Source organism: Sphingobium sp. BHU LFT2, assembly GCF_018604485.1.
In the GTDB taxonomy this organism is placed as follows: Bacteria; Pseudomonadota; Alphaproteobacteria; order Sphingomonadales; family Sphingomonadaceae; genus Sphingobium; species Sphingobium yanoikuyae_A.
The window spans coordinates 228,587-273,876 of the sequence record NZ_JAFCGW010000006.1; the positions used below are offsets into that span (position 1 = coordinate 228,587).

Consider the following 45,290-nt stretch of genomic DNA (forward strand, 5'->3'; position numbering starts at 1 on the left):
GTCCTATCAGCCGACCGTCGACATCACGGCCGCGGTCGTGACCGAACTCAACACGCTGGTGCCCAGCGTCGGCATCACCCCGCCCGCCGGCTGGCAGCCGGGCGGTCGTCAGGGCCAGGCTGCGGCCCCGGCCGCTGCCGCTCCGGCCCCCGCCAACCCGGCGCAGGCGCCCAAGTCGCGCTGATAAGATGACCGGAGAGGTTGATAACAAGGAAGCCCGTGGCCCGATAGATATCCGTCGGGTCATGGCTGCCCTGCCGCATCGCTACCCGATGCTGCTGGTTGACCGCGTGGCGTCGCTGGTGCCGAGCCAGTCGATCCACGCGATCAAGGCGGTGTCGATGAACGAGCCCTTCTTCCAGGGGCATTTCCCCGGCCGGCCGATCATGCCGGGCGTGCTGATCGTCGAGGCCATGGCCCAGGCGGCCGGCGTGCTGGTGGTCGATTCGCTGGGGCTCGCGGATTCGGGCAAGCTCGTCTATTTCATGAGCATCGACGGCGCGAAGTTCCGGACCCCGGTGGAGCCGGGCTGCCTGCTCGACCTGCATGTCGAAGTGACGCAGATGCGCGGCGCGGTCTGCAAGTTCGCCGGCCGTGCGCTGATCGACGGCAAGCTGGCGGCAGAAGCCAATTTCGTCGCGATGATCGCCGATCCACCCAAGGACTGAGCGAAGGCACATCCTTTTCCTTGCTTTGGCGCGCCGAAAACGCTAACCGCGCGCCTTCGCATTTTATCGCATCCATAGCCGGTCGGAACCGGCACACACACGGAGCAAGACGCCATGAAGGCCGATACCCACCCCGATTACCACTTCATCACCGTCCAGATGACCGACGGCACCACCTTCCAGACCCGCTCGACCTGGGGCAAGGAAGGCGACACGATGGCGCTCGACATCGACCCCAAGTCGCACCCGGCCTGGACCGGTGGCAACCGCCAACTGGACACCGGTGGCCAGGTTGCGCGCTTCAACAAGCGCTTTGGCGGCCTGACGCTGAAGAAGTAATCGGCCTTTCACAGGCACGATATCGAAAGGGCGCCCCACCGGGCGCCCTTTTTTGTGCCCGGACGCGATGCGGACGGCACAAAAAAAAGGGCCTCCAGCTAAAAGCTGGAGGCCGAGGTTCAGGGGAGGATCAGCGGCGACAGAGGGGGATCTGCAAGGGGATGCCGCTGACAAGGAATGATCTAGCCCGCAAATGCTGCGGGCGAATGTCCCGATTATTACCGAGGCCGATCGGTGCTGAAATGTCGGGACACGGCTATATTTCTCCCCTCCCTTCCAGGGAGGGGGGGGGCGCCGCGTCAGCGGCGCTCCACGGTCGATAGGGAGGAAGCTCGCTGCGCTCGCTACCCACCCCTACTCCTCCCTGGAAGGGAGGGGCGGTAATTGCCTGCTGTGTAATAGGCCCTCGTTAGGCGCCGGCGCGGTCCGCGTCGAGGAATGCCGCCACATCGTCCAGCACCACATCCTTCGACAGGAAGGTCTGGCCGATGCCGCGCGCCAGCAGGAAGGGCAGGGTGCCCGCCGCCATCTTCTTGTCGTGCAGCATATGCGCCACCAGCGCCGCGCCGTCGGCCGTCACATGGGCGCTGGCCAGGTCATGGGGCAGACCGATCGCCTTCAGATGCGCGGTGACCCGTTCCGCATCCTGCGCGCTGCACAGGCCAAGGCGCGCCGAATAGCGGAAGGCGAGCGCCATGCCGGCGGCCACGCCCTCGCCATGGAGCAGCGTGTCGGAAAAGCCGGTATCGGCCTCCAGCGCATGGCCGAAGGTGTGGCCCAGGTTCAGCAGGGCGCGCCGGCCGGTCGTCTCGCGCTCGTCATCGGCGACGATCGCCGCCTTAGCGCGCACGCTGCGCTCGATCGCATAGGTGCGGGCTGCCGCGTCGCCGTCCAGCAGCCGGTCGGCATTGGCCTCGCACCAGGTAAAGAAGTCGGGATCGTCGATCAGGCCATATTTGACCACCTCGGCATAGCCGGCGCGGGTTTCGCGCAGCGGCAGGCTGTCGAGCACCGACGGGTCGATCAGCACCAGGCTGGGCTGGTAGAAGCTGCCGATCAGATTCTTGCCGGCGCGTGCGTTGATCGCGGTCTTGCCGCCGACCGAGCTGTCGACCTGCGCCAGCAGGGTGGTGGGCAACTGCACGAAATGGCAGCCGCGCTTCAGGATGGACGACGCAAAGCCGACCAGGTCGCCGATCACGCCGCCGCCCAGCGCGATCACATGGTCGCCACGCTCGATCTCCAGCGCCAGCAGCGCGTCGAGTAGTTCCTCCAGATGGCGCCAGCTCTTGGTCTGTTCGCCCGCCGGCAGGATGATCGGTTCGATGACGATATTGGCGTGGCGCAGGCTGGCGTCGAGCCGGGGCAGTTGCGCCGCCGCGACATGGGTGTCGGTGACGACCACCAGCCGCCCGCCACGGGCATAGCGCGCCAGATGGTCGGCCGCGCGGTCGAGTGCGCCCTGTTCGATGACGATGTCATAGCTGCGCGCGCCCAGCGCGACGGGGACTAGTGCCATGCGGATAGCTGCTCCAGGATGCGGTCGACGGCGACTTCGTGCGGCGCGGCGATGCTCTTCACATGGATCGGCGCCAGCGCGTAGATAGGGTTGCGGACCGCCGCCAACTCGGTCAGCACGATGCGCGGGTCGCGATCCTTCAGCAGCGGGCGCCCCTCTCGGCGGGAAACACGATCGACCAGCACCTCGATATCGGCATCCAGCCAGATGGTGGTGGCATGGTCCAGGATCAGCGCGCGGGTCTCGTCCTGCATGAAGGCGCCGCCGCCGGTCGCGATCACCTTGGGCACGCCGTCCATCAGCCGGGCGATCACCCGGCGCTCGCCATCGCGGAAATGGGCCTCGCCATAGCGGGCGAATATCTCGCTCACGCTCATGCCGGCGGCCCGCTCAATCTCTTCATCGGCATCGACGAAGCTCAGGCCCAGGCGCGCGGCAAGGCGCCGGCCGACGGTGGATTTGCCCACGCCCATCATGCCGATCAGCACGATCGGGCCGCGCTTGGCTTTGCTCTCCGGGAATTTGCTGTTTCGCTGCATGGCGAGGGGGGCTATACAGCCAGCCGTCGCTGAGGCAAACGCAACTTTCCCCTGTCGTCCGGCAAACATCGCCGGGCCAGCCGCAGAAGAGACCATGAAGAATAATCGTTCCCTGAGCAGTTTCGAAGGCGGTTCGCGCCGTCGCACCCGTCTGCCGATCCTTCCGATCGCGGCGGTGTTGGTTCTTGTCCTGCTGATCGGCGTGCTCTGGTCGCGCGGTGGCGAGCAGCCGCAACAGCCCGTCGAGAAGGTCATCCCGGCCGAGAAACTGGGTCAGTAAGCCGCATGAGCCGCCTGCGGGGGAATGCAAAATGGGCGCTGGGCAGCTTTGCGCTCGCCCTGGCGCTGCCGGTCGTCGCGCAGCAGGCGCCCGAATCGCTGCTACCGCCCGGCTTTGGTGATCCGGCCCCGGCGCCGACCCCCACGCCCGCGCAGCCGGCCCGTCCGGCATCGCCCGCACCGGTCGTCCCGACCGTGCCGGTCACGCCGTCGCCGTCGGGCGAAATCGTCCAGCCGCTCGACCTGTCGGTCGCCAATGCGGTGGACAATGCCGCCGAGGCGATGAGCGCGGACGAACTGGCCGCTGAAAAGGCCAAATATGACCTGCCGCAGAGCGCGCGCCGCTCGCTCGACCGCATTGGCCCGCTGACCCCGGCCACGCGCGGCATGGAACCCGACGCCTTCGGCGCGGAATATGGCCCCTATCTCGCCACGCTGATGAAGCAGACCCATGCGCCGATCCTGTCGCGCTGGGCCTCCATCCTGCTGCGGCGCGCGCTGCTCAGCGCCACAAACACGCCGCGCGGCATCAATGGCGCCGACTGGGCGGCCGAGCGCGCCTGGCTGCTGCTGCGCATGGGGGAGGCGGACAGCGCCCGGCTGCTGGTGCAGAGCGTCGACCCCGACAAATATACGCCGCGTCTCTACGCGATCGCGATGCAGACCTATCTGGCGACCGCCGATCCGGCTGGCCTGTGCCCGCTGTCGGCGGGCGCGCTGCGCACCAGCAAGGAACCGGGCTGGGACATGACGCGGGCGATCTGCCCGGCGCTGTCGGGCGATCAGGGTTCGGCCAGCGCTGCACTCAATCAGGCCCAGCGCAAGGGCGTGGTGCGCGGCATCGATTATCGCTTGGCCGAAAAGATGGTCGGCGCGGGCTTCAATGCGCGTCGTTCGGTCAAGATCGAATGGGACGGCGTCGATGGCCTCACCGCCTGGCGCTATGGCCTGGCGACGGCGCTCAACGTGCCGATCCCCGACGACATGTTCGGTAGCGTCGGCCCGCACGTCCGCGCCTGGGAAGCCCGCGCGCCGGCACTGACCGCCGTGCGCCGCCTGCCGGGCAGCGAAGTCGCGGCGCGACTGGGCGTCTTCTCCAGCGAGGCGCTGGTCAATTTCTATGCCGAGCTGGGCAGCGAAGGCGATCTCGCGTCCGATCTGGCCGATCGCGTCGATGCGCTGCGCAATGCCTATTCCGGCCCGACTGCGGGTGCCCGCATCCAGGCGATGCAGACGCTGTGGCGCGACAATGGCGCGCCCGACTATGTCGGCCTGATCGCCACCGCCCGCGCCGCCGCCGCACTGCCGGTGTCGCAGGCCGATGCGCGCGATGCCGCCAATCTGGTCGCGGCGATGCTGACCGCCGGCTATGATCGCAATGCGGCCCGCTGGGCGCAGGCGATCGGCCAGATCGATGGCGATGGCGCGCAGGATTTCTGGGCCTTGCTCGCGGTCGGCGCCCCCAGCACGGTCGTCGACAGCGGCAGCAGCCGCATCTCCAGCTATGTCGGCGATGCCGGCCCTGAAAAGGGACGGATGCTGATCGCCGCACTGGCGGGCCTGTCGCGTCTGTCGGCCAATGATGCGGCCGCGCTGGCGCAGGATAATGGCTTCACCCTGGCCGCCAACAGCCGCTGGGCGCGTGCGATCGACGCCGCGTCGCAGCGGGGCGAGAAGGCGACCGTGGCACTGCTCGCTGCCGTCGGCATGCAGGGGCGCGACTGGCATCGCCTGCCGCCCGGCCATCTCTATCATGTGGTGGCGGCGCTGCATCGCGTCGGGCTGGACCCGGAGGCGCGGATGATCGCGGCCGAGGCCCTGACCCGCCTGTCCTGACCCGGTCCGGGGCGATGGATGATGATGCCGTCCTGATCGACCGCTTCCTCGAAATGATGGCGGCGGAACGGGGCGCGTCGCGCAACACGCTGCTTGCCTATCGCACGGACCTTCAGGGCGCGGGCGAGATTGTCGGCGGGCTTGCCGCGGCCAGCCAGGACACGCTCGGCCGCCTTGCTGGCGAATGGGCGCCGCTCGCGGCCTCCACCGTGGCGCGCAAGGCGTCCGCGCTGCGCGCCTTCTACGCCTTTCTGGAGGAAGAGGGGCTGCGCGCCGACAATCCCGGCGCGGCATTGCCCCGGCCGGTCACACGCCGGCCGCTGCCCAAGATATTGTCGTCGCAGGAGGTCGATTCGCTTTTTGCCCTGATCGCCCAGCGGGTGGAGACGGCGCATCCCGCGCCGCTCGACCTGCGGCTCTCGGCGCTGATCGAACTTCTCTATGGCTCGGGCCTGCGCGCGACCGAACTGGTTTCGCTGCCGCGCAAGGCTCTGGCCGTCGATCGCCCCTTCCTCATAATCAAGGGCAAGGGCGCGCGCGAACGGCTGGTGCCGATCTCCGACCGTGCCCGCGCCGCCGTCGCCACCTGGCTCGCCCATGTGCCGGCCGACAGCCTCTGGCTTTTTCCCTCGGGCAAGAGCCATGTCAGCCGCATTCGCCTCTATCAGCTTGTGAAGCAACTGGCCGCAGCGGCCGGCATCGCACCCGAACGGGTCAGCCCCCATGTGCTGCGCCATGCCTTTGCCACCCATTTGCTGGAGGGCGGGGCGGACCTGCGCGCGCTGCAATCGATGCTGGGCCATGCCGATATCGGCACGACGCAAATCTACACCCATGTCGACAGCCGCCGGCTGGTCGAACTGGTCAACAGTCGGCACCCGCTGGCCGGCATGCAAGCCAGGATCGCGCATCCCCGCGTTGACGGCGACGCGTCCGCGCCTTAACGCCATCCGCCATGGTAAGCTTTCTCGAATTTGAAAAGCCGGTCGCAGAGCTGGAAGCCCGCATCATCGAACTGCGCCAGACGGCCTCCGTCGGCGACATCGACATCAGTGGCGAGATCAACACGCTGGAACAGCGTGCCGACAAGATGCTGTCGGACATCTATGCCAAGCTGACGCCCTGGCAGAAGACGCAGGTGGCCCGCCACCCCGAACGCCCGCACTTCAAGGATTATGTCGCGGGCATGTTCGACAATTTCATGCCGCTGGCCGGCGACCGCGCCTTTGCCGACGATCAGGCGATCATCGGCGGCTTCGCGACGCTGGGCGAGCGCAAGGTCATGGTCATCGGCCATGAAAAGGGCGACGACACTGCCAGCCGCGTCCGCCACAATTTCGGCATGGCCAAGCCCGAAGGCTATCGCAAGGCGATCCGCCTGATGGAACTGGCTGATCGCTTCGGCCTGCCGGTCGTCACGCTGGTCGATACCTCGGGTGCCTTTCCCGGCGTCCAGGCCGAAGAACGCGGTCAGGCCGAAGCCATTGCCCGTTCGACCGAAGCCTGTCTGGCGCTCGGAGTCCCCATGGTCGCGGCCGTGGTGGGCGAGGGCGGCTCGGGCGGCGCAGTGGCGCTGGCCGCGGCCAATCGCGTGCTGATGTTCGAACATGCCGTCTATTCGGTGATCTCGCCCGAAGGTTGCGCCTCGATCCTGTGGCGCACCGCCGACAAGGCCAGCGACGCGGCGACCGCGATGCAGGTCACGGCGCAGCATTTGAAGGGCCTGGGCGTGATCGACCGTATCGTCGTAGAGCCAGTGGGCGGCGCCCATCGCGAGCCGGTGCAGGCGATCGCCAATCTGGGTGCAGCCATTGGCGAGGAACTGGACGCGCTGTCCGGCCTCGAACCGCAGGCGCTGCGTACCGATCGCGCCGACAAGTTCCTGGCCATCGGTATCTGACGTCAATTTCCCGGAACAGCATCCTGTCCTCGCTCGTTACGGCACGGTAACAGGGGGCAGGGTGTCAAGGATGGGAATGGAATGAATCGGACATGGTTGTCGGCCGGCCTTGGCGTCGGCCTGATCGTCGCGGGCGTTGCGCCGGCGGTGCTGGGGCAGCAGCGGGCGATTCGCACCGTCTCCTCGATCAGCGCGCAGGACAAGGCGTCGGGCGCCAAGCAGCATCCCGAGCTGCTCAAGGAATTTGGCGGCGCCTATGTCGGGCCGCAGGCGCGCTATGTGGAAACGGTCGGACGCCGCATCGCGGTCCAGTCCGGCCTCTCCAATGCGCAGGGCGATTTCACCGTCACCCTGCTCAACTCCCCGGTCAACAACGCCTTCGCCATCCCCGGCGGCTATGTCTATGTCACGCGCCAGCTGATGGCGCTGATGAATGACGAGGCGCAACTGGCCGGCGTGCTGGGTCATGAAGTCGGCCATGTCGCCGCTCAGCATGGCCAGCGGCGCCAGCAGGCGGCGCAACGCAACGCGATCGGCGGCGCGCTGCTGCAGGTGCTGACCGGCGCCTTGCTGGGCGATTCGGCGCTGGGCGGCGTGCTGCAGCAGGGGATTGGCACCGGCAGCCAGCTTCTGACCCTCAAATTTTCGCGCAGCCAGGAATATGAGGCGGACGACCTCGGCATCCGCTACCTCGCCTCGGCCGGCTATGATCCCCGTGCGCTGTCGGACATGCTCGCCTCGCTGGCGGCGCAGACCAGCCTAGACCAGCGGGTATCGGGCGACGCGCGCTCCATGCCCGAATGGGCCAGCACCCATCCCGATCCGGGCGAGCGCGTCGATCGGGCGGCGCAGATGGCGTCACGCACCGGCGCGACCAGTACGTTGCGCAACCGCGACGCGTTCCTGACGGCGCTCAATGGCGTCCTCTATGGCGATGATCCCAAGCAGGGGGTGATCGACGGCAGCCGTTTCCGCCACCCCGACCTGCGCCTGTCCTTCACTGCGCCATCGGGCTTCGGCATGGAAAATGGCGCGGATGCGGTCAGCATCACCGGTTCGGGCGGTCAGGCGCAGTTTGGCGGCATGGCCTATAATGGCAATCTGTCGACCTATATCGATTCGGTGCTCAAGCGACTCGCGGGCAATGCCGGCGCGCCGCCTGCGGGTGAGGTGCAGCGCACGACGATCAACGGCCTGCCGGCCGCCTGGCGCACGGTGCGCGCCAACACCAAGTCGGGGCAGATCGACGCCACCGTCTTCGCCTATGATTTCGGCGGCGGGAAGGCCTATCATTTCCTGCTGCTGACCCCGGCAGGCAAGGGGGTCGGCCCGTTCGACTCGATGGTCCGTTCGGTCCAGCGCCTGTCGGCGCAGGAGGCAGCGGCGATCAAGCCGCGCCGCGTCAATCTGGTGACCGTCAAGGCGGGCGACACTGTCCAGTCGCTTGGGCGCCGCATGGCCTATAGCGATTATCCGCTGGAACGCTTCCTGGTGCTGAATGCGCTCAACGAACGTTCCGTGCTCAAGCCGGGCGATCGGGTGAAGATCGTCACCTGGTAAGCTTCTGCGCGCTCCAGGCAAAGAAAAAGGGCGGCGGAATTGCTTCCGCCGCCCTTTTCTAACATCGGTTTCGAGCTTACTTCAGGTTGCCCGAAACGTTGTTGAAGGTGCTGCCCAGCTTCGAGCCCAGGCTGGTCATGGCGCCGATGGCGGCCACGGCGATCAGAGCGGCGATCAGACCGTATTCGATGGCGGTCGCGCCCTTTTCGTTCTTCAGCATCTTGCGAATGAACTGCATGTGATGTCTCCTTGACAAACGTTACGTTAAACTACCCGGCCGCCCCGCTATGAATTAGGTCAGCGAAGACTTGTCTAGTTTGGCTCGGTTGAGAAAAGTTTAATGCGGAAAGTGGCGTGTCAGAATTTGTTGGTTAATGCTTGGTAACTTCTTCGGCGACGTTGTTCCACATGCCGGTCGTTCGTGTCGCGACGTTGTTCAGCGCCGCGATCATGGCCAGCACGATCATCGCGATGATCAGGCCATATTCGACCGCGGTTGCCCCCCGCTCACATCGCGAAAGCGCGGATTTCGTTACGAATTCGATGATCGCGCGCATATGACCCCGCTTGGCTACAGACACTCCACAATCTGGGTGTAAAACAGCCACGGTTAACAAAGCCCTTGCAAGGGAGCGTTATGCAGAGTTTTACCCCGTTTCTGGTCGTGGCCGTCGCCCTGATCGATGCCGATGGGCGCGTTTTGGTGCAGCAACGGCCGCCTGGAAAGCCGATGGCGGACCTGTGGGAATTTCCCGGTGGCAAGGTGGAGCCGGGCGAAACGCCCGAGGCGGCGCTTGTGCGCGAACTGGAGGAGGAACTGGGGATCCGCACCCATGAAAGCTGCCTCGCGCCCGCGACTTTCGCCAGCGCGCCGCTGGAGAACAAGCATCTGCTGTTGTTGCTCTATGTCTGCCGCAAATGGGAAGGGGGGCCTGAAGCGCGCCATGCCACCGCGCTGCAATGGGTGCGGCCCGCGCAAATGTATGCGCTCGACATGCCACCGGCCGACCTGCCGCTGATCGGCATTCTCGACGCGCTCATCTGATGGGAAATCCGGCTCTGCACCGATGGTGCAGGGGCAGGCCATAAAGGGCAGGGGAAGGGCGATGCGCGCCTTCCCCCGCAGCCTGTAAACGGGGCCAACCGCCGGACAGCCGGCCCCGCGCGTCAGTCTCAGTCTTCCTTGGCCTTGCTCTGCAGCTGGACATAATTCTGGATGCCCATGCGCTCGATCATCTCGAACTGGGTCTCCAGCGTGTCGACATGCTCTTCCTCGCTTTCGAGGATATACTGGAAAAGGTCGCGGCTGACGAAGTCCTTGATCGACTCGCAATAGGCGATGGCATCGCGCAGCACCGGCAGCGCCTCATATTCCAGCTCCAGATCCGCCTTGAGGATTTCCTCGACGGTCTCGCCGATCTTCAGGCGGCCGAGCAGCTGGAAATTGGGCAGGCCGTCGAGGAACAGGATGCGCTCCGCCACCTTGTCGGCGTGCTTCATCTCGTCGATCGATTCCTCATATTCGAACTTGGCGAGCTTTTCGATGCCCCAATGGTTGAGGATGCGATAGTGGAGGAAATATTGGTTGATCGCGGTCAGCTCGTTCTTGAGGACCTCGTTCAGATAATCGATAACCTTCTGGTCGCCCTTCATGGCGCTATGCTCCGGCTGTTATTGGGAATGCCGGACATATAAAGGTTTCGCATCCGGTTGTTAAGCCGGAAAGGCGCAGAAAACCGCCATTTTTCAGGCAGCTATTGCGTGGTGTTCGCGATTGTCAGGGGCCTTTTACTGCGCCTGCTTCGCAATCTATTCAGGCCGTCGCGCGCTCCGCCGCGATGATCGTGCGGGCATAGCCGACACATTGGCCGCACTTGGGACGGCGGCCGAAACGGGCATAGGCGCTACAGGGGGTATCGGCACCATCGCGCGCCGCTTCCCGCAGATCCTTTTCGCGAATGGCATTGCAAACACAGACGACCATTGGATTCTCCTGACCCGTGAAATAGGTCAGATGCTAATGGATCGCAATAGAAGATCATGCGCTCCTGCGAATCTTTTGCAGTTTCCCCTGTTGCAGGCTGCGCCACACCCATTCGGCCGGCCCCATCGCGAATCGGTCGAGCCAGGGCTTGGACCACAGCAGCATCACCGCCCAGGCGGCGATAAGGAGGAGCGGAAAGGCCGCTGGGCGAACCTGTCCGAACAGCCCCAGCCCCCAGCCATAGAAGATCGCCGTCATGATGAGGCTGGTGCCCAGATAATTGCTGAGCGCCATGCGCCCGGTCGCGGCGATCCGACCGACCAGCCAATGATCGCGATGCCGCGCCAGCAGCCACAGGATCAGCGCCGCCCAGCCGACCGCCAGCGGGATGCGGAAGGGGAAGGACCATAGCAGCGCGGTCGAAAAGGCGGTCAGCGGGGCGAAGCCGCTCGCGATCACCCAGATGGTCAGGCCGGTCATCGGCACCAGTCCGATCAGGAAGCAATGGCGCGCGGTCTGCCGATATTGCTCGGCGGGCCAGCGGCCGATCAGGAAGCCGCCCTTCAGCATCGCCATGCCCAGCAGCATGAAGCCCAGCGTGTCGAGCCCGGTGAAGAGGAAGGTCCACAGCCAGTCGCCGACAAAGCCGGTCAGATGGTGGCGCACGATCCCGGCGAAGCTGCCGGTATAGATGGCGATATCCTGCTGGATGATCGGGCTGCTGGGGTCGGACAGGCCAGCGAGGAAGCTGTCGAGTCCCTCGCGCGTCGCGGCGGCCGCGCCGGGGGCAGCGGCGGCATGGGCCCAGCCATAGAGGCTGGCGATGAAGGCGCCACAGATCAGGAAATGAATGAGGAAGGCAAGGAACGCCCATTTGACCAGCGCCAGCGGCTCCTTCTGGGCAAAGAGCAGGGCGATGGTGCCGACCACCGCATAGGTCACCAATATGTCGCCCCACCACAGCAATATGTGATGCAGCAGGCCGATCGCCAGCAGCCAGCCGCCGCGCACCAGTTGCGTCCGTGTGCCGTCGCGCCCGGCCATTTCCTCCCGGTCGATCAGCAGCAGCATCGACGCGCCGAACAGCAGCGAGAACAGCCCCCGCATCTTGCCGTCGACCAGGATCAAGCTGCTGGCCCAGAAGGCGATGTCGCCGGTCGACATCGGCCCGGCCGCGACCGGATTGAAATAGGCGTTCTGCGGCAGCGCGAAGGCGGTGATGTTCATCCACAATATGCCCATCACCGCGCAGCCGCGCAGCACGTCCATGGCGGGGATACGGGGCGATGCGGCGGTCATGCGGGCAATCCTTGAAGATGCTGGCCAAGCGGCCATGGCTCTGCCATGCGCCTAGCCATGAATGATGGCCGCAAGCAACGGATAAGCGAGTCCTTCGGCGCGGCGGCAGACCGGTATGACGATCATGCCGGGCCGCAGCGGACGGCCGCAGCCCTGGTCGCCGACATCGCCCAGCGGCAAAGTCCGGAAGGCGTCGCCCGCATCCTGGAAATCGGTTGCGGCACCGGCCTGCTCACGCGCGACATCCAGGCCCGCTGGCCCGGCGCGGAACTGGTCGCCACGGACATCTCGCCAAAGATGCTCGACCGCGCGGCATCGGCCGGGCTGGTCGCCGGCACCTTCCTTACGATGGATGGAGAGGCGCCCTCGTTCGAGGGCGAATGGTTCGACCTCATCCTCTCCAGCCTCGCCTTCCAATGGTTTGACGACCTGCCCGCCGCGATCGCCCGGCTGGTGGCGTTGCTGCGCCCCGGCGGCAGCCTCATTTTCTCGACCATGGGGCAGGGCAGTTTCGCCCAGTGGCGCGCCGCCCATGCGGCCTGCGATCTGACGCCAGGCGTCCCCGCCTATCCCTCGCTCGACGCGCTGCGCGCGATGCTGGCGGCCTATGGCGACGCCTTCGCCTTTGACGAGACCGTCCTGCTGGACGGACAGGGCGCCCGCGCGCTGATCGGCCATCTCAAGGGCATCGGCGCGGTGGTGCCGGACGAGGGCCGTCGGCCGCTCTCCCCTGCTGCGCTGCGCCGGGTCATGGCCGCCTATGATGAGGCTGGCGGCCGTGACGTCTATCAGTTGCTGATTGGCCGGGTGACGCGCGCGGACCAGGCATAGGGGCCGATCACCGTGCCGACGAAGCCGCCAGCCTCATGGGTGCTGAGGAAGCGGATATCGACATCGCGTGCCAGCACTGTCTCCCGCCCGTCGACGCCATAGGCGAAGCGCGCCGTGCCGCCTCCAAGGGCGATGGTCAGGCGGACGGGCTTGGCCGGGTCGACCGGCGCGGCAGCGACCAGCCTGTCACGATCGCTGTCCTCGCGCAGCATCAGGGCGATCTGCGGTTTTCCGCCCTTCTGCGTCACGCCGAAGAACAGGAAGGATCGGTCGGATTGCACCGCCGCCAGCCCCGCCAGATCCCCCTCCGTCTCCGGCCGATAGGTCAGGTCCGTGCTGATGGTCGCGACATGATGCTGCTGGCGCCGCCCGACAAAGGCCGGGGCGCCGCTAAGGTCACCCAGCGCGGTCGCGCCGTCCAGCACCAGCGCGCCCGCCTCCAGTCGGTAAAGTGGTGCCTTGGGCGTCCGCAGTCCGATCCAGTCCATGCTAAGGCGCGGCCCATCGAACCGGTCGCGATAGGCAAAATCGCCGCTGGTCGGCGGCGCATGTGCATCGCGCACCGGCAGGGCCGGGCGCTTCGCCACATAGGGAATGGCCTTGCCGGCGTCCAATATATGCGGCCAGCCATCGCACCATGCGACCGGCAGCAGGAAGGTCTCGCGCCCGATATTGTAGAGGTCGGGGCCATAGGGGCGAGTGGCGAGGAAGGTCGCCCACCAGTCACCCGCCTGCGTCTGCACCAGCTTGGCATGGCCGGCCGATGTCACCGGATGGGGGCGGGCCGGGTCCAGGCTGCGCTGGCTCAGGATCGGATTGCCGGCATAGGGAGTGAAGGGGCCGCGCAGGTCGCGGGCGCGGAACACCACTTCGCTATGCTGGTCGCCGGTGCCACCCTCGGCCGCGATCAGATAATAATATCCCTCGCGCTTCAGCAGATGCGGTCCCTCGATCCAGGACGGCTTCTGGCGGATGTCGACGCCGCCATTGACGATCTGCGTCGCTGTGCCGCTCATCTTGAGCGCGCGCCAGTCAAATTCCTGCACCCAGATCGCCCGATGCCCCTCATAGCGGGGCGGTTCGGTCGGCGCGCGATTACTGACGATGAAGGCGCGCTCGCCTTCCCAGTAGATCGACGGATCGATCCCCTCGAACGGCAGCCAGTGGGGCTTGGACCAGGGGCCGGCCGCATCCTTTGCCGTCATCACGAAATTACCGCCGCAATCGACGCAGGTGCCGACCAGGTAGAAGAGCCCGTCATGGAAGGAGATATCGGGCGCGAACATGCCGCGCGAACTGCGCAGGCCGCTGAAATCAAACTGGTCGGGCCGGTCGATCGCATTGCTGATCTGGCGCCAATGGACCATGTCGGTCGACCGGAAGACCGGCAGCCCCGGATAATGGGCGAAGGAGGAGTTGACGAGATAATAGGTCTCGCCGACCCGCGTGATCGATGGATCGGGATAATAGCCCAACAGGATCGGATTGCGATAGTCGTCCGGGCCGGGCGTCATCTGTTCCTGGGCGCGTCCCTCATAGCGGAAATCGCTGAAGCGGGCGGGGCCTGCCAGGGCCGGGCCGGCAATGGCGGCCAGCAACAGCAAGGCGGCACGACGGGTCTTGCGCATATCCTCTCCTCCCATTTTTCCCGAGCATAGGAGAGAGAAATTGATAGCGCTATCAAAAATCCGGTCCGGCGCACGCAAACGGGCCAGGATATGTCAACTTCGCTGTCACTATCTTCTCTGGCGCCCGGCAGCGATGAAGGCAATCGGCAGGCCGACCAGGATGCAGTGGGAGAAGAGCTGGTTGCCGATATTCCAAATGATCCGGCCGATCGGCAGCGCGGCATAGGCGGCGGGCAACCACATGGCGGGCCAGCGCCACGGCCGCACGATCCAGTACATGATTGCCCAGAGCAGCAGGCCATAGAGCAGGCCGGCGACGACCGGATGGCCGCGCAGGGCAGGGCGTCGCTCCGCGATCAGCATATAGGCGGCCGCCATGCAGGCCATGATCGCGAAATGGACGGCTAGGCCGGCAATCGCCCATAGCCAGGCGGGATCGCCCCGCGCGCGATCGCCCAGCGGGCCGCTCGCGACAAATTGCAGCACCGCATGCGGCGCCGTGCCTGCCATGCCGGCAAAGACGAAGGCGGAAAATATGTCGAGTGTGCCGGCAATCAAGGTTGCCCGGATGATCCTCTCGCGCATGGTGCGCTCCCCATTTTCTCGGGGCGATCATGACAGATTGCGATGAACTTGTCCCGCCGGATGCGCTGCACCCGGCGGGACGGAAAGATTTAGAGCTCGCTGTCCATCAGTGCGGGGAAGAAGCCCTCATGTGCGGTGCGCAGCGCGTCGATCGACACGCCCGCCACGCTGTCGCCGCCGACGGTGCCGATCTTGACCGCGCCCGCAATCTCGACGCCGGCCGGCGCCGTGACGACATAGCGGCTCTGGTCTTCGCCGAAGGCCGAAGCGGTGGTCAGCGCCACGTCCAGCGTCGCGCCGATCTTGCCGGCCAGCGCCATTTCCGCGATCGTGACGATCAGGCCACCGTCGGAAATGTCATGCACGGCATTGACCGTGCCGGCCACCACCAGCGCGCGGACGGCGTCGCCATTGGCGCGCTCGACCGCCAGGTCGACCTTGGGCGCGTCACCCGCTTCGCGGCCGGCAATCTCGCGCAGCCAGATGCTCTGGCCTAGATGCGTGCCTTCACCGCCGACCAGCCAGATCGCGTCGCCTTCATTCTTGAACGCCACGGTCGCCATCTTGTCGATGTCGGCCAGCAGGCCGATGCCGCCGATCGCCGGGGTCGGCAGGATCGCCGAGCCACCGCCGGTCGCCTTGGATTCATTGTAGAGGCTGACATTGCCCGACACGATCGGGAAGTCGAACGCACGGCAGGCGTCGCCCATGCCTTCCAGGCAGCCGGTCAGCTGCGCCATGATCTCGGGGCGCTGCGGATTGGCGAAGTTGAGGCAGTTGGTGACCGCCAGCGGGGTCGATCCGACCGCGCTCAGGTTGCGATAGCATTCCGCGATTGCCTGCTTGCCGCCTTCATAGGGGTCGGCATAGCAATAGCGCGGGGTGCAGTCGGTGCTGATGGCAATGCCCTTGCGGCTGCCATGGACGCGGACCACCGCGGCGTCGCCGCCGGGGCGCTGCACCGTGTCGGCGCCGACCATATGGTCATACTGCTCCCAGATCCAGCGACGGCTGGCGATGTCGGGGCTGCCCATCAGCGTGACGAGGTCCGCGCCGATGTCGGCGCTTTCGGCGATCTCGCCCAGCGGCTCGACCTTCGACCAGATCTTATACTCGTCCTTCGGCATCGAGGGACGGTCATAGAGCGGCGCATCGTCGGCCAGCGGCGCGAGCGGAATATCGCAGACGATCTCGCCCTTATGCTCCAGCACCATGCGGCCGGTGTCGGTGACATGGCCGATGACGGCGAAGTCGAGTTCCCACTTCTTGAAGATCGCCTCGGCAAAGGCTTCGCGGCCGGGCTTGAGCACCATGAGCATGCGCTCCTGGCTTTCCGACAGCATCATCTCATAGGTGGTCATGCCGGTTTCGCGCTGCGGCACGTCATCCATCTTGAGATGCAGGCCGACGCCGCCCTTCGACGCCATTTCGACCGAGGAAGAGGTGAGGCCGGCGGCGCCCATGTCCTGAATGGCGACGATCGCGTCCGACGCCATCAGTTCCAGGCACGCCTCGATCAGCAGCTTTTCGGTGAAGGGGTCGCCGACCTGGACGGTGGGGCGCTTCTCTTCGCTATCCTCGCCGAAATCGGCCGAGGCCATGGTCGCGCCATGGATGCCGTCGCGGCCGGTCTTGGACCCGACATAGACGATCGGGTTGCCCACGCCGCTGGCGGCCGAATAGAAGATCTTGTCGGTATCGGCGATGCCGACGGTCATCGCATTGACCAGGATATTGCCGTCATAGGCCGGGTGGAAGTTCACCTCGCCACCCACGGTCGGCACGCCGACGCAATTGCCATAGCCGCCAATGCCGTGGACCACGCCGCTGATGAGATGCTTCATCTTGGGGTGGTCGGGGCGGCCGAAGCGCAGTGCGTTCATGTTGGCCACCGGGCGGGCACCCATGGTGAACACGTCGCGCAGAATGCCGCCGACGCCGGTCGCGGCGCCCTGATAGGGTTCGATGTAGCTGGGGTGGTTGTGGCTCTCCATCTTGAAGATGGCGGCCTGGCCATCGCCGATGTCGACCACGCCGGCATTTTCGCCGGGGCCACAGATCACCTGCGGACCCTTGGTGGGCAGCTTCATCAGGTGGATCTTGGAGGATTTGTAAGAGCAGTGCTCCGACCACATGACCGAAAAGATCCCGAGTTCCGTCAGGTTCGGCTCGCGGCCGATCGCCTTCAGGACGCGATCATATTCTTCGGGGGACAGACCGTGCTCGGCAACGATCTGCGGGGTGATCTGGGGGGCGCTGCTGGACATGAGCGCGCCTTTAGACGCGTGGCGCGGGATTCACAATGGGGAGGCGGCGGCCAAGTCATGGCCGCCGCCCTTAAGTCGCTTAACAGCTGCTGTTGCGGTCGATCGCGCGGCCGGCCAGGGCGCCAGCGCCAGCGCCGACGACGGTGCCGGTGGTGCGATCGCCGCGGGTGTCGACCGCGCGACCCAGCAGGGCACCGGCAACGCCGCCCAGCAGCAGGCCGGTGGTGCCGCCCGACTTGCGGCAGCGATAGTCACCGCGATAGCCGCGACGGTCGGAATAGCGACCATGGTCATAATGGCGGTCGCCACGGTGCCAGCCACGATCATGGCCGCGGGCGAAGGAGGTCGCCGGAACGGCGGTGGCGACGGTTGCGGTCGCCAGGGCCATGGCGATCAGGCTCTTCTTGAAGTTCATGGGTCATCTCCTCGACCTGTTTATCTCTGGTACGAGGCTGTTCTGCCACCGGCTGGCTGGCAACATCCTGAACCGGCACGTTATCTGTCGTTCAGGAAAGGCGCTGGGCATGAAAAAGGGCCGGTTCCTAGGGAAGAACCGGCCCCTGTCAGAAAAAAGACTCAGGCAATGCTGCGATCAGACGTGGCAGGCCTGCGCCGACTTGCCGGGGACGGTGATCGTCACGTCGTTGCCCGAACCCTTGACCTCATAACCACCTTCGGCGGTGAAGGGCTGGCCAGCTTCGGCAGCCTTCAGCATGGTGGGCGCGCCATTCTTTTCGGTGCGCAGGATCGCGCTCTTGTCGTCGCTCATATAGTCGACGAAGAACAGGCTGTTGTCCTTGCAGCGGAACTGCTTGTTGGCCTTGACCGACGGCGGCAGCTCGACCGGCGCGGCGTTGGCAAGCTGGGCAGCCATCGGATCGGCGGGGCCGCCGACGACTTCGGGTTCGTCACTCTTGTTGCAGGCCGACAGCATGGTCAGGCCGGCAACGGCGATGAGGGGGAGATAATATTTCATAGCGATCCTTTTATGTGCGCTTGCAACATTGTGCGTCAACGCAAAACTGCCCGAATTCCGCCACGCCTGTGCAGCGACGTCATGACGTTTGCGTGACAGCGGCGCTATTGACCCACTATTGGGCGGCCTTGGGTCTGCTGCCATGTCATCCGCGCTTGACCCCGTGGACAGGGGCGGTCAATGCAGGCGCATGGCTGAGGAAAATACCCCGCAAAAGGATCTGTCCCAATTGTCGTTCGAGGATGCGCTGCGCGCACTCGAATCGATCGTCCGCCGGCTGGAAAGTGGCGATGTCCCGCTCGATGAGTCGATCTCGCTCTATGCCCAGGGTGAAGAACTGCGCAAGCGCTGCACCGAACGGCTGCAGGCGGCCGAGGCGCGCATCAGCAAGCTGACCGTCGATGCCGGCGGCGCCATCACCGGCGCCCAGCCGTTCGGCGCGGATTGACCCACTGCATGGAACGGAGCGCGGCAGGCGCGCTGGTCGCCGCCCGTGCGGCAACGGTCGCGGCCGATATCGACCGGGCGTTCGACGCGCTGCTGGCGATCCCGAACGATCCGCGCCATCGCCTCTATGAGGCGATGCGCCATGCCGCGATCGGGGGCGGCAAGCGGCTGCGGCCGCTGCTGGTGCAGGCGACCTGCGACCTGTTCAACATTTCCCGCGAATCCGCGCTGCGCGTCGGCCTCGCGATCGAATGCATCCATGTCTATTCGCTGGTGCATGACGATCTGCCGGCGATGGACGATGACGATATGCGGCGCGGCAAGCCGACCGTTCACAAGGCGTTCGACGAAGCAACCGCTATCCTGGCCGGCGATTGCCTCCATGATCTCGCCTTCGAAATCCTCGCCGACGAACAGACCCATCCCGATGCCTTTGTCCGCATCGACCTCGTCAAGGCACTCGCCGTCGCCAGCGGCCCGGCCGGCATGGCAGGTGGGCAGATGATGGACCTGGAGGCGGAAAAGACCCGCTTCGATCTCGCCACCGTCACCCGACTGCAAAATCTCAAGACCGGCGCGCTGATCGGCTTCTGCGTCGATGCGGCCGCCATCATGGCGCGCATCCCGGTCGATGCGCGCACGGGCCTGCATGGCTATGCCCGCGACATCGGCCTCGCCTTCCAGATTGCCGACGACCTGCTCGATGTGGAGGGCGACGCGGCCGTGGCCGGCAAGGCGCTGGGCAAGGATGCCGCCGCCGGCAAGGAAACCTTCGTCTCGCTCCTGGGGGTGGACCGGGCGCGGGAACAGGGGCGCCTGCTCGTTGAACAGGCCAAGGTGCACCTGCACGGCCATGGCGCGGAGGCGGACCTGCTGCGCGCTATTGCCGACTATATTGTGGAGAGGGACCGCTAGATCATGAGCAAGTCGCGTATCGGTGTCTATCCCGGCACCTTCGATCCCATCACCCTTGGCCATATGGACATCATCCGCCGCGGCGCGAAGCTGGTCGACAAGCTGGTGATCGGCGTCACCACCAACATCAGCAAGTCGCCTATGTTTTCCGATGAGGAACGGCTGGACATGGTTCGCCGCGAATGCGCGGACATCGACACAGAAATCGTCGTCACCGGCTTCAACTCGCTGTTGATGGACTTTGCCGAATCGCAGGGGGCCAGCGTCATCATCCGGGGCCTGCGCGCCGTCGCCGACTTCGAATATGAATATCAGATGGCGGGCATGAACCAGCAGATCAACAGCCGGGTCGAAACCGTCTTCCTGATGGCCGACGTCTCGTTGCAGCCGATCGCGTCGCGTCTGGTCAAGGAAATCGCCCTCTATGGCGGGCCGATCCACAAGTTCGTCAGCCCCGCCGTGCGCGAGGAGGTGGAGGCGCGGGTTGCCGCGCTCGGCCTCAAGGGGCAGGGCTAGGAACGGGTTGTCGCCAATGTTGCCGTCTCGTTTCAGCCCGCGTTCAGTTGCCAATCCCGATCAGGGCGCTATCAGGACGGCTTGACCTTCCCGGGCAAGATCTAAGGAAAGCTTATTCGCATGCGTTTCACTTCCGCGCTCAAGACCGTGGCGATCGGTTTCGCCCTCACCGCGTCCAGCGTGGCCTTCGCCCAGGGTGGCGGCGGTGGCGGCGGCGGTGCCGAGGAAATGAAGAAGGCGGAGACCGCTGCGAAGGCGGAGCAGAATGCCAAGTCGCTGGGCGCACAGCTGACGCCGCAGCTGCCGCCGGCGACCATTCCGGCCGACCCGCAGAATATCTGGGATCTTGACCTGTCGAGCGGCGGCCGCGTGCGCATTCAGCTGCGCCCGGACATCGCCCCCAACCATGTCGAGCGGATCAAGGAACTGACCCGCCAGGGCTTCTACAATGGCCTGAAGTTCCACCGCGTCATCCCCGGCTTCATGGCCCAGGGCGGCGATCCCAAGGGGGACGGCACCGGCGGTTCGACGCTGCCCGACCTCAAGGCCGAGTTCAATCCGATGCCGCATCTGCGCGGCACCCTGTCCATGGCCCGCGCCCAGAGCGAGGACAGCGCCAACAGCCAGTTCTTCATCGTGCTGCTGCCGCGCATGCAGCTCGACAAGAAATATACCGTCTTCGGTCGCGTGATCGAAGGCATGCAATATGTCGACGCGATCCATGAGGGCGAGCCGCCGGCCGACCCGACCGTGATCCTGCAGGCCTCGATCGAGAGCGACGGCAAGCCGCCGGTGCTGGCGCCGCCGCCCCCGCCGCCGGCGCCCGAACCTGCGGCCCTGCCGTCGAAGAAATCGGCTGCCCCGGCCAAGAAGCCGGCCCCCAAGAAGAAGTGAGTTTGCGCCCGGAAGGGCCATCATCATGCGTGTAGACCTGTTCGATTTCGATCTGCCGGCGGAGAATATCGCCCTCCGTCCGGCCAGCCCGCGCGATTCGGCGCGCCTTCTGCTCGTGCCTGGTGACGGTGCGATGGAGGATCGCATCGTGCGCGACCTGCCATCGCTGCTGCGCGCGGGCGATGTGCTGGTCTTCAACGACACCCGCGTCATTCCCGCCCAGCTGGAAGGGATGCGGGGCGAGGCACGGATCGGCGCGACCCTGCACAAGCGGCTGGGCCTGCGCCAGTGGCAGGCCTTCCTGCGCAATGCCAAGCGGGTGCGCGATGGCGACCGGATCGATTTCGGTGCGGGCGTGACCGCGATCGCTGGCCCGCGCGACGAGGATGGCGGCGTCACCCTCGATTTCGAGGGCGAGGAACCGGTCGAGATCCTGCTGGAACGGGCCGGGCGCATGCCGCTGCCGCCCTATATCGCCAGCAAGCGCGCCACCGACGAGCGTGACCGCAGCGATTACCAGACCATGTTCGCGCGCGAGGATGGCGCGGTCGCCGCCCCCACCGCCGCGCTGCACTTCACGCCCGACCTCACCGCCGCACTGGCGCAGGCCGGCGTGCTGACCGAAACGCTGACCCTGCATGTCGGCGCGGGCACCTTCCTGCCGGTCAAGGCGGACGATACCGATGACCATCGCATGCATGCCGAATGGGGACGGATCGATCAGGACACGGCCGATCGCCTGAACGCCGCGCGCGCGGTCGGCGGCCGGATCATCGCGGTCGGCACTACCTCGCTGCGCCTGCTGGAAAGCGCGACGGGGGAGGATGGCGTGATCCGCTCCTTCGCCGACGAAACCCGCATCTTCATCACGCCCGGCTACCGTTTCCGCGCGATCGACGGGCTGATGACCAATTTCCACCTGCCCAAATCGACCCTGTTCATGCTGGTAAGCGCCTTGATGGGCACGGAAAAAATGCAATCCGTGTATAAGTACGCAATCGAGGAAGGTTACCGCTTCTACAGCTATGGGGACTCAAGTCTGCTGCTGCCGGAGGGATAAGGCGGAAGGGCCTTTGGTAGGACATGCCATTCCTTCCTTATTTAAAGGATTAGCAGCAGAAGTCCGGCGAGCCCCACGAGCAGACCAATCGGTCCCAACCACCATTGGTTGTTCTGCCAAAGATTCGTAGCGAGTTCCCGTTTGCTCAACGAGCTGACCAGGGTGTCGGATTCAAGCGTTGAAAACGCGATAGGCAATGCTGCTTTCAGGGCATTGGTTTGAGAAATTATACTGCGTTCCGAGACAGTGTCCCATCGTCCTCCGTCCTGCTCAGGAGGAAAATTCACACCATCCCCCCTCAGTATCCGGTCTTTTGATATCGCTTCTCGACGGATAGAGTTGACGAACGAAATGAGCTGCCCAGCGCATTCGTCGAGCGCTTCCATGGCCGTTTCGTGATTGTAACTGCGGATATGATCATCAATCCAAGCGAGCTGCTCATCAACCTCTTTCCTGACTCCCTTAACGATCGTATCCCAATATACCGCGCGGGCTGAGCCGCTAAAGGCGATGCCGCTCAAATGGATGCCTCGGCCGTCGAAGCTTTCGATGGACACAGGGCCATCTTTGCCGATGAAATGCCATTTGAAGAACCATTCGTTGGTAAACCACTGACGACGATCATCTAGGCGCACGCGTAATCTGGAAGCCGTTGGCGTCATGGAAGTCGAGTCCTGATTTGATCTCAACGCAGTCGTTGCAACTGCGCTCTAATTTGAAAGACGCTTGCCTCATCGACAAGATGATTTGGCTCAAATGTTTCGGACAGAGTGCGGAAATCCAGCCATCTTATATGAATAGGCCGCAGCAAACGCCTATTGCGAAGCTGCTCTAATCCCGCCAGAAAAGCGCTGCCTTCCGTGAAAGCCGGAGGGCGGGGCGTAGGAACCCCTTTTTCGATGAACTCGGTCGCCAGGTTTTGGGGGCCGGGTGGCATGCGCGCATGTCCAGCCCGTAAGGGTAAAGGCGCATGCGCCTGCTCATCGATCAGGTTCCTAACATCCGGCTTCGGCCGTCGCTCCGAGAGGTACATAGGGCGACGCGAGGTTGAAGCCGAAAGTCGCTCTCCAGGCGTGAGGGGGCGAGCAGTGAAACAACACCAGCGATAGCGATGCTGCCTGTTCAGCCGTGCCCAGCCGGGTTGCGGTTCATCACCTCAAGCAAATGGAAAATGCGATGAAGAAAGTCATACCGATGGTGTGTCTGGCGCTGCTTGCTGCCTGCACCACGCCTGCCGATGTCTCGCAGCCCTTGGCGGCTGGCGGCGACAAGAATGCAAAGTTCGATATCAAGGACAGCGCAACCGGGTTCACGGTCGATCTGCGCTATTCCCGGTACCAGTTTGTGCCGGAAGCAGACGCCCTGTTGGTAGCTTGCCGATCGATCGCCACGACCCGCGCCCATGAGGAGGCCAAGCGGCGGGGCAAGGAAATCCAGCCGATCAAAGAGCAAACGCTTCGGGTGTCCACCGGCCGGAACATTCTGAGCGGTCGCACCTCCTGCCGTGCCTTCGTCGAAGCCGTCTGGAAGGAGGCATGACATGGAATATGAATACAAGGTCGTCGATGTAGCCGATGGCTCGATCAGTTCGGTCCTGCTGGGTGAAGGCCGGATCGAGACGGCGGTGCTGGAAGCCTATATCAATGCGATGGCAGCGCAGGGCTGGCGTATGATCTTCATGGAGAAGGTCATGCAGAGGCACTTGGTCATCAGCGATCGCGAGACATTGATGGTGACGTTCGAACGTCGAGTACCGGAAGCCGAAAGGGAGGCCCGCGCCGCCCGCTGCATCGATGATGTCATTGCGGCCGAAGATCAGTCCAAGCGGATTGGCCATAAAGCGGCATTGGGGGCTGTCGGTCTGGCGGTCGCGCCTGCGGTGATCGGCACGGTCATCTCAAATCTGGGGAGCGATTGATGGACATCCAGAAACAGGTCGCGGCCCGTCGTGCTCAGTTGGCGCAGCAGGACGAGGATGAAAAGATCGCCCAAGCGCAGGCGGTCGCCCGTGTTGAAGCAGAAAAGACCCGTCAGCAGCAGGAGGCACTTGCCGCAATCGCTGATGATAGCGGGTTGGTGCTCAAGGGCAGCGAACTGGAGCTGTCGGAGCAGCCACTTCCGCGCATCGACGTGGAGGGACTGAAACAATCCAAGGTCGCAGCCCTGCTCAATCGGGAAGCACGCCGCCGTTGGACGCCATGGGAAAATTGGCAGGTGGTCGGATCCATCGTCGGTGGCATCTGCCTGATCCATCTTGGGGGATTTGGCTTCATCCCCTTCCTGTTCGGCCTTTGGCGACGATCAGCGATCAATCGGAAGCATCGCGCTGCCGTCAGGGCAGACTATCCTGCGATCTTCCTCTGACAACAGCATCATCAACACCCACCCCGGCCTAACCCGCCGGGGTTTTTCGTATTTGGAGCAGGCTCATGCACATCATCAACACCTGGGCAGAGTTGGACACTTATCTGAGCGGTCCAATTTCGACCGATCTGAAAGACCTTCTGGCAACGCGCCGTGACCAGTTGCAGGAATATGGCGACCTGTCCGACCTTGGCAGCTTCGCCATCATCCAGCCGGGCGACACCATGGACAGCATCAGCGAGGCAGTCGGCTGGCCAATCCTGATGGGAGGCATCCCGACCTTCGAATGGGTGCAGCAGCACGGCAGCATCTTCGAGATGCCCTTTGTCCTGTCGGATTCAGGGGCGGGGCATGTCCTGTTCGTGCCTGACCAGCAGGGTATCGACCCGACCTTGCTCAAACTGTGTCGCGACAATGCCGATCAGCCAAGCAGCGATCCAGAACAGGGCGCAGGAATGGGCTGAAACAGCACCACCGCCGCACCTCTCGCAGCGGAACCTCTCGAAAACCAACGCAGCGTCCTCCGGGGCGCTTTTTTCATGTCCGAAGGAATCGCATCATGTTGTCCATCACCGATTTGTCTGCCGATCTTCCCCGGCACCTCGAACCAGCCCTGTCTCGCTTGCTGTCCGACCGTATCCAGGATGCTCGCGCTTGTGGCCTTGGCGATATGACCCACATCATCGTCGTGGAACCCGGCGATGGGGAAGGGGACTTCATCAGGGAAGCGGCCTTCTCGCCCTTCCGCAACTCGCTGTCAGAAACCCGCTTCGGGGACCAAGGCTTTGAACCGCCATGGTGCTGGCACGACCGGCTGGAAGAGTGGGGCTGGGAAGCAATCCACACCGTCGGCAATGATGGGTTCGCCTTCATCATCCTCATGCCCGACGCCAAGGGTATCGATCAGGCGCTGCTGGCGATGCTGCAGGAGTTCCCGCCATGCAGTTGATCTACATGCTGCTCATCCTGTGCGTCGCCATGGCTGCGCTGAAGGTGGCGCTCGCGGCATTGGTTGTCATCTTCGGAATCGGACTTCTGTACTCCGCGATCCGTCATCCAGCCGAAACGATCGGCTTCATGCTGCTGATGGTCACGATGTCGCTCGTGGAGAAGCATCCACTTGCCGCCGGGGTTGGACTGATCGCAACGGCGCTCATGGCCATGATCAAGAGATAGGTAATCCGCTTCGGCTGTGGATGAGCATGGATGTCATGGTTTGGGCTGTTTCCCGAAATCGTTTTCCGTCCTCGGTAAGTTCAAAGGTCACATTGTCGCGGAACAGCACCCGGCCAAGCCAGCGTTCGAGCGCATCAATATCGCGGGAAACATTGCTCCGGTGGACACGCAAATGGTTTGCCGCAGCAGTCAGGCTTTGCATCTCGGCGACGGTGAGGAACGACACGAGCCAGCGTGCCGTAAATTGGCGAATCACCTGATCCTGATTTGTTGAAGTCATCACTTTCACCACCTGCTCTCATCGAAGAAAATACATCTTGAGCCGTGCGAAATTTGCACGTTGCATGTCAAGGCTATCTTCGAAAGGGTGGTGCGAAATGCGCGCAAATGGAGCAATGAATTGAAAATAAACGATAAAAATCGTAAAAATGCCATGCGAAACGCGGAGGGCAACCTTCCAAGGACGCACTCCCACCGCCTCGGGAGTGAGCTATTTGAAACGGTCGGGGAGGTGCGTCCCGGCCATGTGAAGAAAGTAATATGGTTACCGTATTGTATGACCTGAGCCAGTTGTTGGTTCAGGGTAAGGCCTTGCTGCGCGACGATGGCAGCATGGTCATCTGGTCCAAAATGGACGCAGCTGTTTCCGTCCTCTTTGCCCTCATCGATGAAGGCGTAAGTGATAGGGGACAACTGCTCCAAATGGCCAGCAGGGTTCCGCAGGTCCATGAGTTGGTTGCACTAAACATGCTGAACCTTCTCTGTGGAGACAACCCGGAACTTCACCTTTGGCGCTATGACGCAGCCAACGGCTACACCCTCTGGTCGCGAGGCTGAGGGTGACAGACCAAAAAGATGCCGTCATCGCTGGACTGCCTGATCGAGCACGATCCACTCGGAATATCCCTCCGACCACGATCGCCAATATCGAGCATATTCTGAAAGCCGAAGGCATTGTGCCCCGGTACAACGTCATCAAGAAGCGCGACGAAATCACCATCCCCGATCACACGGGCACCTCAGATAATCTGAGCAATGTCGCAATGACCAAGGTGGTGAGCCTCGCTTCGCAATATGGGTTGGCGACCACGCTGGTTCCCGCCTTCGTGGAAGCGATTGCAGACCAGAATGCCTACAACCCGGTAGCGGATTGGATCAGCAGCATACCATGGGATGGAGAAGACCGGCTACCGGACTTCTACGCGACCGTCTGGGAAGAGGAAGAGTATCCGACCGACCTCAAGGAAGTGCTGATGCGCAAGTGGCTGCTCAGCGCTGTTGCAGCGGTCATGATGCCCAAGGGCTTCCACTGTCGGGGCGTGCTGACCTTGCAGGGGCCGCAGGGGATCAACAAGACCAGTTGGGTTCGCTCGCTGGTGGATGACCTGGAACTGCGTGAGGCAGTCATCAAGCTCGACCATCACCTGGACGGCGGCAACAAGGACTCAATCCTGGGCGCTGTTACCAACTGGATCGTCGAGATCGGTGAACTGGACAGTTCCTTCCGCAAGGACATCGCCCGGCTGAAGGGGTTTCTGACCTCGGACGCCGATCGTGTTCGCCGACCCTATGCACGCCTGGAATCGGAATATCCGCGCCGCACTGTTTTCGTGGCGACGGTCAACGATGCCAAGTTCCTTGTCGATCCGACCGGCAACTCCCGATGGTGGACGATTGCCGCTCGTGGATTGCGCAAGGATCACGGCATCGACATGCAGCAACTCTACGCCCAGCTCGCCGTCGAACTCAAGGATGGCGGGCAATGGTGGTTGACCAAGGCCGAAGAGGAACAGCTCGAAGCCTGGAACAGCCGCCACAAGGTGGTCACTGCAGTCGCCGAAATGGTGATGGCATGGATCGACATGGATCGCCTCGGGCACAAGTCCAACCGGCAGATGACAGCCACGGAGATGCTCAAGCTTGTTGGCCTGGACAAGCCGAACAACAGCCAGTGCCGGGAATGCGGTTCGCTGTTTCGAGAGCTGCTGGGGCCGCCAAAACGCATCAATGGCCGGGAAAAATGGCGAGTTCCGCTCAAGGACATCGATGCAGAGGCAATGAAGCTGTTGAACAGCAACGTCATCGACGAAGACGAATACTGACCCCTAGGTGGGGGCAGGGGGAGGGAAAATCCCCGGAAATGGCTGAAACAAAATCAGCTGAATAAGGGGAAGGTGGCTCGCGCCGCCGCCCTTGCCCCCACCAACTTCTGCTGCTGCCAGTCCGACGAAGGTCGTGAGGTCGCCCCTTTCGGGGGCGAGGCACAGTTCCGGGCGATTTGGCCAATCCCACAGCGCCGATCGCCCCTTTTCCGGGCCGTCCCCCTCCGCGCCGCCTCTCGCGCGCTGGCGACGCTCGAAATCTCCCCAACTAATTCATCCGAAAGGAAAAGTTTGATGACGCACGTCAAATTGGATCAGACAACCGTCATGACCACCCATTGTCCCTCGGGGCAGAAGTCGGTCCGACTGCACGACACACATATCTCCGGCTTCATCGTCGAAATCTATCCAAGCGGTTCGCGCACTTATTCGCTGCGATATCGAAACGAATATAACAAACAGAAGCAACTCAAGCTCGGTAACGCTGCTGACATCACCTGCGATCAGGCACGAAAGCTTGCCAAGCAGGCGAAGGCCCGCGTTACCATGGGCAAGGATCCAGCCGAAGAGAAGGCTGTTGTCCGCAGGATGGCGACGGTTGCTGAACTGGCGGACCGATACATGGAATATGTCTGCACCTATAAGCGGAGCCACGACATCGACGAGCGTTACCTTCGCAACCATGTGCTGCCCAAGTTCGGCAAGCGGCACCTGAACGAGTTGGGTCAGACGGAAATCATGGACTGGCTCGACATGAAGCGCAGAAAGGAGGGGTACGCGCAGGCCACCGTCAATCGCTGGCAGGTGATCCTGTCGCTCATGTACAAGATGGCGAAGCGCTGGGGCATGCCGGGGGCAGAGATCAATCCGCTCCAGGGTGTGCCGCAAAAGGCGTGCGAGAACCAGATCGAGCGCTTCCTGTCCAAGGAGGATACTCAGCGGCTGCTCGATGCTGTCGATGCCAGCCCCAACACCCAGCTCGGTTCAATCGTTCGATTGCTGCTGCTGACCGGGTGCCGGAAGCGGGAACTGCTGGACGCGAAATGGTCTGAAATCGACCTGGAACGTCGCGTCTGGCGCATCCCTATGGAGCGAGCGAAAACCAGCAAGACCCGGCATGTCCCGCTGTCAGACCAAGCGATCGCTGTCATTCACTCCCTGCGCTATCGGGATCAGTCCGAATGGTTGGTGCCGAACCCGGAAACGATGAAGCCCTATGGCTCCATTCATCACGCCTGGGACAAGGCCAGGAAGGCGGCGGGACTGCCCGACCTTCGGATACATGATTGCCGCCACAGCTTTGCCTCATGGCTGGTCGAGGCAGGCTACTCCATCTTCATCGTTTCCAAGGCGCTGGGGCATGCCTCCAGCCGCACCACGGAGCGATACGCCCATGTCGCCGACGAAACCCTTCGCGGGGCTTCTAATGCGGCAGCGAACCTGATCGGCCAAAGTCTCGGGCCGACCATGGCAATCAGCTAAAACCTTCGCCCCCGGCTGCTCATTCGCGGAAATTCCGTGTCTGGGTGGCCGGGGGCATTTTTATTATTTTTTCGGCCGGAAAGGGTGGGGAGCGGACTGTCAGCTTTCCAGCCGTCGGATGGATCAAGCGGACGCCTACATGTGGAACTGTCGCATCTGCAGTTCGCTCGCTCAAGATCGATCCACATGATGCCGCTGACGCGCCAGGGGCAGGCAGGGACGCTTCCGGGGTTTTCACTGATACCGCACGCGCGCTGATTGTCACATCCATCATGTCCGCGAAAACTGATGGAGGCCCTGTCAATGGCAAAGCAACCCAACATCCTTTTCATCATGGGTGACGATATCGGCTGGTTTAACGCCAGTTGTTACAATAGCGGTATGATGGGCTACAAGACGCCGAATATCGATCGCATTGCCCAGGAGGGTGCGCGCTTTACCGACTGGTATGCCCAGCAAAGCTGCACCGCGGGCCGCGCCGCGTTCCTGACCGGCCAATCGCCGATCCGCACCGGCCTGACCAAGGTCGGCCTGCCGGGGGCCGATCAGGGTCTGGGACCGGATGATCCCTGCATCGCCCAGGTGCTCAAGGCGCAGGGCTATGCGACGGGGCAGTTCGGCAAGAACCATCTCGGCGACCGCGACGAGCATCTGCCGACCATGCACGGCTTCGACGAATTTTTCGGCAACCTCTATCATCTGAATGCCGAGGAGGAGCCGGAGAATGAGGATTACCCCAAGGATCCGAAATTTCGCGAGAAATATGGCCCGCGCGGCGTACTGCGGTGCAAGGCCGATGGCAAGGGCGGCCAGACGATCGAAAATACCGGCCCGATGAGCAAGAAGCGGATGGAGACGATGGACGAGGAGTTCCTCGCTGACGCCAAGGACTTCATCAAGCGCAACCATGACGCAGGCGGCCCCTGGTTCTGCTATTTCAACTCCACCCGGATGCACATCTTCACCCACCTCAAGGACGCCTCGAAAGGCAAGACCGGCCTTGGCATCTATCCCGATGGGATGGTCGAGCATGACGGGCATGTCGGCGAATTGCTCGACCTGGTCGACGAGCTTGGCGTGACCAAGGATACCATCGTCGTCTACACCACGGACAATGGTGCCGAATGCTTCACCTGGCCCGACGGCGGCACCACGCCCTTCAAGGGCGAGAAGGCGACCAACTGGGAAGGCGGCTTCCGCGTACCCTGCGTCATCCGCTGGCCCGGCGTGATCGAGCCCGGCCAGGTGATCAACGACATCTGCGCGCATGAAGACTTTCTGCCGACGCTGGCCGCCGCGGCGGGCGACAGCGATGTGGTCGAGCGGGTGAAGAAGGGCGGGAAGATCGGCGACACCAAGTTCAAGGTTCATCTGGACGGTTACAATCTGATGCCGTTCTTCAAGGGCGACGAGACGGAAGCGCCGCGCAAGGGCTTCGCCTATTGGAGCGACGACGGCGACCTGATGGCGATCCGCGTCAACCAGTGGAAGGTCAACTTCCTGGCCCAGAATGCCGAGATCAGTCCGCGCACGCCCGTCGGCGTCTGGCAAGGCCAGTTCACCGCGCTACGCGCGCCGATGATGATCAATCTGCGATCAGACCCGTTCGAACGCGGCCCCGAAAGCATCTATTATGGTGATTTCATCGCGCACCGCATGTTCTTGATGGTGCCCGCGCAAGCGATCGTTGCCCACCTGCTGGAAAGCTTCAAGAAGTTTCCTCCGCGCGCCAAGGCGGCGAGCTGGACGGTCAGTGACGCCATGGACAAGATCGGAACGGCGAGCCCGAACCAGAACTGACCGGCAACATAGGGTAGCGCCAGTTGCATCATGGCGAGGGGCAAGTGGATGGCACACGCGCCTCTCGTCAGGTGTATCAGCCGGAACGGGTCATCAGCCTGGGGAGGGGAATGAGGTGCTGATAGGACGCCCGGCCCTTTTCATTCCCATCACAGCCGGTCTTGCGCATGGAAACTCCAGACGCGGACCGACTGCACCCTGGAATTGAGAAGCGGCGGCTGAACGGCCACAGTTGGTCGATGGGCGACCGGCAGCATTCCCTCTCGGTGGGGCGTCGATGGGGCAACTTTCAATGCCCTCTTCCTACCAAAGCATTTTCACGTGGAAACGCGTCCATATCGAACGTTGGCTTAGCGTGGGAATTGCGTGGGGCAATGCGAAAACGCGAGGCCTAAACTGAGCTTAACCTATGAAAATTATTGGATAAATTCCGTATCGCCGTTGCCCTGTTCATGCTGGTAAGTGCCTTGATGGGCCGCGATCGGATGCAGCAGGTCTACGCCCATGCGATCGCCACCGGCTATCGCTTCTACAGCTATGGGGACTCTTCGCTGCTGCTGCCGTGACGGCGATCGGTCATTGATCCGCTCGTTTGACGCAGGCGATGCTGCCGACAATGTCGGTGCGGGTGCCGCGGTTGCAGTGCCAGGACGGGTCATCCTGCAATGTCGGCGGATGGTCCTTGGCGGCCGAACGATAATGGGCATTATATAGCCAGATCAGCGCGGGGCGGCCGTTTATGGCATGGGCGCGCAATATTGCGTTCGGATCGGCCCTGCGGTCCACGACCAGCGGTTCCACTGGCAGGTCCATTCCGGCCCGTGTCAGGAAATAGCCGCCGATGGCCGCAAGCGATGCGCGATCCATGATCTTTGCCGAGGGGGAATCCCATAGGAACAGGACACGGTCGGGCCGTTCCGCGCGGATGAAGTCGCTGCCCTGTTCATAGCCGTAGATCGTTCGGTCGCCCAGTTCGGTTCGCATCAGCGCGGGGTTGAGGACCGGCGCCATGAAGGCGAAAGCCATGCCCAGTGCGGCATGATCGGGGCGCGGCGTGCGCTGGATCAACAGGGTCAGGCCCAGCATCGCGCTTGGCACCAGTGGCACCAGATAACGGTCGGTCAGGGACGGCTGGAACAGGCTGACCAGGATCGCAATGGCAAAGCCGATCACCGCCGTCAGTGCCGTCAGCGGCAACGGGTCGCTGCCGCTCGATAGGATATCGGATTGCTGGCGCCGCATATGGATCGTCGCGACGATGACAAGCGCGATGACCGCGAACAGGGCGACGATATTCTGCGCGCCCAGGACGAAGGCGAGGTTGAGCATCGCTCGGGACAGGCTGGTGGGATCATACCAGGCGACATCGTCGCGCGCATAGTCTGCCAGCCGGGGCAGATGATAGGCGAACCAGCCAAGGCCCGGTGTCGCCACGATCATCGCCGGCCACATCCGCGCCAGGTTCAGGCGATGTCGGTACAGCAGCACCAGTATCTGGCCCAGGATCAGGACGGCGGCATAATAATGGGTGAGGAACATCAGTGTTCCAAGCCCGACCCATAGCATCGCCCAGCGTAGCGTCAATCGCTCAAGCAGATGCGCGACGGTCAGGCAGGATGCGGTCGACAGCAGCATCATCAGGCCATAGCCGCGTGCGTCCACCATGATGCCCAGATTGGGCGGCCACAGAAAGAGGAGGGCGGCCCATGTCCAGGCGCCGGTGCGACCGAGCGTGCGCGGGCGCCAGAGCAGCGGCAACAGGGCGGCGGCGAGGACGAACAGGATGGAGGGGAGGCGCAGCATCAGATTGCTGTCGCCGAACAGCGTCACCCAGCCTGTCAGCAGCAGATAATAGAGTGGCGGATTGCAATCGAGCCAGGCCTCGCGCCAGAAGGACGACCAGTCCGGTCGCGTCGCGATCATCCCGCTCCAGGTTTCATCGAGCCACAATGGGGTCGTGTTCGCCAAGCTTAAGCGCATGCCGACCAGATAGAGGGCGCCAAGGAGGAAGAAACTGCCGGTCAGCAGGATGATCGGTGTCGCGGGCAACCGGCGCGCGGCGGAAGTTTCGGGCAAGATCGGATCCTCGGATGAATTGCGAGGACAGTGATTTGCCATGGTTAATATATGGATAAGTGAAGGCGGGCTTCGTGGTCGGGGGTGGTGTCGCGGCCAGCGAGGATGGTGTGATCCGCCCTTTCGCCGAGGAAAGCCGCACCTTGGTCGCGTGGCGCTATCGGTTCTACAGCTATGGGGATTCCTCGCTGCTGCTGCCGCAAGGTTGAACCTGGTGGCTAGAAGGCCTCCGCAATCCCGACATAGACGGCATGATCGTCCTTTCCCGCCGCAAGGTCGACGCGCAACTGCACGTCATTGCTGCGGAAAGGACGATAGCGCAGGCCTATGCCGCCGGCCGGCAGCAGCTTGCCCTTGACGATGATCGTGCCGACCGATGGCGCGATGCCGCCCAGCCCGACAAAGGCGGTCGCGCCCCAACGGCCGCTGACATGCTGGCGCCATTCGGCCTGCGTCGCCCAACTGGCCTTATCGCGATAGCGACCGGTGACATAGCCGCGCAGATCGTTGTTCGCGCCGAACAGGCACAGATCATAATAAGGGGCGTTGCCCCCGGCGGCACATAGCGCGCCCCGCAGTGCGATCACCGTGCCGGCGCCGATCGGCAGATAGCTGTTGGCGGCCATCTGCAACTTGTCATGGCTATAGCTGTCGCCCAGGGCGCGCAGGCCGAACAGCCAGTTGGCGCTCAACATCACGCCCCGATGCGGTTGGGTCGCGCTGTCGCGCGTATCATAGGCAAAGCTCGGGCCGATCGCGGACAGATTGCTGTTCATGGCGTCGAGCGGCGGCGCCGGCAAGGATTCGGCCTCCGCCTCTTTCAGCCGCGCGTCGGTGGTGCGCAGGCGGTAGCGGATGCCGGCATAGCCGCGCGGGAAGACGCGCATCAACGCCTGCAGGTCGATGTTGAACTGCTTGCTGTCGATTTCGCGATGGACGCCGTCATCGCCCGCAGCCGCGCCGATCCCATAATAGTCGTTGCGATCGTCGATATAGGAGAGGCTGGCGCTGAAGCGCAGCCGATCCTTGTCGAACGACATGGAATGAAAGGCGCCGACGCCCCTGGTCCCGCGGGAGGTGTAGATGATGCCGCCGGCACTGATCCACTGCTGGGGCGCGGCATTGGGATTGTAGAAGGCGATGGCACCTGCGGCGAGGCCGGTGCCGGTTGCCGGATTGGACAGCGGCACGGGCGCGAAGAGGATTTGAGGCTTGCGGGTGGTGGAGGGCGCCGTGCTGCCTTCAGCGGGCAGGGCGCGTGACAGGCTGTTCGCATCGGTCTCGCTCTGGGCCGTCGCCATGCCCGCTGACAGGCTGGGGACGGACGCAAGCACCACGCATCCGAGGCGATAGCGCCGGATCATACCGGGGCCTGTGGGAGAGGCGGGCGGATGGCCATGCTCTATCCATCCCTCATCTCCGGCAGAGGAGCCATCGGGACAAACACTGAAGCATGGCCGGCGATCTTGCGCAGCTTCAAGGCAAAGCCGTCGAATTGCGCCGTGACGGTCGGGGGAATGCGAGCGGACGGATGCAGGGCAGGGCATGCGCAAGCGACTGAAATGGCAATGCCCCCACATGTCGATCGCTTTGCGCTCTCGCCTGACTATCGTCATGGAAAGCCGGCGTCGACCGGTCACCACTAGGGATAATCCCTGAGCCATGCCGGTGTTTCGCCCGATGGTTCCCGGCCCCTGAAACGGCACATGCTGCCCCCGATAGACTGAGGGGGTCATATGGCCAATCTGGCGGAATTTCTGGACAAGCTGCCCATCCTGCTGGTCGGGTTTCTGATGCTGGCGACCATGACGCTGACGGCGACGGCCGGCTATGTCCTGCGGCAGCGGGTGCGGCGGCTGTTGACGCACAAGGGCGCGACCGAAGAAAATGGGGCGGAAGGCTATATCGTCTCCGCCGTGATCGGCCTGGTTGCGCTGCTGCTGGGCTTCACTTTCGCGCTGGCGGTCGGCCGGTTCGAAACGCGCCGGGCGCTGGTGCTGCAGGAAGCCAATGCCATCGGCACCAGCTATTTGCGGGTCCAGGGCCTGCCCGAACCGCATCGCACGCGGATGTCGCAGATATTGGTCAACTACACCAATAATCGCGTCGAACTCGGCACGGCCAGCCCCGACAAAATGGCGCCCTTGATCGTCGCCAGCGATCGGCTGCTGGTCGAGCTATGGGCCGGCACGCTGGCGGCGACTGACACGATCGGCAATTCCGCGCTGGCCTCCTCGCTCCATTCGACCGTCAACGAAGTGATCGACATGGACAGCGCGCGCAAGGCGGCGCGCAAGGTGCGGGTACCGGGCGAGGTGTTCCTGGCGCTATGGGTCTATATCGCGGTGACTGCGGGGATGCTGGGCTATGCCCGGTCGGAAACGCAGGGACGGATGCTGGCGGGCATATTGTTCCTGCTCTTCACCATGTCCTACATGCTGATCATCGACATCGACCGGCCGGCGGGCGGCAATATCGTCGAAAGCCAGGGGCCGATGATCGAACTACGCGAGACGCTGAAACAGCAACCGCCCGGCACCTTCGACATTTGGCGCAAGCCGGTCGTGGCACCAGCGACCTAAGCGCGACCGAATGCCATCGCCAATGCGCGCAGCATCGGCGGTGGCGTCTCGCGCAGATGAATGGCGCGCGGGCCATGGAGCAGGCCGATCGTCCGCCGCTCGCCAAAGTCGCGCAGCGCCGCGCGCGCCATGCCGGGCCATTGATAGCCCAGCGGCATCACCGTGACGCCCAGGCCGGCCGCCACCATCTGCATCACCCGCTCGTCATTGGTCGATCGATAGGCGAAATGCGGGCGGATGCCGCGATCGACGAAATAGCGGCTGGTCGCCGACAGCGCCTCGCAATGACGGCGCACGATCATCGTTTCGCCCGCCAGTTCCTCCGCCGCGATCGTCTCGCGCCCGGCGAGGCGATGGCCGGCAGGCAGGGCCAGGCCATAGCCTTCCTCGGCCAATATCTGCGCCGCATAACGCTCTTCCGCGCCCGGCCGCACCAGGGTCAGCGCCACGTCGATCCGCTCGGCATCCAGGCGCCCGAGCAATTCGCGCTCCGACCCCGGAATATACTCCACCCGGCCACGCGCCTCGGCCGGGCAGGCGGCGACCGCCGCCGCCACCGGCGCGCCGGCGATGCTGGTCAGCAGGCCGATGCGCAGCGTCTGTATTTCGGCCGTCTGTGCGCCGGCCTGTTCGGCCAGATTGAACTCGCGCTCGATCCGCCGGGCGTGGCTGAGCAGCCGGCTGCCGGCCTCGGTTAGTTCGACCCGCTGGTTGCTGCGCAGAAACAAGGGCGCGCCGACCGCCTGTTCCAGCTTGGCGATGCCGACCGACAAGGTCGGTTGCGACACCAGGCAATGCGCCGCCGCACGGGAGAAATTGCCCTGGTCCACGACCGCCAGGAAATAGCGCAGCAGATAGCGTTCGATCATAGATGGAAACTATACACTCCTGCCCGTGGTTTCAATTTTTCCCTTGCCGCGTTCAGGACTAGGGTGCGGCGCAGGAGAGATGCCAATGACCGACTTCGATTTCGCCCTGGGCGAGCATGCGGACATGATCCGCGAAAGCACCGCCCGTTTTGCCGCCGATCATATCGCCCCGCTGGCGGCTGAGATCGACGCCAAGGACTGGTTCCCCCGCGACCTGTGGCCCGCCATGGGCGCGCTTGGCCTGCACGGCATCACCGTGGACGAGGCGGATGGCGGCCTGGGCCTGGGCTATCTGGAGCATGTGGTGGCGCAGGAGGAAGTGGCGCGGGCCTCGGCCTCCATAGGTCTCAGCTATGGCGCGCACTCAAACCTCTGCGTCAACCAGATCCGCCGCTGGGGCAATGACGCGCAGAAGGCGCGCTATCTGCCCAAGCTGATTTCCGGCGAGCATGTCGGCAGCCTTGCCATGTCGGAGGCCGGCGCCGGGTCCGATGTCGTGTCGATGAAGCTGAAGGCCGAGAAGAAGGGTGATCGCTACGTCCTCAACGGCACCAAATTCTGGATCACCAACGCGACCGAGGCGGACACGCTGGTCGTCTATGCCAAGACCGGTGAGGGCTCCAAGGGCATCACCACCTTCCTGATCGAGAAGGGCTTTGCCGGCTTCTCGATCGGCCAGAAGATCGACAAGGTCGGCATGCGCGGCAGCCCGACCGCCGAACTGGTGTTCGACGATTGCGAAGTGCCCGAAGAGAATATCATGGGGCCGCTGAATGGCGGCGCGGGTGTGCTCATGTCGGGCCTCGACTATGAACGCACCGTGCTTGCCGGCATCCAGCTCGGCATCATGCAGGCCTGTCTCGACACGGTGCTGCCCTATGTTCGCGAGCGCAGGCAGTTCGGCAAGCCGATCGGTGCCTTCCAGTTAATGCAGGCCAAGGTCGCCGACATGTATGTCGCGCTCAACAGTGCGCGCGCCTATGTCTATGCCGTGGCGCGCGCCTGTGACGCGGGAAAGACCACGCGCTTCGATGCGGCCGGCGCCATCCTGCTGGCCAGCGAAAATGCGATGAAGGTCGCGCTGGAGGCGGTGCAGGCGCTGGGCGGTGCGGGCTACACGAAGGACTGGCCGGTCGAACGCTATATGCGCGACGCCAAGCTGCTCGATATTGGTGCCGGCACCAACGAGATCCGCCGGATGCTGATCGGCCGGGAATTAATTGGGGCGTGATTCAGCTCCGCCCCACGAACAGGAAGCCGACCGCCGCCATGATGCAGGCAAAGGCTGCCGCGTGGCGCCAGTGGAGCGGTTCGCCCAGCACCGTAACCATGAAGATGCCGAAGATCACGAGGGCGATGGCTTCCTGCGCGATCTTGAGTTGTCCGGCGGACCAGCCATGGGCAAAGCCGATGCGGTTGGCGGGCACCGCCAGGCAATATTCGACGAAGGCGATCGCCCAGCTGATCAGGATGACCAGCATCAGCGGTTTGTTCATGCCGCCCTTGAGGTGCCAGTACCAGGCGGTGGTCATGAACAGGTTGGAGAGGATGAGGAGAATGATGGTGGGCATATCTGCTCTGTGGCACGCGGACGCCGGGAAGGCGAGGGCATGAGCGCACCGGTTCTGGACAGCAAGCTGTCGCCCGACGGCGAAGGCTTCCGCGCCAATGCCACGCATAATCGCGCGCTGGCGGAAGAATTGCGCACCAAGGTTGCCGACGCGGCGCTGGGTGGATCGCCGGCCGCGCGTGACAAGCACACCGGGCGCGGCAAGTTGTTGCCGCGCGATCGGGTCGAACGGCTGCTCGATCCCGGTTCGCCCTTCCTTGAGATTGGCCAGCTCGCCGCCAATGGCCAATATGGCGATGAGGTGCCGGGCGCTGGCATGATCGCCGGCATCGGCCGGGTGTCGGGGCGACAGGTGATGATCGCCTGCAACGATGCGACGGTAAAGGGCGGCACTTACTATCCGGTCACGGTGAAGAAGCATTTGCGCGCGCAGGAAATCGCGCTCGAAAACCGGCTGCCATGCGTTTATCTGGTCGACAGCGGCGGCGCCAACCTGCCCAACCAGGCGGAGGTCTTTCCCGACCGCGACCATTTCGGCCGCATCTTCTACAATCAGGCGAACCTGTCGGCGCGCGGCATTCCGCAGATCGCCTGCGTCATGGGCAGTTGCACCGCCGGCGGCGCCTATGTCCCGGCGATGTCGGACGAGACGGTGATCGTCCGCAACCAGGGCACCATCTTCCTCGCCGGCCCCCCGCTGGTGCAGGCGGCGACGGGCGAGGTCATCAGTGCCGAGGATCTGGGCGGTGGCGACCTGCATGGCCGCAAGTCCGGCGTGGTCGATCATGTCGCGGACAATGACGAGCATGCTCTGTCGATCGTGCGCGACATCGTCTCGACCCTGCAGCCCGATCGCCAGAGCGACCTCAACCTGCGCGACCCGCGCCCGCCCAGGTTCGACCCGGCCGATCTCTATGGCATCATCCCCCAGGATGTGCGCGCGCCCTATGATGTGCGCGAAGTGATCGCGCGGATCGTCGACGGCAGCGAATTTCACGAGTTCAAGCCGCTATACGGCACCACATTGGTCTGCGGATTCGCCCATATCTGGGGCATGCCGGTGGCGATCCTAGCGAACAACGGCGTGCTGTTCAGCGAAAGCGCGCAGAAGGGCGCCCATTTCATCGAACTGGCCTGCCAGCGGCGCATTCCGCTGCTGTTCCTCCAGAATATCTCGGGATTCATGGTCGGCGGCAAATATGAGGCGGAGGGGATCGCCAAACATGGCGCGAAGCTGGTGACGGCGGTGGCCACGGCGCAGGTGCCCAAGATCACCGTGCTGATCGGCGGCAGCTTCGGCGCGGGCAATTACGGGATGTGTGGCCGCGCCTATCAGCCGCGCTTCCTCTTCACCTGGCCCAATGCCCGCATCAGCGTGATGGGCGGCGAACAGGCGGCGAGCGTGCTGGCGACCGTCCACCGCGACGCCGCCAGATGGACGCCGGAAGAGGCGGAGGCCTTCAAGGCGCCGGTGCGCCAGAAATATGAGGATGAAGGCAATCCCTATTTCGCGACCTCGCGCCTGTGGGACGATGGCGTGATCGACCCGGCCCAGACACGGGATGTGCTGGGGTTGGCCTTCGCCGCCGCCTTGAACGCGCCGGTGGAGGAACGCGCCCAGTTCGGCGTGTTCCGGATGTGATCGGGGTGGAGGCGATGCTGCCCCTCTCATTCCTCCCTGATCTTGTCTCGGGGAGGGGGACCGCCATTAGGCCCCATCGTCATGCTGAACTTGTTTCAGCATCCATCGGGGGCAAGGCTGGAAGCCCGATGGAGGGTGCAAGGTCGGCCCAATGCGGATTGTCGCTCTCGATCAGGTTGATCTTCCATTGCCGGTGCCAGCGCTTGAGCTGCTTCTCGCGGAGGATAGCGGTTTCCATGCTGCCGAACATCTCGAATCGGACGAGGCGATGGACGGCGTGGCGCTTGGTGAAACCGGCGATGCTATCGGTGCGATGCTGATAGAGCCGGCCGACAAGATCGGAGGTCACGCCGATATAGAGCGTGCCATAGGGCTTGCTGCTCAAAATATAGACGCATGGCTGTCTTTCCATCGCAATGCCCAGCCTGCGGCGAAATGGATGCTGAAACAAGTTCAGCATGACGAATTGGGAGACTGTGGTGCTTGAATCCCTCCTCATCGCCAATCGGGGCGAGATTGCCTGTCGCATCATCCGCACCGCGCGGCGGCTGGGTATCCGCACGATCGCGGTCTATTCCGATGCCGACGCCGATGCGCTGCATGTGCGCGAGGCGGACGAGGCGGTGCATATCGGCCCGTCCCCGGTGCGCGAATCCTATCTGGTCGGCGAGCGCATCATCGCGACAGCGAAAGCGACAGGGGCACAGGCGATCCATCCTGGCTATGGCTTCCTGTCGGAAAATGCCGAATTTGCGCAGGCGGTGATCGATGCCGGCCTGATCTGGGTCGGCCCCAACCCGTCCTCCATCACCGCCATGGGCCTGAAGGACGCGGCCAAGACACTGATGCAGGATGCCGGCGTGCCGACCACGCCGGGCTATCTGGGCGAAGACCAGTCGCCCGAACGGCTGGCGGCGGAGGCCGACGCGATCGGCTATCCGGTCCTCATCAAGGCGGTCGCCGGCGGCGGCGGCAAGGGCATGCGCAAGGTGGACGCCGCAGCTGACTTCGCTGACGCCTTGCTGTCCTGCCGGCGCGAGGCGGCGTCCAGCTTCGGCAATGACCAGGTGCTGCTGGAAAAATGGATCACCAACCCGCGCCATATCGAGGTGCAGGTGTTCGGCGACAAACATGGTCATGTCGTCCATCTGTTCGAGCGCGACTGCTCGCTCCAGCGCCGCCACCAGAAGGTGATAGAGGAAGCGCCTGCGCCGGGCATGGATGAAGCGACCCGCGCGGCCGTGTGCCAGGCGGCGGTCAATGCGGCGAAGGCGGTCGACTATGTCGGCGCCGGCACGATCGAGTTCATCGCCGACGGATCGGACGGGCTACGCGCCGACCGCATCTGGTTCATGGAAATGAACACCCGGCTCCAGGTCGAACATCCCGTGACCGAGGAGATTACCGGCCAGGATCTGGTCGAATGGCAGTTGCGCGTCGCATCGGGCGAGCCGTTGCCGCGGACGCAGGAGCAACTGTCGATCAATGGCTGGGCGATGGAAGCGCGCCTCTATGCCGAGGATCCGGCCAAGGGCTTCCTGCCCTCGATCGGCACGCTCGACAGGTTCGAACTGGGCGGCGGTGCGCGCATCGATACCGGCGTCGAGGAAGGGGCGGCAATTTCGCCCTATTATGATCCGATGATCGCCAAGGTCATCGCCCATGGCGACACGCGCGACGCGGCACGGCTGCGGCTGGCGGCGTCGCTTGATGATACGGTGATCTGGCCGCTGCGCACCAATGCGGGCTTTCTGGTCAAGGCGCTGGAGAATGCGGATTTCGCGGCGGCCCGGCTCGACACCGGCCTGATCGCGCGGGAGGGCGACGCGCTGTTGCCGCCGGCCGATCCGTCCGACGCGGCACTGGCTGACGCGGCAGCGGCGCTGACGCCGGGCGGGGCGCTGGCCGGCTTCCGCCTCAATGCGCCGGTCCGGGCGGAAGCGAATTTCCTGTTGAACGGCCATCCCCATGCGGTGCGCTATGATCCGCGCCTGGGCGACGCCCGGCCGCTGGAGGATGTGCTGATTGCCGAGGGCGGGCAGGTCTGGGAAATGACGCCCTGGCGCGTTGCCGGTGGTGCCGGTGGTGCGGCGTCGGACGGTGCGATCCTGTCGCCCATGCCCGGCCGCATCATTGCCGTGGCGGTGACGGCCGGGCAGACGGTGACCAAGGGCCAGAAGCTGCTGACGCTCGAAGCGATGAAGATGGAGCATAGCCTGGTCGCGCCGTTCGATGGCGTGGTCGCAGACCTGAACGCGGCCGAGGGCGGGCAGGTGAGCGAGGGCGTGCTGCTGGCCCGGATCGATCATGGCGAGGATTGAGCCGATCCGGCTTCATGGAATGATAATTGCACTATTGTGCATATTTATATAGAGGGCGAACTATGGCGGGCAGGCATTTTGACGAATGGCAGGTGGGCGACCGGATCGCGCATGAATTGCGCCGCACGGTGACCGAGACCGACAATCTGCTGTTCACGACCATGACCCATAATCCCCAGCCGCTGCATCTGGATGCCGAGGCGGCGAAGGCGTCGGAATTTGGCCAGATCCTGGTCAACGGCACCTTCAGCTTCGCGCTGATGATCGGGCTGTCGGTGGGGGATACCACCATGGGCACGCTGGTCGCGAACCTGGGCTATGACAAGCTGGTCATGCCCAAGCCGGTGTTCATCGGCGACACGCTGCGCTGCGAGACCGAGGTCACAGAGCTCAAGGACAGCCGCTCGCGCCCCGAGGCCGGCATCGTCACCTTTACCCATCGCCTGCTCAACCAGCGGGACGAGATTGTCTGCCAGTGCCTGCGCATGGCGTTGCTCAAGAAGAGGTCTGCATGAAACTCCGCTCGCTGCTCTTTGTACCGGGCGATCGTCCCGAACGGTTCGACAAGGCGGCGGCGAGCGGCGCAGATGCGATCATCCTCGACCTGGAGGATTCGGTCGCGCCCGAGCGCAAGGGCTATGCCCGCGATGCGATCGCCGGCTGGCTGGCGGGCGCGCGCAATTGCACCGCCTTCGTCCGGGTCAATCCGCTGGAGGGCGGGCAGACCGCCGACGATCTGGCCATCATCCTGTCGGCGGCGCCCGATGGCATCATGCTGCCCAAGGCGGAAGGGGCGGCCAGCATCCTGGCGCTGGAGGAACTGGCCGGGCGGCGGCGCCTGCCGCCGATCCTGCCCATCGCCACGGAAACGCCCGCCGCCCTGTTCGAGCTTGGTAGCTATCGCAGCGTTCGTGATCGGCTGGCCGGCCTCACCTGGGGCGCGGAGGATCTGCCCGCCTCGATCGGCGCCACCAGCGCGCGCGAAGCCGATGGCCGCTATACCGCGCCGATCGAGATGGCGCGCAGCCTGACCCTGTTCGCGGCCCACGCCGCCGGCGTCGCGGCGATCGACACGGTCTTCCCCCGGATCGACGCGATGGACGATCTGGCCGCCTATGTCGGCCGGGCGCGGCGCGACGGCTTTACCGGCATGATGGCGATCCACCCGGTTCAGGTGGCGGCGATCAATGCCGGCTTTACTCCGACCCAGGCGGAGGTCGATCATGCCCGCGCGGTGGTCGATGCCTTTGCCGCCAATCCGGGTGCCGGGGTGTTGAAGCTGGATGGCAAGATGATCGATCGCCCGCATCTGGTGCAGGCTCAGCGCGTGCTGGCCGCCATATGAAAAAGGCCCGGCATCGCGGCCGGGCCTCTCATTTCACCGTCGCGATTTAGCGGTAACGGCTCTTTTCATAATTGGTCGACGACCCGGCGCCATAGGTGCCGCGGGTGTCGTCGCGATCGCCGAACAGCGCCTGCTGTTCGCGCTCGATGCGCCAGGCGTGCTGCGCTTCGTCCGCGCTCTTCTCCAGCGTCACCTTGGTCGCATCGACCGACTTGATCCACGAGGACGGGATGGAGTGGTGGACACCGCCGGCATCGCTGTCGCTTTTGGTCAGGATGATGCGGTCGCCGCGCAGCTTGTCGACGGTGCCGACATGCTCGCCATCGCTGCCGACCACTTCCATATGCTCGCGCACCTGCGTCACCGCCTGACGCTGTTCACCGCGACGGGTGCGCCATGTGCCGAATTCGCTGTTGAAGCGATCGCGATGTTCGCGCTGATATTCGGCATAGTCGCGGTCCAATTCGTCGATCCGCTGCTGGCGCCAGCTATAATAGTTGCTGTCATGATGCGCGCCATAGTCCTGCTGCGGGCCGAAGGCGCGGTTGCGATAGCCATGGCCCTCGCTGCCATAGCCGCTGCGCTCCCCGGTATAGGGGGCAAAGCCACGGCTGGGCAGATAGTCGCTGCGCGCGGCCGAGGCATAGCCAAGCCGGCTCGACTGGTCGCGCGGGTCGCCATAGGGGCGATTATAATATTCGTCATATTCGCGGCGGCGTTCCGCCTCGTCATCGCCGAACCAGCTGCGAATCTCGTCGCCCGCCCGGTCGAAGAAGCCGCGCTCGTCGGGATCATAGCCCTGGGGGTAGGGGCGGGCACCCGGCCCGCTGAACTGGCCGCGCATGCCGTATCGATAGGCGCGCTCGTCGCGCGACGCCCTGTACCGATCATTATAACGGTCGTTGCCGCGATCCCAGTCGGTCGAATAGCGATCATCGCCGCCATAGCGGCGTCCGCCTTGATAACCCATGGTCCGTCTCCTTGTGCTTGTCGGAGGATCGCGCCCTCCGGTGGTGCGTGCGTATTGCACCGACAGGCCATCAATGGGTGGGGCGGCCCATCGTTCCGGGCGTTACGGGCGGGTAACGTCGCGCCTTTCAACCGCCCTGTCGAAGGCGGAAAGGGCCGATTTCCGGGGCTCTTGATCGAGATCAGGAAAGGCGGCGATTTTTTGCGCAAAAGACCGTTGCAAGGCGAAAATCCCTCGCCTATAGGCAGCCCACCTTTGGGGCCTTAGCTCAGCTGGGAGAGCGCGTCGTTCGCAATGACGAGGTCAGGGGTTCGATCCCCCTAGGCTCCACCATTTCCCTTCGAAATGAATAACCTGTGCCGTGTGGCATTGGCGGCGCGGACCGGACGCCACTGGCCGGCGCACCCCATGATCATCGGATAGCTTAGCAAGATCGCGATCCTGCACCGGCGGATCAGGGCAGCCTTTCTCCCATCGACGCTTCGAGTACCGCATACCATTCGGCGCGGGTCCATTCGACCTTGAAGGCATCGATGCTGCGGGCAATGCGGGCAGCGGACTGGCTGCCGACAATGGGAATCGGGCGCGCGGGATGCGCCATGATCCAGGACAGGGCGGCGGCGGTGATATCGACGCCATAGCGCTCGCCCTGATCTGCAAGCATCACAGCGGCCGGGTGCAGCGCCTTGGCGAGGCGACCACCACCCAGCGGCGACCAAGCCAGAACCGCCATGTCGCGCGCCATCGCCTGATCGAGCGTGCCGTCATGGAGCGACGCCGTGCGCAGCGCGGAAAATTCAGGCTGGGTGCTGACGATCGGCAGGTCGAGAAAGCTCTGGAGCGCGTTGAGTTCATGAATCGCATAGTTGGACACGCCGATCGCGCGCACCTTGCCGGCTTCGACCATGCGGGTCAGGCTGGCGGCGACTTCCTGCGGATGGGTCAGGAA

General features: G+C 63.9%; 53 protein-coding genes, 1 tRNA gene and 1 pseudogene (1 of these 55 cut by a window edge). 34 read left to right on the forward strand and 21 right to left on the reverse strand.

The annotated features are described in order from the left end of the window. From JQK15_RS14160 to rpmE, 3 genes are all read left to right on the forward strand, one after another. A protein-coding gene (locus JQK15_RS14160) for an OmpH family outer membrane protein (RefSeq protein ID WP_004211184.1) crosses the window boundary here: on the forward strand, positions 1 to 184 show its 3' portion. The gene continues 485 nt to the left of window position 1, outside the view; 184 of the gene's 669 nt are visible here — the last part of the coding sequence; its start codon lies off the left edge, out of view; its stop codon occupies positions 182 to 184. Positions 185 to 188: 4 nt separating this feature from the next. Beyond that, positions 189 to 668 carry a 3-hydroxyacyl-ACP dehydratase FabZ gene (gene fabZ, locus JQK15_RS14165; protein ID WP_214866146.1) on the forward strand — a complete coding sequence of 160 codons (480 nt, stop codon included), beginning with the start codon at positions 189 to 191 and terminating at the stop codon, positions 666 to 668. 114 nt (positions 669 to 782) lie between these two features. Beyond that, positions 783 to 1,007 carry a 50S ribosomal protein L31 gene (rpmE, locus tag JQK15_RS14170; RefSeq protein ID WP_004211187.1) on the forward strand — a complete coding sequence of 75 codons (225 nt, stop codon included), beginning with the start codon at positions 783 to 785 and terminating at the stop codon, positions 1,005 to 1,007. A 409-nt stretch (positions 1,008 to 1,416) separates the two neighbouring features. On the opposite strand, the gene aroB is transcribed toward rpmE, so the two are convergent. Together aroB and JQK15_RS14180 are read right to left on the reverse strand one after the other, a co-directional pair. Beyond that, positions 1,417 to 2,526: a 3-dehydroquinate synthase gene (gene aroB / locus JQK15_RS14175; RefSeq protein ID WP_214866147.1), complete on the reverse strand. Its 1,110-nt coding sequence runs from the start codon at positions 2,524 to 2,526 to the stop codon at positions 1,417 to 1,419. Next, positions 2,517 to 3,065 carry a shikimate kinase gene (locus JQK15_RS14180; RefSeq protein WP_004211191.1) on the reverse strand — a complete coding sequence of 183 codons (549 nt, stop codon included), beginning with the start codon at positions 3,063 to 3,065 and terminating at the stop codon, positions 2,517 to 2,519. Before JQK15_RS14180 ends, aroB begins: the two co-directional genes overlap by 10 nt. 94 nt (positions 3,066 to 3,159) lie before the next feature. Between JQK15_RS14180 and JQK15_RS14185 the strand changes: the two genes are divergently transcribed. The 5 genes from JQK15_RS14185 to JQK15_RS14205 all read left to right on the forward strand — a co-directional run bounded on the left by JQK15_RS14185 (position 3,160) and on the right by JQK15_RS14205 (position 8,640). Beyond that, entirely contained in the window at positions 3,160 to 3,345 is a 186-nt protein-coding gene (locus tag JQK15_RS14185; RefSeq protein ID WP_004211192.1) for a hypothetical protein, read from the forward strand. 5 nt (positions 3,346 to 3,350) lie between these two features. After that, on the forward strand, positions 3,351 to 5,180 hold the full coding sequence (locus JQK15_RS14190) for a hypothetical protein (protein WP_136187843.1): 1,830 nt from the start codon (positions 3,351 to 3,353) through the stop codon (positions 5,178 to 5,180). Between the two features lie 14 nt (positions 5,181 to 5,194). Then, entirely contained in the window at positions 5,195 to 6,124 is a 930-nt protein-coding gene (locus tag JQK15_RS14195; protein ID WP_214866148.1) for a tyrosine recombinase, read from the forward strand. A gap of 11 nt (positions 6,125 to 6,135) precedes the next feature. Beyond that, entirely contained in the window at positions 6,136 to 7,080 is a 945-nt protein-coding gene (locus JQK15_RS14200) for an acetyl-CoA carboxylase carboxyltransferase subunit alpha (RefSeq protein ID WP_004211198.1), read from the forward strand. Between the two features lie 81 nt (positions 7,081 to 7,161). Beyond that, the gene (locus tag JQK15_RS14205; protein WP_214866149.1) at positions 7,162 to 8,640 is read left to right on the forward strand and encodes a M48 family metalloprotease; all 1,479 of its coding nucleotides are present in this window, start codon (positions 7,162 to 7,164) and stop codon (positions 8,638 to 8,640) included. Positions 8,641 to 8,716: 76 nt separating this feature from the next. Here the strand turns inward: JQK15_RS14205 and JQK15_RS14210 are convergent, their stop codons facing one another. Together JQK15_RS14210 and JQK15_RS14215 are read right to left on the reverse strand one after the other, a co-directional pair. After that, positions 8,717 to 8,878 carry a Flp family type IVb pilin gene (locus tag JQK15_RS14210; RefSeq protein WP_004211201.1) on the reverse strand — a complete coding sequence of 54 codons (162 nt, stop codon included), beginning with the start codon at positions 8,876 to 8,878 and terminating at the stop codon, positions 8,717 to 8,719. Between the two features lie 133 nt (positions 8,879 to 9,011). Beyond that, positions 9,012 to 9,197: a Flp family type IVb pilin gene (locus JQK15_RS14215; protein WP_048937848.1), complete on the reverse strand. Its 186-nt coding sequence runs from the start codon at positions 9,195 to 9,197 to the stop codon at positions 9,012 to 9,014. A gap of 80 nt (positions 9,198 to 9,277) precedes the next feature. Here JQK15_RS14215 and JQK15_RS14220 point away from each other — a divergent pair, with 80 nt between their 5' ends. Then, positions 9,278 to 9,685, forward strand: coding sequence for a (deoxy)nucleoside triphosphate pyrophosphohydrolase (locus JQK15_RS14220; protein WP_048937849.1), 408 nt, complete (start codon positions 9,278 to 9,280; stop codon positions 9,683 to 9,685). Positions 9,686 to 9,813: 128 nt separating this feature from the next. On the opposite strand, the gene bfr is transcribed toward JQK15_RS14220, so the two are convergent. From bfr to JQK15_RS14235, 3 genes are all read right to left on the reverse strand, one after another. After that, the gene (bfr, locus tag JQK15_RS14225) at positions 9,814 to 10,293 is read right to left on the reverse strand and encodes a bacterioferritin (protein ID WP_004211204.1); all 480 of its coding nucleotides are present in this window, start codon (positions 10,291 to 10,293) and stop codon (positions 9,814 to 9,816) included. 160 nt (positions 10,294 to 10,453) lie between these two features. Next, positions 10,454 to 10,624: a (2Fe-2S)-binding protein gene (locus JQK15_RS14230; RefSeq protein WP_004211205.1), complete on the reverse strand. Its 171-nt coding sequence runs from the start codon at positions 10,622 to 10,624 to the stop codon at positions 10,454 to 10,456. 54 nt (positions 10,625 to 10,678) lie between these two features. Continuing rightward, positions 10,679 to 11,923 (reverse strand): DUF418 domain-containing protein, encoded by a 1,245-nt coding sequence (locus JQK15_RS14235; protein ID WP_214866150.1) that lies wholly within the window; start codon positions 11,921 to 11,923, stop codon positions 10,679 to 10,681. 57 nt (positions 11,924 to 11,980) lie between these two features. Between JQK15_RS14235 and JQK15_RS14240 the strand changes: the two genes are divergently transcribed. Then, positions 11,981 to 12,754, forward strand: coding sequence for a methyltransferase domain-containing protein (locus JQK15_RS14240; protein ID WP_214866191.1), 774 nt, complete (start codon positions 11,981 to 11,983; stop codon positions 12,752 to 12,754). Here JQK15_RS14240 and JQK15_RS14245 read toward each other — a convergent pair. From JQK15_RS14245 to JQK15_RS14265, 5 genes are all read right to left on the reverse strand, one after another. After that, positions 12,712 to 14,382: a glycoside hydrolase family 43 protein gene (locus JQK15_RS14245; RefSeq protein ID WP_214866151.1), complete on the reverse strand. Its 1,671-nt coding sequence runs from the start codon at positions 14,380 to 14,382 to the stop codon at positions 12,712 to 12,714. The genes JQK15_RS14240 and JQK15_RS14245 overlap by 43 nt on opposite strands. 108 nt (positions 14,383 to 14,490) lie before the next feature. Further along, entirely contained in the window at positions 14,491 to 14,967 is a 477-nt protein-coding gene (locus tag JQK15_RS14250) for a hypothetical protein (RefSeq protein WP_214866152.1), read from the reverse strand. Positions 14,968 to 15,056: 89 nt separating this feature from the next. Next, on the reverse strand, positions 15,057 to 17,234 hold the full coding sequence (gene purL / locus JQK15_RS14255) for a phosphoribosylformylglycinamidine synthase subunit PurL (RefSeq protein WP_214866153.1): 2,178 nt from the start codon (positions 17,232 to 17,234) through the stop codon (positions 15,057 to 15,059). Positions 17,235 to 17,313: 79 nt separating this feature from the next. After that, complete coding sequence (locus JQK15_RS14260; RefSeq protein ID WP_004211212.1) at positions 17,314 to 17,649, reverse strand: glycine zipper 2TM domain-containing protein; 336 nt, start codon at positions 17,647 to 17,649, stop codon at positions 17,314 to 17,316. Positions 17,650 to 17,826: 177 nt separating this feature from the next. After that, entirely contained in the window at positions 17,827 to 18,210 is a 384-nt protein-coding gene (locus tag JQK15_RS14265) for a hypothetical protein (protein WP_004211213.1), read from the reverse strand. Between the two features lie 190 nt (positions 18,211 to 18,400). On the opposite strand from JQK15_RS14265, the gene JQK15_RS14270 reads away from it, so the two are divergent. The 5 genes from JQK15_RS14270 (at position 18,401) to queA (ending at position 22,042) form a co-directional block, all read left to right on the forward strand. Continuing rightward, entirely contained in the window at positions 18,401 to 18,658 is a 258-nt protein-coding gene (locus JQK15_RS14270) for an exodeoxyribonuclease VII small subunit (protein WP_004211214.1), read from the forward strand. Positions 18,659 to 18,666: 8 nt separating this feature from the next. Further along, positions 18,667 to 19,572, forward strand: a complete 906-nt coding sequence (locus JQK15_RS14275; protein WP_214866154.1) for a polyprenyl synthetase family protein — start codon at positions 18,667 to 18,669, stop codon at positions 19,570 to 19,572. 3 nt (positions 19,573 to 19,575) lie between these two features. Continuing rightward, complete coding sequence (gene coaD / locus JQK15_RS14280; RefSeq protein WP_010337450.1) at positions 19,576 to 20,088, forward strand: pantetheine-phosphate adenylyltransferase; 513 nt, start codon at positions 19,576 to 19,578, stop codon at positions 20,086 to 20,088. 120 nt (positions 20,089 to 20,208) lie between these two features. Next, positions 20,209 to 20,982, forward strand: coding sequence for a peptidylprolyl isomerase (locus JQK15_RS14285; protein ID WP_214866155.1), 774 nt, complete (start codon positions 20,209 to 20,211; stop codon positions 20,980 to 20,982). A gap of 25 nt (positions 20,983 to 21,007) precedes the next feature. Further along, on the forward strand, positions 21,008 to 22,042 hold the full coding sequence (queA, locus tag JQK15_RS14290; protein WP_214866156.1) for a tRNA preQ1(34) S-adenosylmethionine ribosyltransferase-isomerase QueA: 1,035 nt from the start codon (positions 21,008 to 21,010) through the stop codon (positions 22,040 to 22,042). Between the two features lie 41 nt (positions 22,043 to 22,083). Here the strand turns inward: queA and JQK15_RS14295 are convergent, their stop codons facing one another. After that, complete coding sequence (locus JQK15_RS14295) at positions 22,084 to 22,704, reverse strand: hypothetical protein (protein ID WP_214866157.1); 621 nt, start codon at positions 22,702 to 22,704, stop codon at positions 22,084 to 22,086. 514 nt (positions 22,705 to 23,218) lie between these two features. On the opposite strand from JQK15_RS14295, the gene JQK15_RS14300 reads away from it, so the two are divergent. From JQK15_RS14300 to JQK15_RS14325, 6 genes are all read left to right on the forward strand, one after another. Then, complete coding sequence (locus JQK15_RS14300) at positions 23,219 to 23,581, forward strand: hypothetical protein (RefSeq protein WP_214866158.1); 363 nt, start codon at positions 23,219 to 23,221, stop codon at positions 23,579 to 23,581. A 1-nt stretch (position 23,582) separates the two neighbouring features. Next, a complete protein-coding gene (locus JQK15_RS14305; protein WP_214866159.1) occupies positions 23,583 to 23,960 on the forward strand; it encodes a DUF4177 domain-containing protein in 378 nt (125 codons plus the stop codon). Continuing rightward, the gene (locus JQK15_RS14310) at positions 23,960 to 24,406 is read left to right on the forward strand and encodes a hypothetical protein (RefSeq protein ID WP_214866160.1); all 447 of its coding nucleotides are present in this window, start codon (positions 23,960 to 23,962) and stop codon (positions 24,404 to 24,406) included. The genes JQK15_RS14305 and JQK15_RS14310 overlap by 1 nt, the downstream gene beginning before the upstream one ends. Positions 24,407 to 24,471: 65 nt before the next feature. Further along, a complete protein-coding gene (locus JQK15_RS14315) occupies positions 24,472 to 24,870 on the forward strand; it encodes a hypothetical protein (RefSeq protein WP_214866161.1) in 399 nt (132 codons plus the stop codon). Positions 24,871 to 24,965: 95 nt separating this feature from the next. Further along, on the forward strand, positions 24,966 to 25,355 hold the full coding sequence (locus JQK15_RS14320; RefSeq protein WP_214866162.1) for a hypothetical protein: 390 nt from the start codon (positions 24,966 to 24,968) through the stop codon (positions 25,353 to 25,355). Continuing rightward, positions 25,346 to 25,582, forward strand: a complete 237-nt coding sequence (locus JQK15_RS14325; RefSeq protein WP_214866163.1) for a hypothetical protein — start codon at positions 25,346 to 25,348, stop codon at positions 25,580 to 25,582. Before JQK15_RS14320 ends, JQK15_RS14325 begins: the two co-directional genes overlap by 10 nt. On the opposite strand, the gene JQK15_RS14330 is transcribed toward JQK15_RS14325, so the two are convergent. Continuing rightward, positions 25,572 to 25,862 (reverse strand): LysR family transcriptional regulator, encoded by a 291-nt coding sequence (locus JQK15_RS14330; RefSeq protein WP_251007761.1) that lies wholly within the window; start codon positions 25,860 to 25,862, stop codon positions 25,572 to 25,574. The genes JQK15_RS14325 and JQK15_RS14330 overlap by 11 nt on opposite strands. Before the next feature lie 260 nt (positions 25,863 to 26,122). Here JQK15_RS14330 and JQK15_RS14335 point away from each other — a divergent pair, with 260 nt between their 5' ends. The 5 genes and pseudogenes from JQK15_RS14335 to JQK15_RS14355 form a co-directional block, all read left to right on the forward strand. After that, positions 26,123 to 26,419: a hypothetical protein gene (locus JQK15_RS14335; protein WP_214866165.1), complete on the forward strand. Its 297-nt coding sequence runs from the start codon at positions 26,123 to 26,125 to the stop codon at positions 26,417 to 26,419. A 2-nt stretch (positions 26,420 to 26,421) separates the two neighbouring features. After that, entirely contained in the window at positions 26,422 to 27,684 is a 1,263-nt protein-coding gene (locus tag JQK15_RS14340; protein ID WP_214866166.1) for a VapE domain-containing protein, read from the forward strand. 294 nt (positions 27,685 to 27,978) lie between these two features. After that, the gene (locus JQK15_RS14345) at positions 27,979 to 29,166 is read left to right on the forward strand and encodes a tyrosine-type recombinase/integrase (protein ID WP_214866167.1); all 1,188 of its coding nucleotides are present in this window, start codon (positions 27,979 to 27,981) and stop codon (positions 29,164 to 29,166) included. A 303-nt stretch (positions 29,167 to 29,469) separates the two neighbouring features. Continuing rightward, the gene (locus JQK15_RS14350) at positions 29,470 to 30,966 is read left to right on the forward strand and encodes an arylsulfatase (protein WP_214866168.1); all 1,497 of its coding nucleotides are present in this window, start codon (positions 29,470 to 29,472) and stop codon (positions 30,964 to 30,966) included. A gap of 446 nt (positions 30,967 to 31,412) precedes the next feature. Continuing rightward, positions 31,413 to 31,532: pseudogene (locus tag JQK15_RS14355) on the forward strand (S-adenosylmethionine:tRNA ribosyltransferase-isomerase); the annotation flags it as partial. A 10-nt stretch (positions 31,533 to 31,542) separates the two neighbouring features. On the opposite strand, the gene JQK15_RS14360 reads toward JQK15_RS14355, so the two are convergent. Beyond that, positions 31,543 to 33,042 carry a glycosyltransferase family protein gene (locus JQK15_RS14360; RefSeq protein WP_214866169.1) on the reverse strand — a complete coding sequence of 500 codons (1,500 nt, stop codon included), beginning with the start codon at positions 33,040 to 33,042 and terminating at the stop codon, positions 31,543 to 31,545. Positions 33,043 to 33,116: 74 nt separating this feature from the next. Here JQK15_RS14360 and JQK15_RS27300 point away from each other — a divergent pair, with 74 nt between their 5' ends. Next, entirely contained in the window at positions 33,117 to 33,251 is a 135-nt protein-coding gene (locus JQK15_RS27300; protein ID WP_285236565.1) for a hypothetical protein, read from the forward strand. Positions 33,252 to 33,260: 9 nt separating this feature from the next. On the opposite strand, the gene JQK15_RS14365 is transcribed toward JQK15_RS27300, so the two are convergent. Beyond that, the gene (locus JQK15_RS14365) at positions 33,261 to 34,376 is read right to left on the reverse strand and encodes a BamA/TamA family outer membrane protein (RefSeq protein ID WP_353047201.1); all 1,116 of its coding nucleotides are present in this window, start codon (positions 34,374 to 34,376) and stop codon (positions 33,261 to 33,263) included. Positions 34,377 to 34,778: 402 nt separating this feature from the next. On the opposite strand from JQK15_RS14365, the gene JQK15_RS14370 reads away from it, so the two are divergent. Continuing rightward, positions 34,779 to 35,624 (forward strand): bestrophin-like domain, encoded by an 846-nt coding sequence (locus JQK15_RS14370; protein WP_214866171.1) that lies wholly within the window; start codon positions 34,779 to 34,781, stop codon positions 35,622 to 35,624. Here the strand turns inward: JQK15_RS14370 and JQK15_RS14375 are convergent. Then, positions 35,621 to 36,493 (reverse strand): LysR family transcriptional regulator, encoded by an 873-nt coding sequence (locus JQK15_RS14375; protein ID WP_214866172.1) that lies wholly within the window; start codon positions 36,491 to 36,493, stop codon positions 35,621 to 35,623. The genes JQK15_RS14370 and JQK15_RS14375 overlap by 4 nt on opposite strands. Positions 36,494 to 36,578: 85 nt before the next feature. Between JQK15_RS14375 and JQK15_RS14380 the strand changes: the two genes are divergently transcribed. Further along, positions 36,579 to 37,724 carry an isovaleryl-CoA dehydrogenase gene (locus JQK15_RS14380; protein ID WP_161731274.1) on the forward strand — a complete coding sequence of 382 codons (1,146 nt, stop codon included), beginning with the start codon at positions 36,579 to 36,581 and terminating at the stop codon, positions 37,722 to 37,724. Between the two features lies 1 nt (position 37,725). Here JQK15_RS14380 and JQK15_RS14385 read toward each other — a convergent pair whose 3' ends face one another. Beyond that, positions 37,726 to 38,064: a DMT family protein gene (locus tag JQK15_RS14385; RefSeq protein WP_004211232.1), complete on the reverse strand. Its 339-nt coding sequence runs from the start codon at positions 38,062 to 38,064 to the stop codon at positions 37,726 to 37,728. A gap of 39 nt (positions 38,065 to 38,103) precedes the next feature. Here JQK15_RS14385 and JQK15_RS14390 point away from each other — a divergent pair, with 39 nt between their 5' ends. Beyond that, positions 38,104 to 39,705, forward strand: coding sequence for a carboxyl transferase domain-containing protein (locus JQK15_RS14390; RefSeq protein ID WP_214866173.1), 1,602 nt, complete (start codon positions 38,104 to 38,106; stop codon positions 39,703 to 39,705). 79 nt (positions 39,706 to 39,784) lie between these two features. Here JQK15_RS14390 and JQK15_RS14395 read toward each other — a convergent pair whose 3' ends face one another. Then, positions 39,785 to 40,117 (reverse strand): GIY-YIG nuclease family protein, encoded by a 333-nt coding sequence (locus JQK15_RS14395; protein ID WP_214866174.1) that lies wholly within the window; start codon positions 40,115 to 40,117, stop codon positions 39,785 to 39,787. Between the two features lie 67 nt (positions 40,118 to 40,184). Between JQK15_RS14395 and JQK15_RS14400 the strand changes: the two genes are divergently transcribed. From JQK15_RS14400 to JQK15_RS14410, 3 genes are all read left to right on the forward strand, one after another. Next, positions 40,185 to 42,026 carry an acetyl/propionyl/methylcrotonyl-CoA carboxylase subunit alpha gene (locus JQK15_RS14400; RefSeq protein ID WP_353047202.1) on the forward strand — a complete coding sequence of 614 codons (1,842 nt, stop codon included), beginning with the start codon at positions 40,185 to 40,187 and terminating at the stop codon, positions 42,024 to 42,026. A 62-nt stretch (positions 42,027 to 42,088) separates the two neighbouring features. After that, entirely contained in the window at positions 42,089 to 42,541 is a 453-nt protein-coding gene (locus tag JQK15_RS14405; RefSeq protein ID WP_214866176.1) for a MaoC family dehydratase, read from the forward strand. Further along, positions 42,538 to 43,371 (forward strand): HpcH/HpaI aldolase/citrate lyase family protein, encoded by an 834-nt coding sequence (locus JQK15_RS14410; RefSeq protein ID WP_214866177.1) that lies wholly within the window; start codon positions 42,538 to 42,540, stop codon positions 43,369 to 43,371. Before JQK15_RS14405 ends, JQK15_RS14410 begins: the two co-directional genes overlap by 4 nt. 46 nt (positions 43,372 to 43,417) lie before the next feature. Here the strand turns inward: JQK15_RS14410 and JQK15_RS14415 are convergent, their stop codons facing one another. After that, positions 43,418 to 44,341: a DUF2171 domain-containing protein gene (locus JQK15_RS14415; protein WP_214866178.1), complete on the reverse strand. Its 924-nt coding sequence runs from the start codon at positions 44,339 to 44,341 to the stop codon at positions 43,418 to 43,420. Between the two features lie 257 nt (positions 44,342 to 44,598). Here JQK15_RS14415 and JQK15_RS14420 point away from each other — a divergent pair. Then, positions 44,599 to 44,674 (forward strand) — tRNA-Ala (locus JQK15_RS14420). A 121-nt stretch (positions 44,675 to 44,795) separates the two neighbouring features. Here the strand turns inward: JQK15_RS14420 and JQK15_RS14425 are convergent. Beyond that, positions 44,796 to 45,290 (reverse strand): aldo/keto reductase (locus JQK15_RS14425; RefSeq protein ID WP_214866179.1); only part of this gene is annotated, 495 nt, incomplete at its 5' end.

What these genes read in the sequence shown, in the direction of transcription:
- fabZ (WP_214866146.1), top strand. Translation starts at nt 189, where the DNA reads ATGACCGGAGAGGTTGATAACAAGGAAGCCCGTGGCCCGATAGATATC.
- rpmE (WP_004211187.1), top strand. Translation starts at nt 783, where the DNA reads ATGAAGGCCGATACCCACCCCGATTACCACTTCATCACCGTCCAGATG.
- aroB (WP_214866147.1), bottom strand. Translation starts at nt 2,526, where the DNA reads ATGGCACTAGTCCCCGTCGCGCTGGGCGCGCGCAGCTATGACATCGTC.
- JQK15_RS14180 (WP_004211191.1), bottom strand. Translation starts at nt 3,065, where the DNA reads ATGCAGCGAAACAGCAAATTCCCGGAGAGCAAAGCCAAGCGCGGCCCG.
- JQK15_RS14185 (WP_004211192.1), top strand. Translation starts at nt 3,160, where the DNA reads ATGAAGAATAATCGTTCCCTGAGCAGTTTCGAAGGCGGTTCGCGCCGT.
- JQK15_RS14190 (WP_136187843.1), top strand. Translation starts at nt 3,351, where the DNA reads ATGAGCCGCCTGCGGGGGAATGCAAAATGGGCGCTGGGCAGCTTTGCG.
- JQK15_RS14195 (WP_214866148.1), top strand. Translation starts at nt 5,195, where the DNA reads ATGGATGATGATGCCGTCCTGATCGACCGCTTCCTCGAAATGATGGCG.
- JQK15_RS14200 (WP_004211198.1), top strand. Translation starts at nt 6,136, where the DNA reads ATGGTAAGCTTTCTCGAATTTGAAAAGCCGGTCGCAGAGCTGGAAGCC.
- JQK15_RS14205 (WP_214866149.1), top strand. Translation starts at nt 7,162, where the DNA reads ATGAATCGGACATGGTTGTCGGCCGGCCTTGGCGTCGGCCTGATCGTC.
- JQK15_RS14210 (WP_004211201.1), bottom strand. Translation starts at nt 8,878, where the DNA reads ATGCAGTTCATTCGCAAGATGCTGAAGAACGAAAAGGGCGCGACCGCC.
- JQK15_RS14215 (WP_048937848.1), bottom strand. Translation starts at nt 9,197, where the DNA reads ATGCGCGCGATCATCGAATTCGTAACGAAATCCGCGCTTTCGCGATGT.
- JQK15_RS14220 (WP_048937849.1), top strand. Translation starts at nt 9,278, where the DNA reads ATGCAGAGTTTTACCCCGTTTCTGGTCGTGGCCGTCGCCCTGATCGAT.
- bfr (WP_004211204.1), bottom strand. Translation starts at nt 10,293, where the DNA reads ATGAAGGGCGACCAGAAGGTTATCGATTATCTGAACGAGGTCCTCAAG.
- JQK15_RS14230 (WP_004211205.1), bottom strand. Translation starts at nt 10,624, where the DNA reads ATGGTCGTCTGTGTTTGCAATGCCATTCGCGAAAAGGATCTGCGGGAA.
- JQK15_RS14235 (WP_214866150.1), bottom strand. Translation starts at nt 11,923, where the DNA reads ATGACCGCCGCATCGCCCCGTATCCCCGCCATGGACGTGCTGCGCGGC.
- JQK15_RS14240 (WP_214866191.1), top strand. Translation starts at nt 11,981, where the DNA reads ATGAATGATGGCCGCAAGCAACGGATAAGCGAGTCCTTCGGCGCGGCG.
- JQK15_RS14245 (WP_214866151.1), bottom strand. Translation starts at nt 14,382, where the DNA reads ATGCGCAAGACCCGTCGTGCCGCCTTGCTGTTGCTGGCCGCCATTGCC.
- JQK15_RS14250 (WP_214866152.1), bottom strand. Translation starts at nt 14,967, where the DNA reads ATGCGCGAGAGGATCATCCGGGCAACCTTGATTGCCGGCACACTCGAC.
- purL (WP_214866153.1), bottom strand. Translation starts at nt 17,234, where the DNA reads ATGTCCAGCAGCGCCCCCCAGATCACCCCGCAGATCGTTGCCGAGCAC.
- JQK15_RS14260 (WP_004211212.1), bottom strand. Translation starts at nt 17,649, where the DNA reads ATGAACTTCAAGAAGAGCCTGATCGCCATGGCCCTGGCGACCGCAACC.
- JQK15_RS14265 (WP_004211213.1), bottom strand. Translation starts at nt 18,210, where the DNA reads ATGAAATATTATCTCCCCCTCATCGCCGTTGCCGGCCTGACCATGCTG.
- JQK15_RS14270 (WP_004211214.1), top strand. Translation starts at nt 18,401, where the DNA reads ATGGCTGAGGAAAATACCCCGCAAAAGGATCTGTCCCAATTGTCGTTC.
- JQK15_RS14275 (WP_214866154.1), top strand. Translation starts at nt 18,667, where the DNA reads ATGGAACGGAGCGCGGCAGGCGCGCTGGTCGCCGCCCGTGCGGCAACG.
- coaD (WP_010337450.1), top strand. Translation starts at nt 19,576, where the DNA reads ATGAGCAAGTCGCGTATCGGTGTCTATCCCGGCACCTTCGATCCCATC.
- JQK15_RS14285 (WP_214866155.1), top strand. Translation starts at nt 20,209, where the DNA reads ATGCGTTTCACTTCCGCGCTCAAGACCGTGGCGATCGGTTTCGCCCTC.
- queA (WP_214866156.1), top strand. Translation starts at nt 21,008, where the DNA reads ATGCGTGTAGACCTGTTCGATTTCGATCTGCCGGCGGAGAATATCGCC.
- JQK15_RS14295 (WP_214866157.1), bottom strand. Translation starts at nt 22,704, where the DNA reads ATGACGCCAACGGCTTCCAGATTACGCGTGCGCCTAGATGATCGTCGT.
- JQK15_RS14300 (WP_214866158.1), top strand. Translation starts at nt 23,219, where the DNA reads ATGAAGAAAGTCATACCGATGGTGTGTCTGGCGCTGCTTGCTGCCTGC.
- JQK15_RS14305 (WP_214866159.1), top strand. Translation starts at nt 23,583, where the DNA reads ATGGAATATGAATACAAGGTCGTCGATGTAGCCGATGGCTCGATCAGT.
- JQK15_RS14310 (WP_214866160.1), top strand. Translation starts at nt 23,960, where the DNA reads ATGGACATCCAGAAACAGGTCGCGGCCCGTCGTGCTCAGTTGGCGCAG.
- JQK15_RS14315 (WP_214866161.1), top strand. Translation starts at nt 24,472, where the DNA reads ATGCACATCATCAACACCTGGGCAGAGTTGGACACTTATCTGAGCGGT.
- JQK15_RS14320 (WP_214866162.1), top strand. Translation starts at nt 24,966, where the DNA reads ATGTTGTCCATCACCGATTTGTCTGCCGATCTTCCCCGGCACCTCGAA.
- JQK15_RS14325 (WP_214866163.1), top strand. Translation starts at nt 25,346, where the DNA reads ATGCAGTTGATCTACATGCTGCTCATCCTGTGCGTCGCCATGGCTGCG.
- JQK15_RS14330 (WP_251007761.1), bottom strand. Translation starts at nt 25,862, where the DNA reads ATGACTTCAACAAATCAGGATCAGGTGATTCGCCAATTTACGGCACGC.
- JQK15_RS14335 (WP_214866165.1), top strand. Translation starts at nt 26,123, where the DNA reads ATGGTTACCGTATTGTATGACCTGAGCCAGTTGTTGGTTCAGGGTAAG.
- JQK15_RS14345 (WP_214866167.1), top strand. Translation starts at nt 27,979, where the DNA reads ATGACGCACGTCAAATTGGATCAGACAACCGTCATGACCACCCATTGT.
- JQK15_RS14350 (WP_214866168.1), top strand. Translation starts at nt 29,470, where the DNA reads ATGGCAAAGCAACCCAACATCCTTTTCATCATGGGTGACGATATCGGC.
- JQK15_RS14370 (WP_214866171.1), top strand. Translation starts at nt 34,779, where the DNA reads ATGGCCAATCTGGCGGAATTTCTGGACAAGCTGCCCATCCTGCTGGTC.
- JQK15_RS14375 (WP_214866172.1), bottom strand. Translation starts at nt 36,493, where the DNA reads ATGATCGAACGCTATCTGCTGCGCTATTTCCTGGCGGTCGTGGACCAG.
- JQK15_RS14380 (WP_161731274.1), top strand. Translation starts at nt 36,579, where the DNA reads ATGACCGACTTCGATTTCGCCCTGGGCGAGCATGCGGACATGATCCGC.
- JQK15_RS14385 (WP_004211232.1), bottom strand. Translation starts at nt 38,064, where the DNA reads ATGCCCACCATCATTCTCCTCATCCTCTCCAACCTGTTCATGACCACC.
- JQK15_RS14390 (WP_214866173.1), top strand. Translation starts at nt 38,104, where the DNA reads ATGAGCGCACCGGTTCTGGACAGCAAGCTGTCGCCCGACGGCGAAGGC.
- JQK15_RS14395 (WP_214866174.1), bottom strand. Translation starts at nt 40,117, where the DNA reads ATGGAAAGACAGCCATGCGTCTATATTTTGAGCAGCAAGCCCTATGGC.
- JQK15_RS14405 (WP_214866176.1), top strand. Translation starts at nt 42,089, where the DNA reads ATGGCGGGCAGGCATTTTGACGAATGGCAGGTGGGCGACCGGATCGCG.
- JQK15_RS14410 (WP_214866177.1), top strand. Translation starts at nt 42,538, where the DNA reads ATGAAACTCCGCTCGCTGCTCTTTGTACCGGGCGATCGTCCCGAACGG.
- JQK15_RS14415 (WP_214866178.1), bottom strand. Translation starts at nt 44,341, where the DNA reads ATGGGTTATCAAGGCGGACGCCGCTATGGCGGCGATGATCGCTATTCG.